The sequence below is a fragment of the Chitinophaga sp. sic0106 genome (assembly GCF_019219075.1).
Lineage (GTDB): Bacteria > Bacteroidota > Bacteroidia > Chitinophagales > Chitinophagaceae > Chitinophaga.
Window position 1 is genome coordinate 57672 of the sequence record NZ_JAHUWJ010000024.1, and the last position, 46394, is coordinate 104065.

37 protein-coding genes (1 of these 37 only partly in view) are annotated in these 46394 nt (G+C 47.8%); 22 read left to right on the plus strand and 15 right to left on the minus strand.

Annotation, left to right across the window (positions count from 1 at the left end; all coding sequences use genetic code 11):
• The 6 genes from KW844_RS25610 to KW844_RS29170 all read left to right on the plus strand — a co-directional run.
• Window positions 1-402, plus strand: the 3' portion of a protein-coding gene (locus KW844_RS25610) for a TetR/AcrR family transcriptional regulator (RefSeq protein ID WP_218379636.1). Its footprint begins 210 nt before the window's first position; 402 of the gene's 612 nt are visible here — the last part of the coding sequence; its start codon lies beyond the left edge, outside the window; the stop codon is at window positions 400-402.
• 3 nt (window positions 403-405) lie between these two features.
• Window positions 406-1761, plus strand: coding sequence for a TolC family protein (locus KW844_RS25615; RefSeq protein WP_218379637.1), 1356 nt, complete (start codon window positions 406-408; stop codon window positions 1759-1761).
• 20 nt (window positions 1762-1781) lie between these two features.
• Complete coding sequence (locus KW844_RS25620; protein WP_255578631.1) at window positions 1782-2912, plus strand: efflux RND transporter periplasmic adaptor subunit; 1131 nt, start codon at window positions 1782-1784, stop codon at window positions 2910-2912.
• A 22-nt stretch (window positions 2913-2934) separates the two neighbouring features.
• A complete protein-coding gene (locus tag KW844_RS25625) occupies window positions 2935-6483 on the plus strand; it encodes an efflux RND transporter permease subunit (protein ID WP_218379638.1) in 3549 nt (1182 codons plus the stop codon).
• A 372-nt stretch (window positions 6484-6855) separates the two neighbouring features.
• Complete coding sequence (kynU, locus tag KW844_RS25630; protein WP_218379639.1) at window positions 6856-8124, plus strand: kynureninase; 1269 nt, start codon at window positions 6856-6858, stop codon at window positions 8122-8124.
• Between the two features lie 9 nt (window positions 8125-8133).
• Complete coding sequence (locus KW844_RS29170; protein ID WP_255578632.1) at window positions 8134-9504, plus strand: 2'-5' RNA ligase family protein; 1371 nt, start codon at window positions 8134-8136, stop codon at window positions 9502-9504.
• A gap of 718 nt (window positions 9505-10222) precedes the next feature.
• Here the strand turns inward: KW844_RS29170 and KW844_RS25640 are convergent.
• Window positions 10223-10960: a Bax inhibitor-1/YccA family protein gene (locus tag KW844_RS25640; protein WP_218379640.1), complete on the minus strand. Its 738-nt coding sequence runs from the start codon at window positions 10958-10960 to the stop codon at window positions 10223-10225.
• Window positions 10961-11246: 286 nt separating this feature from the next.
• Between KW844_RS25640 and KW844_RS25645 the strand changes: the two genes are divergently transcribed.
• From KW844_RS25645 to KW844_RS25655, 3 genes are all read left to right on the plus strand, one after another.
• A complete protein-coding gene (locus KW844_RS25645) occupies window positions 11247-13097 on the plus strand; it encodes a 2-oxoacid:acceptor oxidoreductase subunit alpha (RefSeq protein WP_218379641.1) in 1851 nt (616 codons plus the stop codon).
• A 166-nt stretch (window positions 13098-13263) separates the two neighbouring features.
• A complete protein-coding gene (locus KW844_RS25650) occupies window positions 13264-13851 on the plus strand; it encodes a DUF6134 family protein (protein WP_218379642.1) in 588 nt (195 codons plus the stop codon).
• 8 nt (window positions 13852-13859) lie between these two features.
• On the plus strand, window positions 13860-14243 hold the full coding sequence (locus KW844_RS25655) for a hypothetical protein (RefSeq protein WP_218379643.1): 384 nt from the start codon (window positions 13860-13862) through the stop codon (window positions 14241-14243).
• A gap of 66 nt (window positions 14244-14309) precedes the next feature.
• On the opposite strand, the gene KW844_RS25660 is transcribed toward KW844_RS25655, so the two are convergent.
• The 7 genes from KW844_RS25660 to gldA form a co-directional block, all read right to left on the minus strand.
• Window positions 14310-15503, minus strand: a complete 1194-nt coding sequence (locus KW844_RS25660; protein WP_218379644.1) for a Gfo/Idh/MocA family protein — start codon at window positions 15501-15503, stop codon at window positions 14310-14312.
• 4 nt (window positions 15504-15507) lie between these two features.
• The gene (locus KW844_RS25665) at window positions 15508-16731 is read right to left on the minus strand and encodes a nucleoside permease (RefSeq protein WP_218379645.1); all 1224 of its coding nucleotides are present in this window, start codon (window positions 16729-16731) and stop codon (window positions 15508-15510) included.
• Between the two features lie 125 nt (window positions 16732-16856).
• Window positions 16857-17504, minus strand: a complete 648-nt coding sequence (gene nth, locus KW844_RS25670; RefSeq protein WP_218379646.1) for an endonuclease III — start codon at window positions 17502-17504, stop codon at window positions 16857-16859.
• Between the two features lie 81 nt (window positions 17505-17585).
• Window positions 17586-17804 carry a hypothetical protein gene (locus KW844_RS25675; protein WP_218379647.1) on the minus strand — a complete coding sequence of 73 codons (219 nt, stop codon included), beginning with the start codon at window positions 17802-17804 and terminating at the stop codon, window positions 17586-17588.
• Between the two features lie 114 nt (window positions 17805-17918).
• Window positions 17919-18233 carry a septum formation initiator family protein gene (locus KW844_RS25680; protein WP_218379648.1) on the minus strand — a complete coding sequence of 105 codons (315 nt, stop codon included), beginning with the start codon at window positions 18231-18233 and terminating at the stop codon, window positions 17919-17921.
• Between the two features lie 90 nt (window positions 18234-18323).
• Window positions 18324-19616, minus strand: a complete 1293-nt coding sequence (gene eno / locus KW844_RS25685; RefSeq protein WP_218379649.1) for a phosphopyruvate hydratase — start codon at window positions 19614-19616, stop codon at window positions 18324-18326.
• 82 nt (window positions 19617-19698) lie between these two features.
• The gene (gene gldA, locus KW844_RS25690) at window positions 19699-20607 is read right to left on the minus strand and encodes a gliding motility-associated ABC transporter ATP-binding subunit GldA (protein WP_218379650.1); all 909 of its coding nucleotides are present in this window, start codon (window positions 20605-20607) and stop codon (window positions 19699-19701) included.
• 466 nt (window positions 20608-21073) lie between these two features.
• Between gldA and KW844_RS25695 the strand changes: the two genes are divergently transcribed.
• Window positions 21074-22768 carry a M23 family metallopeptidase gene (locus KW844_RS25695; protein WP_218379651.1) on the plus strand — a complete coding sequence of 565 codons (1695 nt, stop codon included), beginning with the start codon at window positions 21074-21076 and terminating at the stop codon, window positions 22766-22768.
• An 18-nt stretch (window positions 22769-22786) separates the two neighbouring features.
• A complete protein-coding gene (gene bcp / locus KW844_RS25700) occupies window positions 22787-23248 on the plus strand; it encodes a thioredoxin-dependent thiol peroxidase (protein ID WP_218379652.1) in 462 nt (153 codons plus the stop codon).
• Between the two features lie 145 nt (window positions 23249-23393).
• Here bcp and KW844_RS25705 read toward each other — a convergent pair whose 3' ends face one another.
• Window positions 23394-24944 (minus strand): SUMF1/EgtB/PvdO family nonheme iron enzyme, encoded by a 1551-nt coding sequence (locus KW844_RS25705; RefSeq protein ID WP_218379653.1) that lies wholly within the window; start codon window positions 24942-24944, stop codon window positions 23394-23396.
• A 168-nt stretch (window positions 24945-25112) separates the two neighbouring features.
• Between KW844_RS25705 and porU the strand changes: the two genes are divergently transcribed.
• The 8 genes from porU to KW844_RS25745 all read left to right on the plus strand — a co-directional run bounded on the left by porU (window position 25113) and on the right by KW844_RS25745 (window position 36486).
• Window positions 25113-28505 carry a type IX secretion system sortase PorU gene (porU, locus tag KW844_RS25710; RefSeq protein WP_218379654.1) on the plus strand — a complete coding sequence of 1131 codons (3393 nt, stop codon included), beginning with the start codon at window positions 25113-25115 and terminating at the stop codon, window positions 28503-28505.
• A 119-nt stretch (window positions 28506-28624) separates the two neighbouring features.
• The gene (gene porV / locus KW844_RS25715) at window positions 28625-29803 is read left to right on the plus strand and encodes a type IX secretion system outer membrane channel protein PorV (RefSeq protein ID WP_218379655.1); all 1179 of its coding nucleotides are present in this window, start codon (window positions 28625-28627) and stop codon (window positions 29801-29803) included.
• 108 nt (window positions 29804-29911) lie between these two features.
• The gene (ispF, locus tag KW844_RS25720; protein ID WP_073084126.1) at window positions 29912-30400 is read left to right on the plus strand and encodes a 2-C-methyl-D-erythritol 2,4-cyclodiphosphate synthase; all 489 of its coding nucleotides are present in this window, start codon (window positions 29912-29914) and stop codon (window positions 30398-30400) included.
• A 35-nt stretch (window positions 30401-30435) separates the two neighbouring features.
• The gene (gene dut, locus KW844_RS25725) at window positions 30436-30879 is read left to right on the plus strand and encodes a dUTP diphosphatase (RefSeq protein WP_073084124.1); all 444 of its coding nucleotides are present in this window, start codon (window positions 30436-30438) and stop codon (window positions 30877-30879) included.
• Between the two features lie 3 nt (window positions 30880-30882).
• Complete coding sequence (locus tag KW844_RS25730; RefSeq protein WP_218379656.1) at window positions 30883-32610, plus strand: tetratricopeptide repeat protein; 1728 nt, start codon at window positions 30883-30885, stop codon at window positions 32608-32610.
• 67 nt (window positions 32611-32677) lie between these two features.
• A complete protein-coding gene (locus tag KW844_RS25735) occupies window positions 32678-33493 on the plus strand; it encodes a DUF4292 domain-containing protein (protein WP_218379657.1) in 816 nt (271 codons plus the stop codon).
• A 108-nt stretch (window positions 33494-33601) separates the two neighbouring features.
• Window positions 33602-35068: a peptidoglycan DD-metalloendopeptidase family protein gene (locus tag KW844_RS25740; protein WP_218379658.1), complete on the plus strand. Its 1467-nt coding sequence runs from the start codon at window positions 33602-33604 to the stop codon at window positions 35066-35068.
• Window positions 35069-35118: 50 nt separating this feature from the next.
• On the plus strand, window positions 35119-36486 hold the full coding sequence (locus KW844_RS25745; RefSeq protein WP_218379659.1) for a murein hydrolase activator EnvC: 1368 nt from the start codon (window positions 35119-35121) through the stop codon (window positions 36484-36486).
• Here the strand turns inward: KW844_RS25745 and bshA are convergent.
• The gene (bshA, locus tag KW844_RS25750) at window positions 36483-37628 is read right to left on the minus strand and encodes an N-acetyl-alpha-D-glucosaminyl L-malate synthase BshA (protein WP_218379660.1); all 1146 of its coding nucleotides are present in this window, start codon (window positions 37626-37628) and stop codon (window positions 36483-36485) included. The two genes, KW844_RS25745 and bshA, sit on opposite strands and share 4 nt — an antisense overlap.
• Before the next feature lie 196 nt (window positions 37629-37824).
• Between bshA and KW844_RS25755 the strand changes: the two genes are divergently transcribed.
• Both KW844_RS25755 and KW844_RS25760 read left to right on the plus strand, forming a co-directional pair.
• Window positions 37825-39198 (plus strand): M20/M25/M40 family metallo-hydrolase, encoded by a 1374-nt coding sequence (locus KW844_RS25755; protein ID WP_218379661.1) that lies wholly within the window; start codon window positions 37825-37827, stop codon window positions 39196-39198.
• A 24-nt stretch (window positions 39199-39222) separates the two neighbouring features.
• Window positions 39223-39618 (plus strand): hypothetical protein, encoded by a 396-nt coding sequence (locus tag KW844_RS25760; protein ID WP_218379662.1) that lies wholly within the window; start codon window positions 39223-39225, stop codon window positions 39616-39618.
• 65 nt (window positions 39619-39683) lie between these two features.
• Here KW844_RS25760 and KW844_RS25765 read toward each other — a convergent pair whose 3' ends face one another.
• The 5 genes from KW844_RS25765 to KW844_RS25785 form a co-directional block, all read right to left on the minus strand.
• Window positions 39684-40388 (minus strand): SAM-dependent methyltransferase, encoded by a 705-nt coding sequence (locus KW844_RS25765; protein ID WP_255578634.1) that lies wholly within the window; start codon window positions 40386-40388, stop codon window positions 39684-39686.
• Window positions 40388-41152, minus strand: coding sequence for an EI24 domain-containing protein (locus KW844_RS25770; RefSeq protein WP_218379663.1), 765 nt, complete (start codon window positions 41150-41152; stop codon window positions 40388-40390). The genes KW844_RS25765 and KW844_RS25770 overlap by 1 nt, the downstream gene beginning before the upstream one ends.
• A 147-nt stretch (window positions 41153-41299) precedes the next feature.
• On the minus strand, window positions 41300-42316 hold the full coding sequence (locus KW844_RS25775) for a PorP/SprF family type IX secretion system membrane protein (protein ID WP_218379664.1): 1017 nt from the start codon (window positions 42314-42316) through the stop codon (window positions 41300-41302).
• A 169-nt stretch (window positions 42317-42485) separates the two neighbouring features.
• Entirely contained in the window at window positions 42486-43139 is a 654-nt protein-coding gene (upp, locus tag KW844_RS25780; RefSeq protein ID WP_218379665.1) for a uracil phosphoribosyltransferase, read from the minus strand.
• A gap of 44 nt (window positions 43140-43183) precedes the next feature.
• Window positions 43184-45025 (minus strand): von Willebrand factor type A domain-containing protein, encoded by a 1842-nt coding sequence (locus KW844_RS25785; protein ID WP_255578635.1) that lies wholly within the window; start codon window positions 45023-45025, stop codon window positions 43184-43186.
• Between the two features lie 107 nt (window positions 45026-45132).
• Between KW844_RS25785 and KW844_RS25790 the strand changes: the two genes are divergently transcribed.
• Window positions 45133-46227 (plus strand): anhydro-N-acetylmuramic acid kinase, encoded by a 1095-nt coding sequence (locus KW844_RS25790; RefSeq protein ID WP_218379666.1) that lies wholly within the window; start codon window positions 45133-45135, stop codon window positions 46225-46227.
• The last annotated feature ends 167 nt before the right edge of the window (window positions 46228-46394 follow it).

Below are 46394 nucleotides of genomic sequence, written 5' to 3' on the forward strand. Positions count from 1 at the left end.
CATTCCAAAGATGCAATTGAGGAACTATTCCTCGTAATGGAAATGATCGATCGCAAACTGAGGAACATCAATCCGGTCATTATACTCGATCTCCAGAAAGCACACCCTAAAGCATATGAAGTGTTTCTGGACTATCAACAAAACCATCTCGCCGCCGTGATCGCTGAAAACCTGGAACGTGGCATGAAAGATGGTTTGTACCGACAGGATCTGAACGTCCGCATTCTGACTAATTACCGCGTGCACGGCTGTACGCTCTGCTTTCAGCCCGACGCCTTCCCTGGTGAATATGATATGACCAAAGTGCAACAGGTTTTGCTGGAGAATTTCTTATATGGTGTGGCTTCGTCAAAGGGATACAAACTCATTGAAAAGTACAAACAACTATCGCAAAACAAATAAACTATGCTATTCTTCAACAGGGTTACCTGCATCGGGCTGATAGCGTGGCTACTGAATGCTTATTCTGCACTGGCACAACAGGTAGTAAACCCGGAACCTATCCGGCTCTCTGCCCGCGATGCTGTAGACTACGCGCTCGCTAACCAATCTGCCGTAAAAACCGCCAAGCTGGACGAGTTGATACAACTGGCCAAAAACAAGGAAGTAAGCGGTCTCGCCCTTCCATCCATCACCGGAAATGGCTCTTATCAGTACAACCCGATCACTCAGAAACAACAGTTTAATATGAAGAATTTCGGGCTGCCCGTAGATTCCTATACTGTTGCCTCTTTCCAGCTTGCACATAATCTTTTGGGAGAAGTCAGACTCACCCAAACCTTGTTCGACCCGTCAGTGCTCGTTGCCCTCCAGGCACGTACCACCCTGGAAGAACTCGTGAAAAAAAATGTAACCAAGTCGGAAATCGATGTGAAAGCAAGCGTGTATAAAGCATATTATAATGTGCTCTCTGCCCGCAAAGCCCTGAATATCCTCAGCGGTACACTTTCCACATTACAAAGTCTGCTCAACGAAACCCGCGAAATCTATAAAAACGGATTAGTGGAAAAACTCGATGTAGACAGGCTGATGGTGCAATATACTAACCTGGAAACAGAACAAACCAAACTCAATAACCTCATCGAAATAGGTACCGCCGCACTGAAATACCAGATGGGCATGCCACTCAAGCAGCCTATAACGCTCACGGATACACTCTCCACCGAACAAATCGTGGCGGACGTGATGAATACGGACCAGTTCGATTACCACCAACGCATCGAATACCAGTTGCTCGAAACACAAAAGAAAGCAAATGAGTACGATCTCAAAAGATATAAACTCAAAGGCCTCCCTTCCTTACAGCTGTTTGCCGCCACCGGCGCACTCAGAGGAAGTGATAAGTTCGACTACTTCGAAAATAAAATGTGGTACGGCTACCTCAACACAGGCCTGAACCTCTCTATCCCGCTCTTTACAGGCCTGCAGCGCCGGCGACAAGTGGACCAGGCTGAGCTGGCCGTAGAGAAATCCGATGTGGCCCTGGAAAATGTGAAACTAGCCATCGACCTGGAAAGAGAACAATCCAATTCCACTTTCAAAAACAATGTACTCACCCTGCAGGCACAGGAAAAAAATATGATACTGGCGGAAGATGTATACCGCACCACCCGGATCAAATACAGGGAAGGGGTCGGCTCCAGCCTGGAAATGAGTACCGCGGAAAATGACCTGCTCACCGCTCAGAACAATTATTTCACAGCGCTCTATAACGCCGTGGTGGCTAAAATAGACCTGATGAAAGCCTACGGTAAATTATAAATCACTTCATCACTACCTATATGAACACTAAATATTTTTTCTTGCTGCCACTGACTACCATCATCATGGCTTCCTGCGGAGGAAAAAAAGACTCCAAAGCAGAGAAGGAAAAACAACTGCAGCAACTGAAAGCAGAAAAAGCGAAATACCTGGAAGAAACCAATAAGAAAATTGCTGACCTGGAAACAGCGCTGGGAACAAGCGATAGTGTAAGGGTAAAGGATGTAGTGATTACACCCGTGGAAACTTCCTCCTTCGAACATTACATTGATGTGCAGGGTAACGTGGATGCCCGCGAAAACGTAAACGTATCCGCCCGCGTACCCGGTGTTATCACCGCCATCAACGTGCGTGAAGGTCAAAACGTAAGCAAGGGGCAGGTACTCGCACAAGTGGATGATCAGGTGCTCCGCGCCAACATGGCAGAGATTCACACGCAATTAGACCTGGCAAATACCCTCTTCCAGAAACAACAGAATCTCTGGAACCAGAAAATTGGTTCAGAAATACAATACCTCAACGCAAAAACAAATAAAGAAGCGCTGGAGCGCAAGCTGACTACCATGCAGGATCAGCTGGCACAAACCAGGATCATCAGCCCTATCAACGGTACTGTAGACGCGGTGATCGCTAAGCTGGGAGATAACGCAAGCCCCGGCCTGCCCGCCTTCCGTGTGGTAAACGCCAGCCATCTGAAAGTGACCGCCAACGTAGCAGAAGCCTATGCGTCACTGGTGAAAACCGGCGGTCCGGTAATCATCAACTTCCCGGACATTAAACGTGAAGTACGTACCAACATTGGCTTTGCCAGTCGCACCATTGATCCCCTGAGTCGCACCATCAACGTAGAAGTACCGCTGCAACCAGCTGCTGATCTGCGTCCTAATATGGCTGCCCAACTGCGTATCATCGATTACAGTGCCACCAACGCTGTCGTTATCCCGGTTGGGGTAATCCAGTACAGCGCCGGAAAACCTTACGTAATCGTTGCCGCTAACCAGAATGGGAAAACAGTGGCACTGCGCCGCAATATTGAAGTGGGTCGCACCTATAACGATAAAGCAGAAGTGAAATCAGGATTGCAGCCGGGAGATAAAATAGTGACCACCGGATTCCAGGGACTCAACGATAATGACCTTATTAAATCTTAGGCCGACTGATTAAAGCAAGCTTATGAAAGATAATCTTAATAAAGAATTTAAGCCTACCAGCTGGGCCATCGACAATAAGGTGAGCGTATATGTAGCCACTTTGTTCCTGGCCATCGCCGGTATCCTGGCTTACATCGACCGCCCGAAGGAACAATTCCCGGAGGTCGTGTTCCCGCAGTTTATCATCACAACAATCAACCAGGGTACCTCTCCGGAAGATATGGAAACCCTCGTGACCAAGCCGATCGAAAAACAACTCAACGGCATCAGTGGTGTTAAAAAAATCAAGAGTACTTCCATGCAGGATTTCTCCTTGATCAATATTGAATTTAATGCCAGTGAAGACATTGAATCCGCCCGGCAGCAGGTACGCGAAAAGGTAGATGACGCCAAGAGAGATCTGCCGCAGAATCTCACCCAGGACCCGTCCATACTCAAAATTGACGTATCGCAGATACCTATCATGAACGTCAACCTGTCCGGAGATTTTGACCTGCCAACCATCAAGCGTTATGCCGATGATATGCAGGACAGGATTGAAGCACTCAACGAAATAACCCGCGTAGACATAGTGGGAGCCCTGGAAAGAGAGATCCAGATCAATGTGGATAAATACAAGATGGACGCTGCCCGTATCAGCTTCAGTGATATCATCGGAGCCATCCAGGGTGAAAACATGACCATCTCCGGTGGGCTTGTTTCCATGGACGGACAAAAGCGTAGTCTGAGTGTGAAAGGTGAATACAAAAATCCGGCACAGATTGCCAACATCATTGTGCGTGGCCAATCCGGTGCTACCGTGTATCTCCGCGATATTGCCGATGTGGTGGACGGATTCCTGGAACAGGAAAGTTACGCCCGCCTGAATGGTAAAAATGTAATCACCCTCAACGTGATTAAACAGAGTGGTAAAAACCTCATTGATGCCAGCGATAAAATCCGCACCATCATCGAGGATATGCAGAAGAATCACTTGCCAAAAGGACTGCATGTAACCATTACTGCCGATCAGTCAAAGGGTACCCGTGTAACCCTGCATGATCTGATTAATACCATTATCATCGGGTTCCTGCTGGTAACGCTGATCCTGATGTTCTTTATGGGCGCGGTAAATGCCATATTCGTGGCATTGTCCGTACCAATATCCATGTTTATTGCATTCCTGTTGCTTCCCGTATATGGGTTCACGTTAAACATGATGGTGTTGTTCTCCTTCCTGCTGGCATTGGGTATTGTGGTGGATGATGCAATTGTGGTGATAGAAAACGTACACCGTATTTTCAATGAGCGGAAAGACCTGGGCATTGTAAAAGCCGCTAAGATAGCGGCAGGTGAGGTATTTCTGCCTGTGTTCTCCGGTACGCTTACCGTGCTGGCGCCTTTCTTCCCGCTGCTGTTCTGGCCGGGTGTGATTGGTAAGTTCATGTTCTTCCTGCCGGTAACGCTGATCACTACACTGGGTGCTTCCCTGATCGTGGCTTACATTATCAATCCCGTGTTTGCGGTTGATTTTATGGATAGACATGAAGGAGAGCATCACCCCAAACCTACCTTTAACAGGAAGTTTAAAATACTTACCGCCGTATTTGCCGGCGTGGCGCTGATAGCTTATGTGAATGGGAGTCCGGGTGTTGGCAACTTTGTGATTTTTGTATACCTGGTAATAGCCCTGGAGAAATTCTGGCTGGCCGGCATAGCCCGCAGCTTCCAGCAGAAATTCTGGCCCAAAGTGCAGGAGCGGTATAAGCGCATTTTGAAATGGTGCCTGGTAGGCTGGCGCCCGGTTTGGATACTGGTAGCCACATTTGGTTTGTTGGTAATGAGCATAATGGCAACGGCTATACGAAGCCCTAAAGTGGTATTCTTCCCGGAGGCTGATCCCAACTTTATTTATACGTATATCCAGCTGCCAAATGGTACCGATCAAAAGTATACGGACAGCATCACACGGATCGTGGAAAACCGTATCACTAAAGTGGTAGGGGCCAACAACCCGATCGTGGAATCCATCATTTCCAATGTGGCCGTAGGTGCGGGTGATCCGAATGAAATGGATCAGAGTACGCAGCCGCAGAAAGGTAAAGTAACCGTTGCCTTTGTGGAGTTTGGTGCAAGAAAGGGGCAGTCTACCGTACAATACCTTTCTAAAATCCGCGAAGCGGTGAAAGGTATTCCGGGTACTAATATCACGGTAGAGCAGGAGCAGGGCGGACCTCCGACCGGTAAACCCATTAACATTGAAATTTCCGGTGATGAGTTTAATGACCTGACTGCTACTTCGTTCAGGCTTAAACGTTACCTCGATTCTTTACATATAGATGGAGTGGAGGAGCTGAAGAGTGATTTCGAAGATAATAAGCCGGAGGTGATCGTAAATGTAGACAGGGAGCGGGCTAACAAAGAAGGTATTTCCACCAGGGATATCGGGTTGAACCTGCGTACTGCATTGTTCGGTACGGAAGCTTCCAAGATCCGTGATGCAGACGATGAGTACAAGATCATGGTAAGATTAAGAGAAGATCAGCGTAACAATATTAACAACCTGATGAACCTCAACATGGTATACCGTGATATGAATATGGGTGGGGCAGTAAGGCAGGTGCCGTTATCTGCCGTGGCGGATATCCAGTATTCCAATACTTACGCAGGAATAAAACGTATTGACCAGAAACGTGTGATCAGCGTGTATTCCAACGTACTCACCGGCTATAATGCCAACGAGGTGGTGGCGCAGATTCAGCGCGCTATCAACGACTTTTCACATTCCCCGGATGTAAGCATCCGGATGACCGGTGAACAGGAAGATCAGATGGAAACGATGAACTTCCTGATGATGGCGATGCTGGGGGCATTTGGACTGATGCTGATGATCATGGTAACGCAGTTTAACTCGGTGGGTCGCCCGGCGATTATCCTGCTGGAGATCCTGTTCAGTATCATTGGTGTGTTCCTGGGCTTCAGCATATTCGGAATGGATATTTCGATTGTAATGACTGGCGTGGGTATTATGGCACTGGCGGGTATTGTGGTAAGGAATGGTATTGTGTTGGTGGAGTTTACCGATTTATTGATTCAGCAGGATACCAAAGTATATGATGCTGTGGTGGAAGCGGGTGGTACGCGTATGACGCCGGTGTTGCTGACGGCCATAGCCGCTATTTTGGGGCTGATACCGCTGGCGGTGGGCTTTAATATTGACTTCGAGGGATTGTTTACGCATTTCAGGCCGAACATCTATTTCGGGGGAGATAACGTGGCGTTCTGGGGGCCGCTGGCCTGGACGATGGTATTCGGACTGATCTTCGCGACCTTCCTGACGCTGGTGCTGGTACCGGTGATGTATGCGATGAACAAGCGTTCTATTGATGTGCTCGATTACCATCATTTGCCACGGGGGCTGAAGTATATTCCTTTTGTGGTGTTGATAATCAAGCTGTTTACCAAGCGTAGTGTGGTAAGGGAGATGCATGACCCGAACTATGTTTCAGCGCGGCCTTACCATTTCTTCAACACACCGGAAGAGGTGGCGCAGCCGACAAAGGGCAAGCTTGATAAAGTGACGATGAATTAGAAGAAAACGATTTTTTTTATACAGTGTAACAGTTGTAGGTTAACAATAACCGTCCTGATTCTTCGGGACGGTTTTTTTTATTATATTTGGGAAAAACCGGTAAATTTACCCTGATTAACAAATTTTAACATTTGGAAGTGGCTGCATATGGACAGCCTTTATTACTTTTGGCGCTCAGATTGTTTTTCACGTTACTAGCCTTGTATATCCTAAGCCACGTAACCACGTAAAGTAGTGATTACCAATGAAAACGTTCTGATTAAAACAGTTATGACCTGTTTGCCTGTTTACTGAGATATAGAATTGTAGTTATACTTGACGGGTAAGGTAAGAGCAGCCATTAAAAGATTATAGGTATTAGATTGGAAGACCATGGAGTACGTAGCATCATTAGCATTTGCTAAAGAGCAGGACCAAAAGGATCCGTTAAGAAAGTTTAGAGAGCAGTTTTTATTTCCTCAACGCAAAGGCAAGGACGCAATATATTTATGTGGAAATTCGTTGGGATTACAGCCAAGGAATGTAAAAGCAGCAATTGAGCAGGAGTTGGCGGACTGGCAGCAGTGCGCGGTAGAAGGTTACTGGGGCGCAAAGCATCCCTGGTTATACTACCAGCAGTATTGCAGCAAGCCATTGACTTCCATCATGGGTGCAAGTCAGCAGGAGCTAACGGTGATGAATACACTGACGGTGAACCTGCATTTTATGATGTTAAGTTTCTATAAGCCAACCAAACAACGGTTTAAGGTGTTAATGGAAGCAGGAGCATTTCCGAGTGACCAGTATGCAGTAGAAACCCAGGTTAAATTTCATGGATTCGACCCAGAAAGCGCGATAATAGAGGTTGCACCCCGACCCGGCGAACAATTGATCCGAACAGAAGATATTTTAGAAATTATTAACAGAGAAAGTGATAGTTTAGCATTAGTTTTATTTGGCGGAATAAATTATTACACCGGGCAATTTTTTGATATCCCGGCAATTACGGATGCTGCGCATAAAGCTGGAGCATATGCAGGTTTCGACCTGGCACACGTAGCAGGAAATATTCCGGTACAATTGCATGATTGGGACGTAGATTTTGCCGTATGGTGCTCTTATAAGTACTTAAACGGAGGTCCCGGCGCTGTAGGCGGCGCATTTGTACACGAAAAACACGCCGGCAACCGCGGTTTTCCCCGATTAGGTGGCTGGTGGGGCAACGAAGAGCGCATACGTTTTAAAATGGAGAAAGGTTTTGTGCCTAAAGACAATGCCGAAGGTTGGCAACAAAGCACCGCTCAGGTGTTCAACATGGTTAGCTTAAAGGCCTCCCTGGAATTATTTGAAGAAGCCGGTATAAAGGCACTAAGAGAAAAGAGCATCGGAATGACCAACTATCTGGAGTTCCTGCTACAACAACTGAAAGGGATAAATTTCGAAATAATTACACCTAATAATTGTAATGAACGTGGCGCACAACTATCTTTGTTGTTCAAGGATAAAGGAAAAGAGATACATCAACAGATGACTGACGCCGGTATCATCGTAGACTGGCGAGAACCCGGAGTAATTAGGGTTTCACCGGTTCCAATGTATAACTCTTATCAGGATGTGTTTCATTTTTATGAAATCATAGCAAATATTGCTTCAAACGCTTAATTAAGTAAGATGAATTTTGAGAGAAACGAACGCCCCCGCAGGCCCTACTCTTCTGATACCAACAAAGAGAATGATCCCAATAAGGAGAGAGGTGACTTCAAACCCAACTTAAACAGTGAGCGGGAGGGTGGAAAACCCGACTACAACAGCGGAGACCAAAGTCGTCCTCCGTACAATGGAGACCGTGATGGCGGGTATCGCCAGCGCGATTACAACAATCGTGACAGTTACAACCGCGAAGGCGGTGGTGGCTACGGCCGCGGAGGCGGCGGTTACGACCGTGGAAACAGTTACAACCGTGATGGTGGTGGTGGCTACAATCGCGAAGGCGGTGGTGGCGGCTATAACCGTGATGGTGGCGGCGGCTATAATCGCGAAGGCGGTGGCGGCGGCTACAACCGTGAAGGTGGTGGTGGCTACAATCGCGAAGGCGGTGGTGGCGGCTATAACCGTGACGGCGGCGGCGGTTACAATCGCGGCGGCGGTGGTGGTGGCTATAACCGCGATGGCGGTGGTGGCGGCTACAATCGTGGCGGTGGTGGTTACGGCGGCGGCAACGGCGGTGGCGGTGGTTACAATCGCGGCGGTGGCGGCGGTGGTTACGATCGTGGCGGCGGCGGTGGTGGTTACAATCGCGGCGGTGGTGGCGGTGGTTACGATCGCGGCGGTGGCGGCGGTGGTTACAATCGCGGCGGTGGCGGCGGTGGTTACGATCGCGGCGGTGGCGGCGGTGGTTACAACCGTGGCGGTGGCGGTGGTTATGGCGGCGGTTACAACCGTGGCGGAAACCCTGGCATGCAACGTCGCAGACCAGAACCAAAACCAGATAATAAAATCTACTTTATCGCTCTCCTGCCAACTGCAGAAGTAGGTAAAGAAATCATAAAAATCAAACAGGAATTCGCTGAGCAATACGGCCCGCTGTACGCACTGAAAGTATTACCGCACATTACCCTGCAGGTACCTTTCACCGCTGATCCAGCCCTGGAAAAAGCCTTCTGCGATGAACTGACTGAGTTCGCAAAAACTCAGGCTCCTTTTGAAGTGTCACTCAACGGCTTCGGTACATTCCCGAACAAACAAAACCGTGTACTCTTCATTAACGTAGAAAAGAGCGAAACCATGTCGGCTATGCACCGTCAACTGATCAACTTCCTGCGTAAGGAATTTGGCTTCAGTACCATGCTGGCCCGCACCGGATTCACTCCGCACGTTACCGTGGCCTTCAAAGACCTGGACGACGATCAATTCAATAAAGCATGGCCTGAATACGAAAACAAAGAGTACCAGGCTACCTTTAAAGTAAATAATCTCTACTTCCTCCGCCACAACGGCAAATCATGGGAAGTACTGCAGAAATGCAAACTCGGTGGCGCTTAATCAACGCTCACCTGCAAATATTAAAAGGGTCCGTACTCACCAGTACGGACCCTTTTTTATGGTCACCCGATTCCCTTAAGCCAATCGGGATTTAACCAGACCTGCAGCCCGGTTAAATCCCGATTGAAAGTCATATTTGGGGGCAGCGCAACCCGCAGTTACAGCCTGACGGGTTACACTACAACATACAACTGAATATCAATATCATCATCAATATCCAGCTGATACCCAGACACGCATAGGCTACAAAAACTTCCCGGCCGGAACCGGTTAACTTCATACGACCATCCATGTATCTTTATAGTAATGACGTCATGTTGGCGTTTTACCCCTATCTGTACAAAAAAATAAACAAGTGAGGATTGCTGACTAATGTGAAAATGATATTTCCTTTTCGGCTAACCATTGTTCGAAGGTATACCTGCCAGTGCGGTAATAGGTACCTGTTACACGTTACTAACGCAACTAAAACATCTCCCTAAATAAAAAAAGAAGCCGGTAGTATAGATATACTGCCGGCTTTATGATTAACCCCTATGAAAACCAACTATTGCTCTTTGGCTATAATTGTACTATTGCTTTCTATATACCAATTTTGCAAACACGATGCCATAAAATGATGACACCCTGCCATTTAACAAATTTTTTAGTTCAGTTTAACAAAATAAAAAACCCGCCGGATGACCGGCGGGCTTCGCAATTCCTTTGTGGGAGCGACTTATCGTCTGTTTAACTTGCTCAGTAATCGCAGGATCTCCAGGTATAACCATACCAGGGTAACCATTAAACCGAAAGATGCATACCACTCAAAATATTTAGGTGCTCCCTGCGCCACACCCTGCTCAATCATATCAAAATCAAGAATCAGGTTCAACGCAGCTATCGCTACCACAATCAGACTGAATACAATACCAAACATACCACTGCCGAAAATTAACGGCATATCGATGTTGAACATACGCAGCACAATGGCAGCCAGGTAAAAAATACCAATACCCAGGGTGGCCGTAATAATAATGGATTTAAAGCGCTCAGTGGCACGGATCAGGCCTACACGGTACAATATCAGCATTGCGATAAATACACCGAAGGTGAGGCCAACTGCCTGCATGACGATGCCATGTGATTGCGCATTGTATACTGCTGAAATAGCTCCCAGGAATAAACCCTCGGCCAGCGCATATGCAGGTGCCAGATATCCAGCCCATTCTTTCTTGAAAATAATGATCAGCGCCAGCACAAAACCACCCAGCGCACCGCCAATCATTAGCGGAAACGCATTACCAGTGCCCATCGTAAACTGACCCCAGGAAAATACTGCCGCCGCTATCAGCAACACCAGCATGAAAGACATTTTGTTAACAGTACCACGGAGTGTCATGGCCTCACCCTGCTGAGCCGCCTTGTTAAACATGCTCTCCTTCAGTACAGGGTTGTTTGATTGAAATAATGCCATAGATATGAGTTTAAATTATTCACGCCAAATTACAAATTCCCACTGATACATACCTTTTCTATATATAATTTTTACAGAAATATTAGCATTTCCGGCGTAATAACTTCTGGTTATAAGCTATAACAAGAAGTAATAGCAATCAGCACTTTGGGTTATGATAGTCTACCAACTTTGTGTACTTTTGTGTATGCAGGGCAGCCAGGCCAATTTTTTGAGTGGGTTTACTACCTTCCGATTGCCTAAATTTACACCCTGATAAAAGATATACCTTAAAAAAGATCAATAGATGCCAAATACTTCGATTCAACAGCTGGAGGATGTAGTAATAAAATTCGCAGGCGACAGTGGCGATGGTATGCAGCTCACGGGTAGTCAGTTTTCCAATAACACTGCCCTGATAGGTAACGACCTGAGTACTTTCCCCGATTTCCCTGCTGAAATCAGAGCCCCGCAAGGAACCCTGGCAGGTGTGAGTGGATTCCAGCTCCATTTCTCCTCTAACAGAATATTCACCCCCGGCGATGCCTGCGATGTACTCGTAGCCATGAACGCCGCCGCCCTTAAAGCCAACCTGAAAGGCCTGAAAAGAGGCGGTATCATCATCGCAAATACCGACGGATTCGATTCCAAAAACCTCCGCCTCGCTAACTACCCGGACGGGGTAAACCCGCTGGAAGACGGCTCCCTGACCGATTATCAGCTGCACACCATGGACGTCACCAAAATGACCCGTGAAGCACTGAAAGAATCTACCCTGGGGATGAAAGAGAAAGACCGCGCCAAAAACATGTTTGTGCTCGGATTCCTCTACTGGCTGTACGACCGCGACATGGAAAATACCGAAAACTTCCTCCGCGATAAATTCGGTAAAAAGCCCGAAATCCTCGAGTCTAACCTGAAAGTCCTCCACGCCGGCTATAACTTCGCCGATACCGTGGAAGCCTTCAGCACCCGCTTCCGCGTAGAAAAAGCACGCATGGAGCCAGGTACCTACCGCAGCATCACCGGTAACACTGCGCTGTCATATGGCCTCGTGGCTGCCGCGCAGAAAGCGAACCTCCCGATGTTCCTCGGTACATACCCGATCACACCGGCTTCCGATATCCTCCATGAGTTAAGTAAACTCAAAAACTTTAATATCCGCACCTTCCAGGCAGAAGACGAAATCGCAGGTATCACCTCCGCTATCGGCGCTTCCTATGGTGGCCATTTTGCAGTAACTACCACCTCCGGTCCGGGTGTAGCCCTTAAAGGTGAAGCGATGGGCCTGGCAGTAATGCTGGAAATTCCGCTGCTGATCGTGGATATTCAACGAGGCGGGCCTTCCACAGGGTTGCCTACCAAAACAGAACAGTCCGACCTGTTACAGGCCTACTATGGACGTAACGGGGAGTGCCCGATGCCGGTGATCTCCGCATCTACACCTGCCGACTGCTTTGATGCCGTGTTTGAAGCCTCCCGCATCGCCCTGCAGCATATGACTCCGGTGATCTTCCTCAGCGATGGTTATATCGCCAACGGTGCTGAACCATGGCGTTTCCCTAAAGCAGCTGACCTTCCGGAAATCGCAGTGAAATTCAAAACAGAATTGGCAGAAGGAGAAGAAACTTACCTGCCATACCACCGCGATGAAAAACTGGTGCGCCCATGGGCACTGCCAGGTACACCAGGACTGGAACACCGCATCGGTGGCCTCGAAAAACAGAACATTACCGGTAATATCAGCTACGACCCTGAAAACCACCAGGTAATGGTGAAAATCAGACAGGAAAAAGTGGATAAAATCGCCGATTATATTCCGAACCAGAAAATTGAAATCGGACCTGAAAAAGGTAAAGTACTCGTGCTGGGTTGGGGTTCAACCTACGGTTCCATTAAAAGCGCCGTACTGGAACTGCTCGCAGAAGGCCACGAAGTAGCACACGCACACCTGCGCCACCTGCGTCCGTTCCCGAAAAATCTGGCGGAAATCCTCCATAGCTACGATAAGGTCCTCATTCCGGAAATTAACAATGGTCAGCTGATCAAAATTATCCGTGACCAGTTCCTCATCGATGCACAAGGATACCATAAGATCATGGGTGTACCTATCACCAAAGGTGAGCTGGTTACCAAAATAAGAGAACTGCTCGCCTAAAGGCGTCAGTAATAACACTTTAATATGATTTATTGGGCAAAGTCTGCAGAAAGCAGATTTTGCCCTTTTTAATGCGCGCGATTCATGGCGTTTTTTTTGTACTTTAACAATATGAAGAGTATTACAGCTACGTCTTCGACATATTTTAAGGATCAAGCGATATTATATGAATACTTTACGCGTATTACTCTGCACTTTAACCCTAGCTGTAGTATGTTCCCCGCTGTGGGCACAAACGAATACCTTTGAAGTGAGAATCGCCAACCATCCGGTAGGCACCATCGAAGCCAGACAGGATGAAAATGGACATGCTAAACGCATTGTTATCAAAACCCATATCCAGGTGATGCTTTCAAAAGTGAACAGCGATATTATTAACGAGTATAATAATAACATACTCACGCTGGCTAAATCAACCAGGCAATCCGGGAAAAACGGAGACGATAAGCTGACTACCACCCGCAGGGAGGGCAGCAGCTATTCTATTTTGGTCAATGGAAAGCGGCAGGTGATCAATATCACTGAAATCCAGCATTGCGTTGGAGACCTGTATTTTAGCGAACCTAAACATATCAACCGTACTTTTTCAGAAACGCTGGGTCAGTTTCTGCCATTGAAACCACTCGGAGGCGGACAATATGAACTGCAATTACCTGAAGGCAAAAAAAATATCTATAAGTATGACAATGGCACACTGGTGCAGGTAGAAGTAGACCATGTACTGGGTAAGGCTATTATTGTCAAAAGTAGCTGAGCATTTTTATGAACACTATTATTCCTGAGATTTATAGTTCGATTCATTCGTTGCTGGATAATTATGTGCCACCATTGGTCCCCAGGGCCGGCGACAAAAGTAACCGCTATGATATGTATTATCCATACGAGGTGGAACTGGCCGGGCGCAAATATCCGGAGTTGTATTTTGCCGGGGTAGCGGCCTACGATAAATATGTGGGATTATACTTCTTCCCGATTTATTCCCACCCCAATGAATTTACAGAAACTCCTGCATCCCTGCGGCCACTGCTGAAAGGGAAATCCTGTTTTCATATTAAAAAAGCGGAAAGTCAGGTTTTGGGAGATATTAAAGCCATGCTGGATAAGGGCTTTGAATTTTATCAGGCGAAAGGGCTCATACGGCATTAATCAAAAAGGGCACGACCTATGGCCATGCCCTTTTTGATTTTCAGTCCACCGTAGGTGGACCGGCTATTAAGCCAATGTTTTCTCTATAATCTGACCAGTAGTTTTATCCTTCAATATCACTTTCTTCGCACCAAAATGCGTCATTTCTTCCTTCACCAGGTAGTACTGTTCATCATAGTCCTGCTGCGTTTTTTCTTTGGTTAACCCTTCTTTACCGCGCCATATTTCCAGTTGCACCGGCTCCCATTGTTTGGAAGCAGCACTTTTATAGGCCGCATCTAAAATTGCATTCACTACATAGCCATCATAGAAGGTTTCCCGGGCAGCTTTACCATCTTCCATAGCATTAAACATATCGGTAAACATGTGGTTGTAACCCAGTTCGTTGAGCTCATCGCCCACGGGGAACAGCCAGCCACTGTTGCTTTCCGCTTTTTCTGCTACGTAGTCGGCCCCTTTGCCGGTAGTAAACATATCGAAACCCGTACGCAGGAAGCTGTTCAGCCAGATGGTTCCTTCGGTGCCCATCACTTCATCGCGGAGGTCCAGACCACCGCGGAAGGTCCAGCTTACCTCAAACTGTCCGATAGCACCGTTTTCATATTTAACGAGGCCAATGGCATGGTCTTCGGCGTCAATAGGTTTTACCTGTGTATCCGCCCAGCACATCACCTCTACCGGCTTAATATCCTTGCCGATAAAGCTGCGGGCAATTTCCACGCAATGGCAGCCCAGGTCGAGGATACAGCCACCACCTGCCTGCTCTTTATCCCAGAACCACTCACTGTGCGGGCCAGGATGCGTTTCACGGGATTTAGCCCAGAGAATACGCCCGAGCGCGCCCTGCTGCACGCTTTCCAGTGCTTTCAGGAATTTGGGCGTGTATACCAGGTCTTCCAGGTAACCATGGAAGATGCCCGCCTTTTCAACCGCTTCGAGCATACGTTTAGCCTCTGCGGCTGTACGTCCGAGCGGCTTGGTACAGATAACGGCTTTTTTATGTTTGCAGCAAAGATCGACCGCTGCTTCATGAAGGTTGTTTGGCAGGGAGATACAAACGACCTCCACTTCCGGGTTAGCCACTGCCTCTTCCATGGTGGTTGTCCAGTGGGTAACCTTATAATCTTCCGCAAATTTTTTCGCACTCTCTTCCCTGCGGGAGTAGATGCTGACAATTTTATCGCGACTGCGCTGACCTTGCAGAGAATCTGCATAAAAGCGCCCGATGAAGCCCGAGCCGAGCATTGCTATCTTTGCCATAGTACTAGTGGTTTATAACTGCTGAAGAATCACTATCCTTGTCTTTAAACGCAATGAGGAACAGTACCAGCACTGCCACCGCAATACCTGCCGGAATCAGCCAGATGGCATGCCAGTCGTGCGTATCAGGGCCTGTTCTGTATTTTTCCACAATAGGGCCGCTAAGCAGGAACCCAATCAGCATACCTACGCCATAAGTTGCCAGTGTAACAAAGCCCTGGGCGGAACTTTTGAATTTCTCACCTGCTTTACGATCTGTGTAAATCTGTCCGGTAACGAAGAAGAAATCGTAGCACACACCATGGAGCAGAATACCTACCAGTAACATCCAGAGGTTGGCATCAATATCCCCGTTTGCAAACAACAGATAGCGGATACCCCATGCGAGCATACCGATGCCCAGCATCCATTTCACGCCAAGGCGGCGGAACAGGAAGGGGATAATCAGCATGAACAATACTTCAGAAACCTGGCCCAGCGACTGCTTAGCTGCCGCCGCCTGCATGTGGATCTCATTCAGGAAAGGGTTGGTGAAGTTATAGTAGAATGCCAGTGGAATACATATCAGGATGGAAGAGATAAAGAATATGCGGTAGGAAGGATCTTTCAGCATCCCGATCGCATCCAGTCCCAGGATCTCTTTTACGTCGATTTTACTGCCCTTTTTCAGCGGTGGTGTTTTCGGTAAGGTAAAGCTGTAGAAACCTAAAATGAGGGAGGAAACAGCCGCCATTTTGAAGGTAAGCTGCAGGGTATTGCTTTGTTCCCAGCCTAGTTTACCAATGATGAGGCCTGCAATGATCCAGCCTGCTGTACCAAATACCCGGATTACAGAAAAGTCCTTACTTGGATCGTTCATCTGCCGGAAGGAAATGGAGTTTACCAGCGCCAGCGTTGGCATGTAGAGGATCATGTAAGCCAGGATCAGGCCATAGAAAGGACCGAAGTCGGTCATGTTACCGCAGAACCATAACAGCACGGCTCCAGCGAGGTGAATGACTCCCAGCATAATCTGGGCGGAAAAGAAGCGGTCGGCCAGGATACCCACAATAAACGGGGCAATGATGGCGCCGTAGGACTGGGTAAGGAAAGCAGTACCTACATTGTTGTCTGTTGTATTTTGGAGGTTGTGAAGCACGAAGGTACCCAGTGTTACGAACCAGGCGCCCCAGGTGAAAAACTCCAGGAACATCATCAATGAAAGCTGCAATCGCGTTGATAATCTCATAACGGTTTAATCTTAAAATGTGGCTTAAGATAATAAAATCTGGATATGAGCAACAAAAAAAGTGATAACCCGGCGGAAACCGGGTGTGTTTCAAAAGTTTTGCTGGTGGCGCGTTTGCTAAGGTTTTAGCTGGCTTTTATCAGTGTTTTATAGTATTTGCATGCCGGGCGCAGGGCGCATTCCCCGCACTTAGGGCTTCGGGCAAGGCAGATATAGCGGCCATGCAGGATCAGCCAGTGATGGGCGATATATATCTTATCCTTTGGAATATTTTTGATCAGCTGCAGCTCGGTTTGTAAAGGTGTTTTGGCGTTGGTGGTAAGGCCCAGTCGCGCACTTACACGAAATACGTGGGTGTCCACGGCCATGTTAGGCTGCTGGTGCACTACAGAGGTGATCACGTTAGCCGTTTTACGGCCTACCCCCGGCAGTTTTACCAGTTCCGGCACGGTAGATGGAATTTCACCGTTGAAGTCGTCCTTCACCATATTGGCCATGCCAATCAGGTGTTTGGTTTTATTGTTAGGATAACTAATGCTTCGGATGAGCGGAAACAAGTCATCGAACGTGGCATGACTGAGCGCTTCAACGTCCGGGTACCGTTCAAATATAGCAGGGGTGGTCATATTCACCCTTTTGTCGGTACACTGGGCAGAGAGAATAACGGCTACCAGCAGTTGGTATGGATTGTCGTAAATAAGTTCGGTTTCTGCATTCGGCGCATGCTTTTCAAAGTAGTCCAGCACAAATGCGTAGCGCTCTTTTTTGGTCATGCTGTAAAGATAGAGAAAATGCTTTTTTATTCCACCTGCGGGGTGCAGGGAATCAGTGTCATAACGTTGTGGAATATACGATTAAAGTTGCTTTTCGGCTGTGCTGGCGGCGTAGTCGAAGATCTGCTGTAATGTCGACATCCGGGGGGAATAGCTGACAGTGTTCAGTGTGGCCTTCACATGTTCCAGGCTGGCTTCCACCTCGGAACTGAGGCTGGGTTGTTCCTGGCTAAGATGCTGCAGGTCGCTGGCAGTAACAAGACACAGATTAGAAAGGACAGAATGTGTAAAATTACTCATGCATTACTTTTTTAATACAGGAAATATAGTTAACAGCAATATAAACGACAGATGTGCAGAATCTATTGTTAAGTTAAGGTTTTTTTTTGAGATGGCCAATTGACGGGGACTTAGCTACTTAGCGGGCGGAGTGGGGGTAAGGATAAACAGATCCTCATTGTCTTTTTTCATAAAGTACTTTTCCCGGGCAAACTTCTCCAGTTTTTCGGGGCTGGAGAGCAGTTCCTGCTGTTCTTCCCTGGTTTTCTTTATCTCGCTGATAAAGAACTCTTTCTGTGCTTCCAGCTTGTTTTCCTCCGAGGAGAACTGGTACTGGTACATCAGGTTGGTTTTATCCAGAAAAGCGACCCATAAGAGGAAAAGGCCTCCTGAGATAAAGAAGAAGTTCTTTAACAGGCCAGGTACTTTTATGGATTTGATTTTCTGCATACTGCAAATTACAACTTGTAGTTCAAAAATAAAACGCGGGCAGCCACATTTAAGTATCTGCCCGCGAATGAATTATCTGGAAGTAATCACTTACTTTTTACCAAATTTGATGGATTTACCTGGGTAAATCGCATTGGTGTCCAGTTGCTCCTCGATACGGATCAGCTGATTGTACTTGGCCATACGGTCGGTACGGGAAGCAGAACCGGTTTTGATCTGACCGCAGTTCAGTGCTACCGCCAGGTCAGCGATAGTTGTATCTTCGGTTTCGCCGGAACGGTGGCTCATGATAGAAGTGTAACCAGCTTTGTGAGCCATGTTTACTGCGTCGATGGTTTCAGTAACGGTACCGATCTGGTTTACCTTGATCAGGATGCTGTTACCGATACCTTTATCGATACCTTCTTTCAGACGGATTACGTTGGTAACGAACAAGTCGTCACCTACCAGCTGTACTTTATCACCAACCGCCTGGGTCAGTTTTTTCCAGCCATCCCAATCGTCTTCTGCCATACCGTCTTCGATAGAAACGATAGGGTATTTAGCACACCACTCTGCCCAATAAGCTACCATCTCATCGCTGGAGATAACTTTCTGGGAAGATTTGTAGAATTTGTAAGTTTTGTCAGCATCGTTGAACATTTCGCTGCTCGCAGCGTCCAGTGCGATAGCGATTTGTTCGCCAGGTACATAACCGGCAGCTTTGATTGCTTCCAGTACTGTTTCGATAGCCTCTTCGTTGCTCTGGATTTCAGGAGCGAAACCGCCTTCGTCACCTACGTTAGTGCTGTAACCTTTCTTTTTCAGAACGGATTTCAGGTGGTGGAATACTTCCACACCCCAGCGCAGACCTTCAGAGAAAGTAGAAGCGCCTACTGGCACGATCATAAATTCCTGGAAGTCGATTTTGTTATCAGCGTGCACACCACCGTTGATGATGTTCATCAAAGGTACAGGCAGGGTGAAAGCGTTCACACCACCCAGATAGCGGTACAGTGGCTGGTTGCATACTTCAGCCGCTGCTTTGGCTACTGCCATGCTCACTGCCAGGGTAGCGTTTGCACCCAGTTTAGCTTTATTTGGAGTGCCGTCGAGTTCGATCAGCAATTTATCAATACCAGCCTGGTCGGTGACGTCCCAGCCTTCCAGTTCAGCTGCAATAATTTCGTTAACGTTGTTGATCGCCTGCAGTACACCTTTACCCATGTAAACGCTCTTATCATTGTCGCGCAGCTCAACAGCTTCGTGTTTACCTGTAGAAGCCCCGGAAGGTACCGCCGCACGGCCAAAATGACCATCTTCAGTTGTTACATCTACTTCAATAGTAGGATTACCGCGGCTATCCAGAATTTGTCTGGCATGGATTTCTGAAATAATACTCATAGTTCGAAAATTATAAATTGTTATATGGCTAGTACTGTAAACTATTAATAATGAGCACTTACATTGCAAAAACCAACGGGGATCACTTTGTCAGGTCCCGGAATATGGTCTCCAGGCTTTGTGAATTGCTCTGCAAAGAAAGTATGTTCCTGTTATTAATCAAAGCAAATTGTAAGAGGTTTTTTCTGACTACCTCCACCTCGGCACTGTACAGGCGCCAGTAGCCGCCCTCCTGTGCTTCTGCCCGACTTACGCCAGGTATGGCCAGCAGCTCGTTTGCGGTCACTGTTTCTCCGAAGCTTACCTCCAGGTAGCCATTGCCGGCACCCGCCTGCCGCAGCACGGCGAGTTTATCATCAGCAATAATATTCCCCTTGTTGATGATCATGACGCGGTCGCACAGGGCTTCCACTTCCTGCATAATATGGGTAGATAATACGACTGTTTTGTTTTGTCCCAGCGTTTTTATCAGGTTTCTGATCTCGGCCAGCTGGTTAGGATCGAGGCCGGTGGTGGGTTCGTCGAGAATTAACACCTCCGGATCATGGAGCAGCGCATGGGCCAGGCCTACACGTTGCTTATAGCCGTTGGACAAGGCGCCCAGCTTCTTTTTGCTTTCCGGCGTTAACCCCGTGAGGTCTATCACCTCCGCAATCCTTTTGGATGCGGCTTTACCCAGCTGATGTACACCCGCCATAAACTCCAGGAACTCCTTTACGTACATATCGTAATACAAAGGGTTTGATTCCGGCAGGTAACCCACTCTTTTGCGTACTTCCAGCGACTCCTTCACAATGTCGAAACCGCATACCGTAGCGGTGCCGCTGCTGGGAGGCAGGTAGCCGGTGATCATTTTCATGGTGGTGGATTTTCCAGCACCGTTCGGACCCAGAAAGCCGGTGATCTCTCCTTTTTTTAATTCAAAAGAGATGGCATTCACTGCTGTTTGTTCCCCGTAAATCTTGGTGAGTGATGAAACCTTTATTGACATCAGCGTTTTTTATTGCTTTGCGGCAACTAATGTACGAAAAGCATTCAGGTTTTATTATACTCGATTAAAGTTGTTGTGTAGCCCCTGAAAAAGACCTGGTTATATATAGATTGCTCATCAGATTACAGCCCAAAAACATGCGATTTTTAACATAGTTTTATAGATTGGCATATCTATTGCATTTGTAGTAACTCCTGTACAAAATGAGTAATCAAAAGGACACAAACAAAACTCTCTAAACATTTACCAATGTAGTTTTTCTCACACGCTACCTGTACGAAGTTGAACGTTCTCCTTCCGCCATTGGGGAGCCAGGACTTTATGCGCAGGTCTGTAGTATTTATCCCTTAGGCTGCCAGGCTAACCGCCGGCAGCCTTGCCAGGTTTAACGTGTACGCATACACGAAAATTTTTTGCCTGTAAATCACTAACTTTCAGCTAGTCATTGAATACTATATTTGCAGGTATGAAGAAGGTCATAGGATTATTTTGCTTACTCCCGTATTTGTTAAATGCCCAGACGCCCGGCACCGAAAAAAACTACCCCCAGGGTTACTTCAGGAACCCCTTGAATGTCCCTATTCAACTGGCCGGCAACTTCGGTGAGCTGCGGCCAAACCATTTCCATTCGGGAATGGACATCAAAACTCAACAACGCGAAGACCTGCCGGTACACGCCGCCGCAGAAGGATATGTGAGTCGCATAGGCGTGTCGCACACCGGTTTCGGGAATGTACTTTACATTACCCACCCTAACGGCTACACTACTGTTTACGCACATCTCAACAGCTATTTCCCCGCATTGCAGGCATACGTTAAACGCCAGCAGTACCAACAGGAAAGCTGGGCAACGGATATTACCATTCCACCAGGAAAATTCCCGGTGAAAAAAGGTGACCTGGTAGCCTATAGCGGCAACACCGGCGGCAGCGCAGGCCCACATCTCCACTTTGAAATCAGAAATACAGCCACCGAAAAGCCTTTAAACCCGCTGCTCTTCGGATTTGATATACCAGATACCAAAGCTCCGGATGTATACCGCATCGCCATATACGACCGGGAAAAAAGCATCTATGAGCAATCGCCCAAAATGGTGCTCGTGAAAAAGGTTGGCAATACTTACGTAACCACCCAGCCGGTTATTCAAATAGCAGCCAACAAAGCCGGAGTGGCCGTAGGCGCTATTGATCGGATGAATAACGTGCCTAATACCTACGGTATCTACGAGGCTACACTGATTCACAACGATGAACCAGAAATCGATTTTCAGCTGGATAATATCGGTTACGAAGAAACCAGGTACCTCAACGCGCACATCGATTATAAAGTGAAAAAGGGCGGTGGCCCATACCTGCAATTGCTGTTTTCCCTGCCTGGTAATGAACTGGATATCTACCGCGACCTCAACGGCGACGGTACCGTGGACCTCACCGATGGCGCCGTACATAACATGCAACTGCTCGTAAAAGACGCCTACGGCAATACTTCCACCGTGAAATTTGCCCTGCAGCAATCCGCAGCGCCCGCAGAAGAAACTACCTGTGCCAATACCATGTACCCAGGCTCCAATAACATCTTTGAAAATAATAGGGTAGAATTTTACCTGGACGAACAGGCACTATACGACGATATCTGCTTTAAATACGCGGAAACAGCAGCTACCAGTGCCAAAGCCATATCCAATAATTTCCGCCTGCATACGGCGCTTATACCGGTGCACGACTTTTTCAGCGTTCGGCTCCATGCCGCCAAACCAGTGCCGGAAGGCCTGGAAAGCAAAGTGGTGATGGTAAGAGAAGGAGAGGGCAGCGGTGTATCCGCCACCACCCTGGAACATGGCTGGTACAAAGGTACCTTCCGCGATTTTGGCACCTTCCACCTGGAAATAGATACGGTGGCACCCAAAGTAACACCGCTGGGAATTAAGCCCGGCGCCATTCTCAGCAAGGCCGGCAAAATTTCCTTCGCTATGAGCGATGCCTCCGGCATCAAAAGCTACCGCGCCGAACTGGATGGTAAATGGTTGCTGTTTTCCAGGAAAGGAAATGTACTCACCTATAAATTTGACGAAAACTGCGGCCCCGGCTCGCACGTATTGGTAATGACCGTAACGGACATCGCCGGCAACGAAGGCACTTATCGTCTCACCTTTAAAAGATAAATAAAAAATTATAGCATCATGGCAGCATTAAAAGAAGGCGATAAAGCGCCGGTTTTCAAAGGAAATGACCAACACGGTAAAACAGTATCCCTCACTGACTTCAAAGGGAAAAGAGTAGTGTTGTACTTCTATCCTAAAGACATGACCCCTGGCTGCACTGCCCAGGCCTGCAACCTTCGCGACAACTACACGGACCTCCTCAAAAAAGGTTACGCAGTAGTGGGAGTAAGCACCGACAGCGAACAGAGTCACCAGAAGTTCATCGAAAAATATGAACTGCCTTTCACCTTACTGGCGGATGAAGACAAGAAAATAGTGAACCAGTACGGCGTTTGGGGCGAAAAGAAAATGATGGGTAAAACCTATGATGGCATTCACAGAACTACCTTCCTGATCAACGGGGATGGAGTGATTGATCATATCATTAAGAAGCCGGATACTAAAAATCATACAGAAGAAATTCTGGAGATCTGGAAATAATATTCGCCTTGTAGTTTTATTCCGGGCCTTTGGCCCGGAACAAAACTACAGTGTTGGAGGACCGCAGGTCCTCCAACACTGTAGTTACAAAACGAAAAATGCCGGGGAAATCTCCCCGGCATTTTCGTTTCTGAATTTACAATTATTATCTCTTCTGGCGCTGTTTCTTAAACAGGTTACCAGTTTTGAACTTGTTACCTTCCGGGCTACCCACGCGGTCCATTGCACAACGGAAACCTACTGTGTTGGTGGCCATATCTTCCTGCATGTAACGGCGTGTACCCGGAGAAAGCCAGTATGCACGGTCGTTCCAGCTACCACCCTTGATCACGTGTGATTTATCGTTAATCAGGGTAGTGATACCGTAACCATATTCCACCTGTGACAGGGAGTCACCATCGAGATAGTTGATTACATCACCTTTCTGGTAGTTGAGGCGGTTAGCACTTTCTTCGTCGGTTACATCGCGCATTTTCAAACCACCGAGACTATCTTTTTCCAGTTCTTTATCAGCGTTCTGATAAACAGTCTGGAATTTGTTACCACGGAAGTAGTTGAAGTCATCGCCATCGATAGGGCTCAGCGGACGGTAAACGTCCAGTACCCACTCGCTTACGTTACCTGACATGTTATAGATACCAAAAGTGTTCGGGAAGAAGGAGCGAACCGGACCAGGAATGGAAGCACGGTCGTTCAAACCTCCGGCCACACCCATGTTATCACCGGAACCACGTTTGAAGTTGGCCAGGAACATACCCTGGAAGTTACCGCGGCGGATATCACGCAAACCGCTGGTATTTGTTCCCCAGGAATACACCTGTTTGTTCATGATCAGCTCCTCACCATGTTTACCTTCTTTTTTGGAAGGACCAGGGTTTTGGCCGATGTAACCCAGTGCCGCATATTCCCACTCAGCTTCTGTTGGGAGGCGGTAGCCGGGAAGCATGATACCATCTTCGAACTGGGCATTGCGTGGGGTACCGTCAGGATTCTTAAATTCTGACTTGGTGCCTTTTGACATTTTGCCCGGTGTTCCTTCGTACAGGCCAGCCATGTAGGCTTTAGTGTCGAAAGTGTTATCATCTGTCTGATTGCCAACATCTGCCTTGGAGAGCAGACCTTTGTCCATCAGTAATTTTTCGTTTACACGATTGGAACGCCATTTACAATAGTCGGTGGCCTGTTTCCAGTTCACACCCACCACAGGATAATCATTGTAGGCAGGGTGGCGGAAATAGTATTCTACCAATGGCTCGTTGTAAGCCAGCTCACTACGCCATACCAGGGTATCCGGTAAAGCCTGACGGTATACATCCGGGAAAGATTCCCCATATACGCGGGATAGCCAGAACAAGTACTCACGATAGTGTACGTTAGCTACCTCAGATTCGTCGATGTAAAAGGAGGATACTGTAATACGACGTGGAATATTGTTCCAGTCCATCATTACGTCCTGCTCGGTGGCGCCCATGGCAAAGGTACCGCCTTGTACAAACACGAGGCCAGGACCGGTTTGTTGGTTTTTATTCTTAGCCACTGCGAAACCTCCCATTTTAGGGTCGTTGTAGTTCCAGCCGGTGGCAGAAGATGTTTCTTTCTTTTTGCCGAAAAGCCCCCCGCCGTCTTTACGACAGGCAGTCATGGATAGCATTACGCTGGTACCTACGAGCAATGACAAAGAGGTTAATCTACGCATGTGATACAGCTTTAGTCGATTATATTTACAGTAAACGCAAATGTAGTCTTTTTTATTTTATGGTGAAATAATTTAATTTGTAATTAACCGGTTACGGTAGCTTCGGGTTTCCTATTTTACCGCCGATTTTTTACTTTGTGACTACTTGCGTTTGCAGGGAACAAGATAATGAAAGTCCTAAGATTTTATATAATAGCCCTTGCCATTTCAATTTTTGCAGTCCCCCGGCTGGCTGCGCAGCCATTTACTTATCGCGACCATAGCGTGCTGGCAACGGGTAAATGGTTAAAACTGGCCATTTCCCGGCAGGGGGTTTATAAACTGGATGCGGCTTTCCTTCGGAAGGCCGGGCTAAATCCTGACCAGCTCCAGGCCAGTCAGCTCCGACTTTTCGGCAACGGCGGCGCCATGCTACCGGAAAACCACCGTATCCATCCCGAAGCATTACAGGAAGTCGCCCTGTTGGTTAACGACGGAGGGGATAATATTGTTAACGGGAACGACTATATTCTTTTTTACGCCCCGGGGTCTCACCAATGGACGTACAATGAAAATAACGGCACCTATGCTCACCAGTATAATATATATAGCGACACCGCCTGGTATTATCTCCAGGTAGGGGACCAGCCCGGCGCCCGTGTAGCCGTGGAGGTAAGCAGGGCCGTTCCGGAGAAACAACAGTATCTCTTTGATTATCATACTTTTTACGAAAACGACAGCCTGAATTTTTTACGTAGTGGCAAACAGTGGTTTGCAGAAGAGTTTAGTCTGGACCCCGCCGCCGGCAGCAGGCATACTTACCGCTTTACCTTACCAGCTGCGCCCAGGGGCCTGGTGAACGTTAGTATGCGGGTAGCCGCCAGAGGGGCTGCCGGAAGTAATTTTAAGGTGAGCCTTAACAAACAGGAAGCGGCCACCGCCTACCTGCTGCCGGTAAGTGGTAATGTATTCGAAGCCTTTGCCACCGCAGCAACAGGTACGGGAGGTGTATACCTCACTGATAGTAATATTCAGGCGGATGTGGATTTTTTACAGGGAGATAATAACGCCCGCGGGTGGCTGGATTATCTGGAAATTCAGGCCCGCTGCCAGGCAGTGATGCCGGCCGGCGGATTCCTCTCCTTCCGTACTGAGGCCCTCACTGACGGACGTGCCACCGGCATCTCCCTATATAACGCTAATGGACAAACGCAGATTTGGGATGTAACGCGGCCCCGCCAGCCACTGGTGCTGAAAACAGATCTGGTGGCAGATTCTATGGCCGTTACCGTGAAAAATGATACCCTCCGCGAGCTAATAGCCTTTCAACCGGAAAGCATAATGGTCCCTGTTTATACCGGCACCATCGCCAATCAGGACCTGATGGCCATATCCGCCAGGATGTTGATCGTTACCGTTCCCGCCCTGCTGCCGGCAGCCCGGCGACTGGCCAGCTGGCACCAGCAGCAGGGGCTTGAAACAGCGGTGATCACCATGGATCAGGTATATAATGAGTTTTCTGCCGGTACGCCGGACCCTACGGCCCTGCGTAATTTCCTGAAAGTAAAGTACGATAAAGGCCAGGGACCGGAATACCTGCTGTTGTTTGGTGCCGCCTCCTACGACTACCGCAACCGGGTTAAAAATAATACCAACCTGGTGCCCTCCTGGCAAAGTACCGCCTCACTGGACCCGGTAGCCTCCTATGTTTCAGACGATTACTATGGACTGCTGCGGGATCAGGATGATATAAACCGGACGGATATACGAAATGAACTGCAGGTAGCCATCGGCCGTATCCCTGCAAGAAATGCAACAGAAGCAGCAATGGCGGTGGATAAGATCATCGCCTATAAGGATCAGGCAGCGCGGGGCGACTGGCGCAACCGCCTGGTATTTGTCGCGGATGATGAGGACAATAATTTACACCTGGAAGATGCCGAGGCCCTTACCGGAATAGTGAGCCGATACCCACTATTCAACGTCAGCAAAATTTACCTGGATGCATATCAGCGACTCACCGGCAACACCGGCGCTATTTATCCGGATGCGGTGGATCAGCTGATAAGGCGCATCAATCAGGGTGCCCTGATCGTGAACTATAGTGGTCACGGCAGTAATACCCGCCTGGCCGAAGAAAATATTATTGATGGCACCAACGCCGCCACCTGGAAAAATGAGGACAGACTGCCGTTACTCCTCACTGCCACCTGCGATTTTGCACCTTTTGATAACCCTGCAGTATTTTCGCTGGGGCAAAGTATACTATTGCAACGCCGGACAGGAGCAATTGCCCTCATGACTACCACAAGAGCCGTGTTTGCAGCCTCCAATAAGGAAATGAATATCAATTATATCAATGCGGCACTGAGCAGAAATACCGATGGTACCTGGAAAAGTTTGGGGCAGGCGTCAAGAGCAGCAAAAAATTTAACCTACGCCACCAGCATCGATATTATTAATAACCGAAAATTCCAGTTGCTGGGTGATCCGGCCTTAACCCTTGCGTTTCCACCTTTTAAAATCGTGACAGATAGCATCAATCATCAGCAGCTTGATAATAATATGGCAGGGGTACCTGCAAATTCCCTGTTATATGTTACAGGTCATATTGAAGATGAAAGTGGCGCAGTGGTAAATGACTATAACGGGCAGCTATACACGACAATTTACACGCCGCCGGTAAGCCGTAATACGCTCGGAAATACCGCTGGCAGTCAGGTTGTGGCCTTTGAACAGCAGGAAAATGTGCTATTCAGGGGAGAACAAACGGTTACCGCCGGAAAATTCCGCGTAGTGGCCATGGTGCCGGTAGATGCTGGCCAGGCAAAGGGGATGGGGAAAATCAGTTATTACGCCACTGGTAACCAGGTTGATGCCGGTGGACAAACAGAAAAGATCCGGATTACAGACCAGGTGGCGCCTGCAACGGATCAAACCCCACCAGCCATGCAGGCCTGGATAAATAACCGGCTATTTAAAAATGGCGATCTGGTTGGGCCTGACCCGCTGTTGCTCGTGGATATCGCTGATACCAGTGGTATTAACATCTCCGGACTAATAAAAGAGCATAAACTGCTTGCATTATTAGACAGTTCAGAATATATTGTATTAAATGATTATTTTAGTGCATCTTTAGATAATTATAGGAGAGGGACTGTGGCTTATCCGCTGGCAGGAATCGCCCCCGGAAAACACCGCATCACCATCACCGCATGGGACAATCAAAATAATTCGGCCAATAGCACTATCACGTTTGAAGTAACTGAAGCAGGTTCCCTTGTGGTGAATGATATCGCCAACTATCCCAATCCGTTCCATAGTGAAACGAGGTTTGTATTCACACACAATCAACAGGGGATGAGCATGGAGCTTACCCTTCAGATTTTTAACCTGGAAGGCAAACTGATGAAAACTCTATTTAACACAATAATTCCGGGAAGCAATCGTTTTGATGGCATGCCCTGGAATGGTACTGGGGAGTCGGGAGCGAAATTATCCCCAGGTTTATATCTTTATAGACTAACTATTAGCAGTAATGGTAAGAAAGAAGTTAAGGGTGGCAAAGTAATGTTATTTTAAGTAATAAAACCTATGCAATATGAAGTGGTCAGACGTCCAGCTTCCTTAACAAACCCCTTAGCTGATAATTATATTATAAATTACATTATTTTTACATCCTATCAAAATACGAACATTGCATGATCCGAAAGTTAACTTTGAGCCTGGTGTTCATATATAGTACTTTCACAAGTTTTAGAACCTCAGCCCAGACTATAGACTCTACTGGTCAGTTAGATGGTCGTACCAACACTATTAATACAGCTGTTCCATTCTTGCGTATCACACCGGATGCCCGTAGTGGTGCCATGGGAGATGTGGGCCTTGCCATTTCTCCGGATGCCAATTCCATTTATTATAACCTGTCGAAGTTGCCCTTCACGGATGTCAACTCCAGCATTGCCGTAACCTATACTCCCTGGCTGAAAGAGCTTGTTAACGATGTATTCCTGGCTACCGTAAGTGGTTATACCAAAATAGATGAAAATCAGGCCGTCTCCGGATCGCTGCGTTATTTTTCGCTTGGTACCATCAATTTCAGAGATATTACCAATACTGACCAGGGTAATTTCCGTCCACGTGAATTTGCTATCGATGCAGGTTACGCCCGCAAACTCTCCGAGCATTTTGGGGTAGGCCTCACCGGTAGATTTATTTACTCCAACCTGGCAGGCGGCCAAACGGTAAACGACCAGACTATCCGTCCGGGCAAAGCCTTTGCTGCCGACGTTTCCGGTTACTATACCAAAGACTTTGAAAAAGACGACGGTACTGTAAATAAACTGAGCGTAGGTTTAGCCATTACCAATATTGGTACTAAAATCTCCTATACCAGCTCTGCACAGAATAAAGACTTTATCCCTACCAACTTTGGTTTGGGAGCAGCCTATAAGTTGTCGCTCGACGAGATGAACTCCCTCACTTTCGCACTGGATGTGAACAAGCTGATGGTGCCTACACCTGATACCACCGGCGCATACAAAGACAAATCGGTGCTGGAAGGCATGTTCTCCTCCTTTGGCGATGCACCCGGCGGCCTGAAAGAAGAAATGCAGGAACTCATGTATTCCTTAGGTATGGAATACTGGTACAACCAGCAGTTTGCAGTAAGGGCCGGTTATTTCAACGAAAATAAAAACAAGGGTAACCGTAAATACTTCACCGCAGGGGTGGGGATCAAGTACGATATCTTTGGACTGAACTTCTCTTACCTGGTGCCTTCCGGCTCAGGTATCCAGCGTAATCCGCTGTCCAACACCCTGCGCTTCACCCTCACATTTGACCTGGGGTCAAGGGAAGAGAGCAGAACGGGTTGGTAATAACTTAAAAATTGCGTTAAAATACATAAACAGATCCCTCCGGAAGGAGGGATTTGCTTTTTATACCGTACTTTGCGGATTGGCAAAACGATTAAAAAATAATATCTTATGAGTAGCATTCGTATCGGATTGGGTGTCGATTTCCATCAACTTGTAGAAGGTCGTGAATTTTGGCTGGGAGGGGTGTTGGTACCCCATCACAAGGGCGCACTCGGTCACAGCGATGCAGACGTATTGCTGCATGCCATCTGCGACGCGATGTTAGGAGCCCTGGCATTGGGTGATATCGGGGTACATTTTCCGGATACTGATAATACCTACAAAAACATCGATAGTAAAATACTGTTGTCACGTTGCGCCCAGCTGATTGGTGAAAAAGGCTACCAGGTGGTGAATGTAGACAGCACCTTATGCCTGGAAGCACCTAAAATCAAGCCTTATGTACCACAGATGCAGGCGGTGATCGCAGAGCGTTTGCGTATCAGCGTGGAGGATGTGTCTGTAAAGGCCACCACTACTGAAAAAATGGGCTTTGTAGGCCGGGAAGAAGGAGTGATGGCTTACGCTACGGTGCTCCTCGAAAAGTATAATAATTAAGGTTAAACTCTACCATAAAAAAATATCTTTGCTGAATGGCTGAAGTAATTGTGAAAATAATTAATAAGTCGGCAAATGAATTGCCGGCTTATGCTACTGCAGAAGCTGCAGGAATGGATCTCAGGGCTAACCTGGAAGCGCCGCTGACATTGCAACCATTGGAACGTACCCTCGTGCCTACCGGTTTGTTTATGGAGCTGCCTTCAGGTTATGAAGCACAGATCCGCCCCCGCAGCGGCCTGGCTATTAAGCAGGGACTGACATTATTAAATACTCCCGGCACCATTGATGCTGATTATAGGGGAGAGATAAAAATTATCCTGATCAACTTGTCCAACGAACCGCAGGTAGTGCAGCCTGGTGACCGTATTGCCCAAATGGTGATCGCACCATTCGTACAGGCCACCATGCAGCCGGTAGAAATACTGAGCACCACGGAACGCGGCGAAGGAGGATTTGGTCATACCGGTAAATCCTGATAAATGCGTGTATACGTCACAGTGATAGGACTATCCCTGACGTTGGCTTTTGCTGCATGCAGCACCAGCAAGCGGACCGGTGGCAGCGCCACCGGTGATCCCGTGTTGCTGAAGCAACGGACGGATAGCATTTTCTTCGCGGCTCAGCGTTCGAAAATGATTGGGGATTACCGCACCGCGCTTTCCCAATATTCGGACTACCTGAAATACGACAGAACTAATGCTGTGGTGTTTTATGAAATTGCACGCCTGCTCATGGAAACCCATAGTGGCCCCTATGCGCTCAACTTTGCACGCAGAGCAGCTACGATGGATACGGCCAACCATTGGTTCCAGCAGCTGCTGGCCGATGCATATGCTGTATCAGAGAAATTTGACAGTGGCGCCATCGTGTATAGCCGGCTTGCCCGCAAATACCCTGAAAACGATGATTACCTCTACAATCAGGGTGTATTGCTCAGCAAAGCCAATAAGCTGGAAGCTGCATTGGCGGTTTTCAATAAGCTGGAAGAAAAAACCGGGGTAGTAGAAGAAGTTACCTACCAGAAGCAAAAGCTGTTGCTCAGGATGAGCAAGGCCGATGAAGCCGCCGCAGAAATAAAGCGCCTCATCGCTACCAATCCTGCTGAAACCAGATACTACTACCTGCTGGCAGAAGTATACGACGCCAATGACCAGGTAGCCGATGCCACCGCGGTGTATAATGATATCCTTTCCCGTGATCCTGAAAACGCAAGAGCACTGATTGCACTGGGCTCCTACGCCAGGAAAAGGCAGGATATGCCGGCATACTGGGACTATATGACCCGCGCCTTCGCCAACAACACCTACAGCATCGACGAAAAGGTAGCCTACGTATACCCTTACCTCCGCATGCTGGAAATAGATACCTCCAAAATGCAGGAAGGCCTGCAGCTGGCACACCTGATTGTGGACGCACATCCGAACGATGCCAAGTCATACGCACTCCTGGGAGATATGTACTCACAGGGTGATATACTGGATAGCGCCCAGGTGTATTATCAGCGCTCGCTGTCGCTGGACTCCACCCGCTTTTCCGTATGGTATCAGCAGATGTGGATTACCTCCCGGCAGGAAAATCCTAACGTGCTGCTGACATTGAGCGATACCGTTACCAGGCTTTTCCCGAAAGAATTCATGGGATTCTATTTCAACGGACTGGCTAACTACCTGCTGCGTCAGTACCCGGCCACCATCGTGTCTATGAACAAGGCGCTGGCAATAGGGGATGCAGAAAAAAGGTTTACGGCTGATGTATATTCCCTGCTGGGTGATGCATATCACGCTACAGGTAACAATCTATTATCTGACAGTAGCTATGAGAAAGCACTGCTGATACGCCCGAAAGATGCCACCGTGCTCAATAACTACAGTTATTATCTGTCGCTGCGTGGTGAAAATCTGAATAAGGCAGCGGAGATGTCGCGCCGCTCCCTCGAAATAGATCCGGAGAGTCCAACTTTCATGGATACCTACGCCTGGATTCTTTTCCGTCAGGAAAAATTCCAGGAGGCCAAAGAGTGGATGGATAAGGCATTCCTGTTTCCGGCTTCCCTTCAGAATGCCAGCATGCTGGAACATTACGGGGATATACTCTACAATTTAAAAGATGTTAATAAAGCGGTAGAATACTGGCAGATGGCCCAGGAGAAAGGAGCTTCTTCTGTAGCCCTCACCAAAAAAATCGCTGAGAAAAGATATGTTCAATAGGCCGTTGCCTAGTTGTGAATGATCAGGAACTAAGTATGGCTTAAGCCTCCAAAAGATGCATGCTAGTATGAGATTATTGTTATTTGTAGGGTTAATCGGAATATTGACCGTTTCCTGTCGCCGCCCTAAAGAACTGGCACGTTCCACCTTTCCCGCTGCCGATACCGGCAAGGTAACGGTAGTAACGGATAGTTCCAGTGAGGAATTAAACAGGTTTAAGGACTCGATGCTGGCTGGTATACAAAAGAATCATATAGACTTTAATTCATTTTCAGGCAGGGCAAAATTTGCTTTTGAGAATGAGCAGGACAGCAAAAGTGGCCTGTCTGTGACCGTGCGGATGCGCAAAGACAGTATTATCTGGATATCGATATCTGCACCTGTTATCGACGAAGTAGTGCGGGCTGTTATTACACCTGACAGTCTGAAGTTATATAACCGCCTGAAAAAACAACTGGTATTGCGTAACCTGGCAGATGCCAAAGACATGCTGAACGTACCTTTTGATTTCAATACCCTGCAGAATTTGCTGATCGGTAACCCTGTATATCTTACCGACTCATTATACCAGATTACCAAAACGCCTTCCATCATATCCTTTAGCTGTGATGCGCCGGACTTTACCAGCCTGTTCAACGTATATGCTGATGATTACAGTTTGCAACAAAGCAAAGTGATGGATAAAGATGCTTCCGTGCGGCGCTCCTGTGAGTTGACCTACGGCGATTATTCCCGTACCGGCAACAGGAAGTTTCCCACTACCCGACGCATATACGTAGAAGAAAAAGGGACCACGAAAGTGGCGCTGGACTTCACCCGTTTTGATTTTGATGTGCCTGTCACCTTTCCGTTCAGCACGCCATCAGGATACAAGCGTATGTAGTGGCACTGCGGCAAATGTTCCGCACCTTTAAACTAATAAACGTTGTATATTTATCGTTTATATACCTGATATTAATATTCGCAGTTACTAAATATAGTCATGTTGTATTTGAAGAAGATTATCCCGTTTATGTTGGTTGTATGGTTGATGCCCGCAATGGTGGTGGCCCAGCAAAATGCTGGTCAGCAACAGCCTTCGCAATCAAGGGAAGAACTGGAACGTCGTAAGAAAGAATTACAACGCGAAATCGATGAGGCCAACGAACAACTGCAGACTACCAAAAAATCCACGCGCGAAAGCATGGGGCAACTGCGAGCCCTGCGTGATAAAATTACTGCACGTACCCGTCTTATCAACAATATCAATGACGAAATCAGCTTCATCAACGGAGATATTAACAGCGCCTACCGCGATGTGAATACCCTGAAAAAAGACCTGGATACCCTAAAGGCGCAATATGCCCAGCTCGTAGTATATGCTTACAAAAACAGAAGCACCTATGATCTGATGAACTTCGTGTTTTCTGCTTCCAACTTCAATGATGCCGTAAAACGTTTTCAATACCTGAAGCAGTACCGCGATTACCGCCGTCGCCAGGCCGATAACATCGTAGTTACGCAGGACCTGCTCACCAAAAAAATCGGTAATCTTGAATCACAACGTTTAAAGCGCGGTGATGCACTGAAAACAGAGCAGGAGCAACGCTCCATCCTCGAAGCGGATAAGAAAGAGAAGGATGAAGTACTGAGCAAACTGAAAGGCCGTGAAAAAGAACTGGTGCAGGACATCAATCAGCGTAAGAAAGATGCCCAGAAAGTACAGATAGCCATCCGTAACGTAATTAAGCGCGAGATCGAAGAGGCACGCCGTAAGGCTGCGGAAGAAGAAGCCGCCCGCAAAAAGGCCCTCGAAGAAAAGCGCCGCCGCGAAGAAGAAGCCCGCAAAGCTGCCGCCGCTGCTGCTGCCGCTGAAAAGGCCAGAGCCGCCGCTGCTGAAAAAGCTGCTAATGCTGCCAATAATAATACTGCTGCCAATACACCGCCGGTGGAAAAACCGGTGGAAAAACCGGTAGAGAAGCCAGTGGAAAAACCGGCTCCAACTCCGGCGCCTACACGCAGCGAAAACGTACTGGAAGCCACGCCGGAAGCACTCGCCCTGTCTGAGAGCTTTGAGGCTAACCGTGGAAAACTTCCATGGCCTGTGGACGCTGGAAATATCATTGAGCACTTCGGTATTCACCAACATGCTGTAATGGAACGCATCACCGTACCTTCTGATGGTATTGTTATTGCTACCAATAAAGGTGGTCCGGTAAAATCCATTTTCGACGGTGAGGTAAGATCCGTAGTGGTAATGCCGGGCATGGGCTACATGATTATCATCCGCCACGGGCAATATTTCACAACGTATATACGTTTGCAAACCACACGCGTGAAGAAAGGCGATATGGTGAAAACCGGTCAGGTAATCGGTACTGCAAGTGTAAACGATATTGAAAATTCCGGCGAGGTAGAGCTGCAGATCTGGAAAGGTAACGCTAAACAGAATCCTGAGCAGTGGATACGCCGCCGATAGGCCTGCACTAACCTGCATGAGCCCTACTTACTAACCTAATGCATTATTGTTTGAGAAAGTTGATCCCTTTCATAATGGCGCTATGCCTGTTACCCGCCGTGCTCATGGCACAGCGGAACAAGCAGTCACGTGCAGCCCTGGAAAACAGAAAGGAACAGCTGCTAAAAGAAATAGCGGAAGCTACCCGCGCCCTCCAGGCTACCCGGAAAAGTACCCGGCAAAATCAATCCCTGCAAAAAGAATTACAGGCAAAAATCAGCTCCCGCAATGAGCAGATAAAAGTTATTAACACAGAACTGAGCCAGATTGAAGGCGACATTGCCCATACCAACAGCAATGTGGAGTCGCTTGAAAAGGAGGTGGACTCCCTGCGCGCCCGCTATGCCCAGCTGTTGGTATATAGTTATAAATCCCGCACCAACTATGATGTGCTCAACTTCCTTTTTTCAGCCAGTAGTTTTAACGATGCGCTGCGCCGGTATGAATACCTGCGTCAGTACCGCGAAAGTAAGCGCCGGCAGGCGGAAAGTATGTTGTCGACCCGGCAGCTGTTAGGGAAGAAACTGGCCGAATTGCATGAACAGCGCAAAGAAAAGACCGGTGCCCTCTACGTAGAACAGCGCCAGAAAATTCAGCTGGTAAACGATCAGAAAGAAACTGCACAAACCATAAAGGAGCTGCAAGGCAAACAAAAAGACCTGCAACAGAGCATCGCCAAGAGCAAGGCGGAGGCCAGGCAGATAGATAATGCGATCCAGGCGGCCATCCGCAGGGAGATAGAAGCAGCCAGGCGCAAAGCCGCTGCTGAAGCGGCAGAGCGGAAACGTATTGCCGCGGCCAAACGTAAAAAGCAGCAGGATGAAGCTGCCCGCAAAGCCCTTGCTGCCCGTAAAGCAGCGGCTAAAAAAGGTGTGAAACCGCCACCAGTGGCCAAGGTGAAAGAGGAGCCGGAGGAAAAGGAAACTTCCAGCGAAGATGTACTGGTAGCATCACCTTGTGAACTTACCCTCTCCAAAAATTTTGAAGCCAATCGGGGGCGCCTGCCATGGCCGGTTTCCGCCGGTCGTATTGTAGGCCACTTTGGAATGGGCATGGTGGGTAAAGTGGAAAAAGAGTATAGCGGGGTTGTGTTTCATACAAACGTGGGCGCAGCGGTAAAAGCCATTTTCGAAGGGGAGGTGATCATGGTGTTCAATATCCAGGGATCAGGATATATGGTAACGCTCAGGCATGGTAAGTACTTTACAAACTACGTACACCTGCTGGATGTGAAAGTGAATAAGGGAGCGAAAGTATCCAGGGGGCAAACTTTAGGCGTTGCTGCCGCCTCTCCGGGCAGCAGCAACGGCCAGATTGAATTGCAGATCTATAAGAACGTGGTGAAGCAGAATCCTGAAAGATGGATTCGTGCCCGTTAGAGCAGCTCTGCCTGACGCTGATTTTCCAGCACCTGTTCGTATAAAGCCTCGTATTGAGGAATGATATTGTCGATATGGAAGCGCTGCGCCTGTGCCCATGCACCTTTGCGTACGCGTGCCAGCAGCGCTTCGTCCTGGAGCAGGTGAATAGCATGCTTTGCCATGGTATCTACGTCACCCACATCTCCCATATAACCGGTAACACCAGGAATATTTATTTCCGGTAAGCCACCAGCGTTAGAGGAAATCACCGGTACTTCTGATGCCATCGCCTCCAGGGCCGCCAGTCCAAAGCTCTCATAGTCCGAAGGCAGGATAAACAGATCACTGATAGACATCACATCTTCCAATTGTTCCTGCTTACCTACAAAACGGATATCATCACATAACCCCAGCTCCCTGCACATACATTCAATAGCAGGCCTGTCAGGACCATCGCCCACCAGCAAGAGTTTTGCCGGCATGGCTTCTCTTACCTGTTTGAAGATCATGATTACATCCGGCACACGCTTTACCTTGCGGAAGTTGGAAACGTGCAGCAACACCTTTTCCCCGTTGGGAGCAATCGCTTTACGGAAGTGAGGCAGCTCGCGGCGACTAAATCGCTGGGTATCCACAAAGTTGTAGATCACAGAAATGTCCTTTTCTATCTGGAAAGACTTATAGGTTTCATCGCGGAGATTTTCCGAAACCGCAGTAATGGCATCCGACTCATTGATGGAGAAGGTAACCACTGGTGCATAGGTTTTATCCTTACCTACCAGGGTGATATCCGTACCGTGGAGGGTGGTGATAAATGGCACTACGCGACCCTGCTTGGCCACGATCTGCTTAGCCATATATGCGGTAGACGCATGCGGGATGGCATAGTGAACATGGAGTAGGTCCAGCTTCTGATTGATGATTACATCCACCATGGTGCTGCTGAGGGCAGACTCATATGGTGGGAAATCGAACAGTGGGTATGTAGGGACCTGTACTTCGTGATAATAAATGTTCGCGTGAAACGCGTTGAGCCTAACCGGCTGCTGATACGTGATAAAGTGGACCATGTGGCCTTTGTCGGCCAGAGCTTTTCCCAACTCTGTAGCCAATACGCCACTACCACCGTATGTAGGATAACATACTATTCCAATACGCATGATTTGTTATTTAAGCCTAAAAACGAAAGCCCATAGTATGAAAAACAGTAATACGTGCCCTTATCAGCTGTCATCCATAAATGCATCTGCAAAGGTAACGCTCATAAATCAATTCCCCGAGCCGTTTACACCATTTTATTGTTATTTGTAGGCTGGGGACAATTAATTAGTTTTAACGCCCAAACAGACCGCTTTTATGAGGAAATACCTTTTGCCAATTTTCCTGGGCTGTGCTTTACCCGCATGGGTGTCGGCCCAGCAGCAGGACTCCGTGATATTCAGACAGATAGCTGATGAAGTACTCACACATAGTACCGCTTACGATAATCTCCGGGTGCTCACCAAAGAGGTGGGAGGCCGCCTGGCGGGGTCGCCGGGAATGGTGAAGGCCGAAAGCTGGGGCGTTGCTGCCCTGAAAGCTGCCGGTGCTGACACTGTATACCTGCAGGCCTGCATGGTACCACATTGGGTACGTGGCGCCCGTGAAGAAGCCCGTATTATCTCCAAGAGGAGAGACTATACTCCACCGTTAAACGTCCTGGCCCTGGGTAACTCCGTGGGTAGCGGCGAAGCAGGTGTAACTGCTCCTGTACTGGAAATATCCTCCTACGACGAGCTGGAAGCTAAGAAAGACCAGGTTAAAGGAAAGATTGTATTCTACAACTATCCCTTCAACCCGAAATTCATTAAAACTTTCCATTCTTACGGCGATGCCGTGAAATTCAGGGGTAGTGGCGCCAGCAGGGCTTCCAAATACGGGGCACTGGCGGTAATTGTGCGTTCTATGTCGCACGGTGCCAACAATGAGCCTCACACCGGCGCTATGCAGTATGATACCGCTTATCCAAAAATCCCAGCGGTAGCTATCGGATTGCAGGATGCGGACAGGCTGAGTCAGCGTATTAAAGACGAGCCTTCTGCACAGGTATTCCTGAAAACAAATTGCAAGATGCTGGCAGATACCATTGGCCACAATGTGATCGGTGAACTGAAAGGCAGTAAACATCCGGATCAGTACCTGACCGTAGGTGGTCACCTCGATTCCTGGGATGTGGCGGAAGGTGCACACGATGATGGTACCGGCTGCGTACAGTCCATCGAAGTACTGCGTACCTTCAAGGCACTGGGCATTCAGCCGGAGCGTACTTTACGCGTAGTGCTGTTTGCGAATGAAGAAAATGGCACCCGCGGTGGTAAGAAATACGCGCAGGTGGCCAAAGAACGCGGTGAAAAGCACATCTTTGCACTGGAAAGCGATGCCGGCGGGTTTACGCCACGTGGTTTTATGATGACCATGAGCGATGAGCAGCGGGAAAAAGTAAATGCATGGCGTTCCCTTTTCTTACCGTATGGTATATACGATTTTGATGAGCCGGGTGGCGGTGTGGACGTAGGCCAGCTGAATGCTGCAATAGGTACTCCTATGGCCGAACTTTCGCCGGACTCCCAGCGTTATTTTGATATCCACCACGCCCCTAACGATGTGTTTGAAAATGTGAATAAACGTGAACTTGAACTGGGCGCCTTTGCAATGGCAGCATTGCTGTACATGGTGGATAAAAGTTTCTAACATTCACTAAAAACACATAACCCTATGGGCCGATTTGTATTCATCGTCGTTTCAGTCATTGTACTAATCCTGGGCGGCATCTTCTTTTATAAATTCTATTTCGTATTTGGAAAGGGAGTGAAGGCAGGAGAACTGAACTACTTTGTACAGAAAGGATATATCTTCAAAACCTATGAAGGAAAGCTGATACAATCGGGCTACAAAGGCCAGGTGGCAGGCACTATCCAGAGCAATGAATTTCAGTTTTCAGTGACCGATGAACGTATCGCACAAAAGCTGATGACCGCCTCCGGCAAATGGGTGGAGTTGAGTTATAAGGAATACCTTGGTGCAATTCCGTGGAGAGGCTTTAGTCCGTTCATAGTAGACAGTATTATCTCTATAACTGACCAGCAAACGGGTAAACGAATTGTAGAATAAGTGCGGGCCGTAGGCCTGGATCTAAAACAAAATGGGACGGAACCTCAGGTTCCGTCCCATTTTGTTTATTCTGAATCAAGCAGAAAAATCGCCGGTTTCTTGTGTAATTCCGGTAGTGCCTTTTTCCACTCCTTCACAGTTTTAGTTCGGATAAACTCATCCGGGCCGGTAATATCCGCAGCCACGCATACTTTCGTATGTTCCTTACAGTTATCCAGGATATCTTTTAACAGCTGATTATTTCTATACGGTGTTTCAATGAAAAGCTGCGTTTGTTTCTTCTTTTGCGATTGCAATTCCAGTTCCTTGATGGCTTTGATGCGATCATGTGGTTTGATAGGCAGGTAGCCGGTAAACTGGAAATTCTGCCCGTTCATGCCGGAGGCCATGAGGGCGAGCAGCATAGAGTTGGGGCCTATCATGGGAATCACTGCTGCCTCTATGCTATGTGCAGCTCTCACGATCAGGTGGCCGGGATCTGCTACCGCAGGGCATCCTGCCTCACTGATCACGCCGATGTCGATCCCCTGCCGGAGGAATTTTTTGGCTGCTTCTGTGTCGGGCAGCTGGTTTTCGTTCATAGGCAGGAGCTGCAGCGCGTCAATGTTGATACTGCGGTCCAGCGCTTTCAGGTACCGGCGTGCGGTACGCTCGTTTTCTACATAAAAAACGGTGAGTTTCCTGGCTACCTCAGTAACATACGGTGGTATACTGTACAAGGCATCAGCACTCAGCACGGTAGGAATCAGGTACACTTTGCCAGTAGTCATTATTTGATTTTTTTATTTTGTAAATCAATGGTTGCTGCAATCACGGCGTAGGAAGGGGCCAGTATCCAGCCCGCCACCGGTATCAGCATAAACAGGTAAAACACAATCCCATTACCCAGCGCCATACCCCTGTGCTGACGTATAAACGTTATACTCTGCGACATGTTCATTCTGTTGCGTTCGCAGCTATAGTCCATCATGGAAAAACCGTAGAAATAGGCCTCAATGAAAAAGCCGATCATAGGCGTAATCCAACCCACCACCGGAACAAAAGATACCAGCAGCAAAATGAGAATAGCGGCCGTTTGGTATACAATGTTGCGGCACGACATTTTTATCCCCCTGAAGATATCCGCCATCAGCTGCTTCCAGCTAAAAGGGAAGTCCTTATGCTGGATAATGGACTCCGTTTTTTCCGACAGATACGCAAATACCGGAGAACCCAGGATGAGGAAGAAATATTTGAAATAGGAAAAATACCAGAATACGAAAACTACTTTAACACTGAATGCGACCAGCAGAAAAAGGAAACTTATCCAGCTGCTTTCTACATCCTGTACCCACTCCGTGATATGGAACAACCGGGTGAGGTATTCCACAAATTCACCTGAATAGCCCCACACAAAATAAAAGCCTGCAAAAAACAACAAGCAGTAAATGATGCCAGGGATGAGAATCCACTTCCACAATTTATGCTGCATAATAAAATGGTGCGCCTTACCGTAAGCCTGAAAAGCGGACAGCACCTCTCTGAATGAAAACAAGTGTGTACAGTTTTAGTGTAAATAGATTGAGTTTTTCCTCTAAAGTTAAGGTGCAACGAAACTACCGAAAATCCACCTAATAAATAAGCCCGATCACGATGACCGGGCTTATTTGTTATGAAATATCGTGCTTTTGTTACGAATATTTTAGAATCTTGGACACAGTGTTTTGTATTTGTTCATCTGGTTACGCGAGTGGATGTAAATCAGCGAGAGTTCCAGACCACCTCTGTAATTGGAGGCTGGTTTCAGGCTGGATACGTTGGTATCGTAGGTGAGGCCTACCTGGAAGCCTTTAATTTCCACCCCGATGTAGGGGATCACTGCATCTTTCCAGCGATACCAGCTACCCACATAAAACACAGTAGGCTGATCATCCGTATCATCCATGGTAAAGCCATAGGCGCCGCCAAAAGTAAACTCTGATGCAGTGCTTTGCTTCATGTACAGGATGCTGGTGTGAATTCTGTTGGTGCCATTGATCGGTGCAGAGCCGCCCCCGTGTAATGTCCAGCGGTAGCTAAGTCTGTTCTGCGTTTGATCCATAAACGATTCCGTAGGCTGGGTAATATGATAGTAGGAAGCACCCATGTAAATGTTGGATGATTCACCGATGAGGCCGTTGTATAAAATACCGATGTTAGGATCGAAGTAAGAAATTTTAGGATTGATCAGCGTTTCGCCACTTGGTATCGCAGGGTTGTAACCGTTGTTGTCGATCTGGTTCTCGAAACGCAGCTTTTCATTATCCACCCGCTTCTGTACCAGTGTACCTTGTAAACCAATTGCAATCGTATGGTTTCCTTCCGGATCCAGCCCCTTATGGTAGGCGGTGCTGGCACTGAGGTAGGTAGATGTAAGGGCACCGCCACCACTGCGGTCATACATGGCCATCAGGCCCACACCCCAGATATCTGTATAGTTAATTACGTTTTTAAGGATACCAAAATCAACTGCGGCAGTTCCGGTAACAAAAGGTTCTGAAATGCTTCTCCACTGCGATCTGTAGTTGCCCGACAGGCGGTAATCACCTGAAAATAAACCAGTAAACGCCGGGTTAAGCGTCATCGGTGAGGCAAAGAACTGGGAAAAGTGCGGGTCTTGCGCCCGCAGGGCGGTGTTCAGACTAAAAAATATGGTCAGGAATAGTAAAGCTCTTTTCATATGGCAAAGCTTGTAGCATAGGGTTTATGCAATAATGGTGAAGGTACACCAATTAAGTCATATTTCAAATTAAATCCATGTATAAAAAGAAATATAGACATAAAAAAACGGATATACGGAATTTTGATTCTTATCAATTCCGTATATCCGTTAAACGTTAAAATAACGACTATTGTTGTAATTTATTTCCAAATGCCAGATCGCCGGCATCGCCCAAACCCGGTACGATGTAGCCTTTGGCAGTCAGTTCATCATCAATGTCGCCGGCCCAGATGGTGAGGTTCGCTTTTGTGTTACGCAACACGTATTCAATACCTACGGTGCAGGCAATGGCCACCACCAGGTGAATATGGGTCGGTTTACCGATCTCTTCCAGATGTTCGATGGTTTTTACCAGCGAAGCACCGGTTGCCAGCATCGGATCGGAAAGGATAAGCACCTGACCGTCGATAGAAGGACTGCTAACATATTCCAGGCTGATATCAAATGAACCATCATGATTATGCTTGCGGTAAGCAGAAATAAATGCGTGGTCAGCTTTGTCAAAATAATGCAGCAAACCCTGATGTAAAGCTAATCCTGCCCTGAGAATAGTAGCCAGTACCGGCTGCGATTTAAGGACACGGCAGTTGGCAATACCCATAGGGGTGGTCACCTCTTTCTCCACATACTCCAGCGTTTTACTGATTTCATATGCAGCCACTTCACCCAGGCGCTCCATGTTACGCCTGAAACGCATACGGTCGTGTTGTACGTCTACGTTTCTGATTTCACTCAGCCATTCACCAACCAGCGAATTAGTTTCACTTAAATTTATTATCATTTGCTTTGCCTTTGATGCGGCAAATTACCGAAAAATGTTGATTCTCATTTTTGTAGCAATTGAGCTTTTTTCACTAACTGCTGATACTCAGCCCTATAGCCTTCCGGATCATTTTCGCGGGTATTGGCAGCCCACTGCAATACTTTATCATAGCTGGCTTCTCCCTGGAAAGCAGATTCGCGGAGGAGCTGACCAAAAGCCGCTACGGATGCCGCCAGCCGGAAGTCAGTGTCCATGCTTTCAAAGGGTTTGGACTGATAGCTGAGCACCCGTTGTACCAGGCTGCTAGTGTTAGAATCCGGCTCTTTATAACGCATTTTCACCGTCAGCACTTCCGTGCGGTTGCCAAGTACTTTGGCCTCCTGGTACTTCAGGGGATCTACCCAGTTCACATCCTGCGCTTTTCCGCCGCCGGCAGGCACAATTTCATACAAAGCAGTCACAGTATGCCCTGCCCCCATGTCACCAGCGTCTTTCTTATCATTATTAAAATCCTCCGCCTGTAACATCCTGTTTTCATATCCTACTAACCTGTACGACTGCACGAAGTTAGGATTGAACTCTACCTGTAACTTCACATCTTTTGCAATCGTGTACAGCGTACCACCAAATTCAGTCACGAAAATCCTGCGGGCTTCTTCGTAATTATCGATATATGCGTAGTTGCCATTTCCTTTATCGGCAAGGGTTTCCAGGTTTACGTCTTTCAGGTTCCCCATTCCAAAGCCGAGTACGGACAAAAAGATACCTTTATCCTTCTCGCCTTCAATCAGCCGTTGCAGTTCCCCACTGGATGATTCACCAACGTTGAAATCGCCGTCTGTACCCAGTATTACCCTGTTATTTCCTTTAGGCAAAAAGTTTTCTCTGGCTATTTTATAGGCCAGGGAGATGCCAGCGCCGCCGGCGGTAGAGCCACCAGCCTGTAATTGCTCCAGCGCTGCCATAATTTTTTCTGGCTTATCACCATGGGTAGATGGTAATACCACACCGGCAGCACCTGCGTACACGACTATCGCCACGCGGTCCTGCGGGCGTAATTGTTTAACCAGCGCCCCAAAGGCCTTTTTCACCAGTGGCAGCTTGTTAGGTGCCTCCATTGAGCCCGATACATCCAGCAAAAACACGAGGTTGCTTGGCGGTACGTCTTTATTATCTACCACCTTACCCTGTATACCAATTCTTACCAGCTGATGGCCGGTATTCCAGGGGCAAACACTCATATCCGCCACAATGGCCACCGGGTCCTTGCCTTTAGGCTGTGGATAGTGATAATCGAAGTAGTTGATCATTTCTTCCACCCGCACTGCATCAGCAGGGGGGAGGTCGCCCCCGTTCAGGTAGCGGCGCACATTGCTGTAGCCAGCTCTGTCCACATCTGCGCTGAAGGTGCTCAGTGGCTGATCTTTAACGGCATGAAAAATATTTTCATTGATAGGAGCGTAGGCTTCGGTTTCACCGGGATTAGTCCAGCCGGAGCTATATCGTGCCATAGGAGCAGCTGCCGCTACGGAATACTCCATTTGGGCAAACTTTTGCTTGGCCATAGCGCGGTTGGAATCCTCCAGCGCCATAATACGCTTTGCCGGCCTGCGCACCAGCGTGATCGCCACGGCAGTGGTATTTTCTTTTATCACCATTTCCCGGCGGGGATAGCCGGTGGCCACAATTTCAATAGTAGTGGCGGCTTTGGGGATCGTCAGCTGCCAGTTGCCCTGCTTATCGGAGGCCGTCATTACGTCCGTGCCTTTTATCCGTATCACAGCATTAATAACGGGAACTTTGGCTGTACTGTCTTTTACCGTGCCTTTAATAAGCCGGGACTGCGCCAGGCTGCAGATGCTTATCAGCAGCATTACTGCCAGGATGGGGAATATCTTTTTCATGACTGATAGTTTTTCTGACGGCATGATGCACTCACTTCCCGGGATTCCATAAAACCCCTTAAAAAAACTTTCTGGAGATGATTTACCTTTGTTCGAAATTTTTTCAGATGGTTTACAATGTGATAGGCACTATGTCGGGCAGCTCACTGGACGGATTGGATATTGTGTTTGCGGAGCTGACAGAAGTACGCGGACAATGGACATATGTTATCAAGGCTTCCGAAAGTCTTCCTTATGAGCAGGAATGGGTGGAGAAACTGGCCCAGGCCACGGAGCTGTCTGCCCGTGATTACCTGCTGCTGCACAGCGAGTATGGTCATTATTCCGGCCATCGGATCAAAGCATTCATAGAAAAGAATAACCTGGATCATAAAGTACATTTCATAGCCTCTCACGGCCATACCACCTTCCATGTGCCTGCCGGCAAAATGACGGCTCAACTGGGTGAAGGCGCTGCTATTGCTGCAGTCACCGGTTTGCCGGTGATCAGCGATCTCCGTGCAATGGATATTGCCCTGGGTGGTCAGGGAGCACCTATTGTTCCAATAGGAGAAAAATATTTGTTCCCTGGATTCCAATACTGGCTTAATCTGGGCGGCATCGCTAATATTTCTGCCATGCTTCCGGAAGGATTTACGGCATTTGATATCTGCCCGGCCAACCGGGTACTCAATGGGCTGGTGGCTGCCTTAGGCCGCGCTTACGACGATGGCGGGCAACTGGCTGCTGGTGGCGTTACAGATGAAGCCCTGCTCAACCGGCTGAATGCATTGCCGTACTATGCAGAGTCCTGGCCTAAATCTTTGGCCAACGACTTCGGTACAAACACCGTTCTGCCAATGTTCCAGGAACTGAAAATATCCGTACAGGGTAAACTGAGTACTTACGTAGCACATATTGCAGCGCAGATAGCAAAGTCTGTAAGTGAACTGAAAAACAGAATGGAAGACCCCACCGCACCTGCTAAAATGCTGATTACTGGTGGTGGCGCGTTCAACACCTTCCTGGTGAACTGCCTGCGGGAACAACTGGAGCCGCTGGATATTGAACTAGTGGTGCCGGATGAGCAAACCGTGAGCTTCAAGGAAGCACTGGTGATGGCGCTGATTGGCGCTTTGCGCTGGAGACAGGAGGAAAATGTATTGTCTTCCGTTACGGGTGCAAGCCGCAACAGCATTGGTGGCGCGTTGTGGATGAACTAAACAGAATACAATTGATAAACAAAAGAGGGTGTATCAGAAGTTTGATACACCCTTTTACTTTTGTAGGAAATTATTAAACAGGTATATTAATGTAGTTATACTAGTTATTACCCTGTTGGGAAATGAGAGAGATACACCCAGATAGGCATTGGTCATATCGTAAAAAA

Excerpts from the sequence above, each read along its gene's own strand:
- KW844_RS25615 (WP_218379637.1), top strand. The coding sequence starts at position 406 with ATGCTATTCTTCAACAGGGTTACCTGCATCGGGCTGATAGCGTGGCTA.
- KW844_RS25620 (WP_255578631.1), top strand. The coding sequence starts at position 1,782 with ATGAACACTAAATATTTTTTCTTGCTGCCACTGACTACCATCATCATG.
- KW844_RS25625 (WP_218379638.1), top strand. The coding sequence starts at position 2,935 with ATGAAAGATAATCTTAATAAAGAATTTAAGCCTACCAGCTGGGCCATC.
- kynU (WP_218379639.1), top strand. The coding sequence starts at position 6,856 with ATGGAGTACGTAGCATCATTAGCATTTGCTAAAGAGCAGGACCAAAAG.
- KW844_RS29170 (WP_255578632.1), top strand. The coding sequence starts at position 8,134 with ATGAATTTTGAGAGAAACGAACGCCCCCGCAGGCCCTACTCTTCTGAT.
- KW844_RS25640 (WP_218379640.1), bottom strand. The coding sequence starts at position 10,960 with ATGGCATTATTTCAATCAAACAACCCTGTACTGAAGGAGAGCATGTTT.
- KW844_RS25645 (WP_218379641.1), top strand. The coding sequence starts at position 11,247 with ATGCCAAATACTTCGATTCAACAGCTGGAGGATGTAGTAATAAAATTC.
- KW844_RS25650 (WP_218379642.1), top strand. The coding sequence starts at position 13,264 with ATGAATACTTTACGCGTATTACTCTGCACTTTAACCCTAGCTGTAGTA.
- KW844_RS25655 (WP_218379643.1), top strand. The coding sequence starts at position 13,860 with ATGAACACTATTATTCCTGAGATTTATAGTTCGATTCATTCGTTGCTG.
- KW844_RS25660 (WP_218379644.1), bottom strand. The coding sequence starts at position 15,503 with ATGGCAAAGATAGCAATGCTCGGCTCGGGCTTCATCGGGCGCTTTTAT.
- KW844_RS25665 (WP_218379645.1), bottom strand. The coding sequence starts at position 16,731 with ATGAGATTATCAACGCGATTGCAGCTTTCATTGATGATGTTCCTGGAG.
- nth (WP_218379646.1), bottom strand. The coding sequence starts at position 17,504 with ATGACCAAAAAAGAGCGCTACGCATTTGTGCTGGACTACTTTGAAAAG.
- KW844_RS25675 (WP_218379647.1), bottom strand. The coding sequence starts at position 17,804 with ATGAGTAATTTTACACATTCTGTCCTTTCTAATCTGTGTCTTGTTACT.
- KW844_RS25680 (WP_218379648.1), bottom strand. The coding sequence starts at position 18,233 with ATGCAGAAAATCAAATCCATAAAAGTACCTGGCCTGTTAAAGAACTTC.
- eno (WP_218379649.1), bottom strand. The coding sequence starts at position 19,616 with ATGAGTATTATTTCAGAAATCCATGCCAGACAAATTCTGGATAGCCGC.
- gldA (WP_218379650.1), bottom strand. The coding sequence starts at position 20,607 with ATGTCAATAAAGGTTTCATCACTCACCAAGATTTACGGGGAACAAACA.
- KW844_RS25695 (WP_218379651.1), top strand. The coding sequence starts at position 21,074 with ATGAAGAAGGTCATAGGATTATTTTGCTTACTCCCGTATTTGTTAAAT.
- bcp (WP_218379652.1), top strand. The coding sequence starts at position 22,787 with ATGGCAGCATTAAAAGAAGGCGATAAAGCGCCGGTTTTCAAAGGAAAT.
- KW844_RS25705 (WP_218379653.1), bottom strand. The coding sequence starts at position 24,944 with ATGCGTAGATTAACCTCTTTGTCATTGCTCGTAGGTACCAGCGTAATG.
- porU (WP_218379654.1), top strand. The coding sequence starts at position 25,113 with ATGAAAGTCCTAAGATTTTATATAATAGCCCTTGCCATTTCAATTTTT.
- porV (WP_218379655.1), top strand. The coding sequence starts at position 28,625 with ATGATCCGAAAGTTAACTTTGAGCCTGGTGTTCATATATAGTACTTTC.
- ispF (WP_073084126.1), top strand. The coding sequence starts at position 29,912 with ATGAGTAGCATTCGTATCGGATTGGGTGTCGATTTCCATCAACTTGTA.
- dut (WP_073084124.1), top strand. The coding sequence starts at position 30,436 with ATGGCTGAAGTAATTGTGAAAATAATTAATAAGTCGGCAAATGAATTG.
- KW844_RS25730 (WP_218379656.1), top strand. The coding sequence starts at position 30,883 with ATGCGTGTATACGTCACAGTGATAGGACTATCCCTGACGTTGGCTTTT.
- KW844_RS25735 (WP_218379657.1), top strand. The coding sequence starts at position 32,678 with ATGAGATTATTGTTATTTGTAGGGTTAATCGGAATATTGACCGTTTCC.
- bshA (WP_218379660.1), bottom strand. The coding sequence starts at position 37,628 with ATGCGTATTGGAATAGTATGTTATCCTACATACGGTGGTAGTGGCGTA.
- KW844_RS25755 (WP_218379661.1), top strand. The coding sequence starts at position 37,825 with ATGAGGAAATACCTTTTGCCAATTTTCCTGGGCTGTGCTTTACCCGCA.
- KW844_RS25760 (WP_218379662.1), top strand. The coding sequence starts at position 39,223 with ATGGGCCGATTTGTATTCATCGTCGTTTCAGTCATTGTACTAATCCTG.
- KW844_RS25765 (WP_255578634.1), bottom strand. The coding sequence starts at position 40,388 with ATGACTACTGGCAAAGTGTACCTGATTCCTACCGTGCTGAGTGCTGAT.
- KW844_RS25775 (WP_218379664.1), bottom strand. The coding sequence starts at position 42,316 with ATGAAAAGAGCTTTACTATTCCTGACCATATTTTTTAGTCTGAACACC.
- upp (WP_218379665.1), bottom strand. The coding sequence starts at position 43,139 with ATGATAATAAATTTAAGTGAAACTAATTCGCTGGTTGGTGAATGGCTG.
- KW844_RS25785 (WP_255578635.1), bottom strand. The coding sequence starts at position 45,025 with ATGAAAAAGATATTCCCCATCCTGGCAGTAATGCTGCTGATAAGCATC.
- KW844_RS25790 (WP_218379666.1), top strand. The coding sequence starts at position 45,133 with ATGGTTTACAATGTGATAGGCACTATGTCGGGCAGCTCACTGGACGGA.